This window comes from Chryseobacterium oleae (genome assembly GCF_900115055.1).
Lineage (GTDB): Bacteria > Bacteroidota > Bacteroidia > Flavobacteriales > Weeksellaceae > Chryseobacterium > Chryseobacterium oleae.
This window is the reverse complement of the sequence record NZ_FOVD01000006.1, coordinates 173,015-230,685: the sequence shown is the minus strand read 5'-3', so window position 1 is coordinate 230,685 and position 57,671 is coordinate 173,015. Positions and strand designations below refer to the sequence as shown.

51 protein-coding genes and 1 pseudogene (2 of these 52 running past the window's edge) are annotated in these 57,671 nt (G+C 37.6%); 31 read left to right on the top strand and 21 right to left on the bottom strand.

All coding sequences use genetic code 11. From position 1 onward, the window contains the following. A protein-coding gene (locus BM143_RS18180) for a non-ribosomal peptide synthetase family protein (protein WP_090026124.1) crosses the window boundary here: on the top strand, nt 1-2,703 show its 3' portion. The gene continues 405 nt to the left of window position 1, outside the view; 2,703 of the gene's 3,108 nt are visible here — the last part of the coding sequence; the start codon falls outside the window, past its left edge; its stop codon occupies nt 2,701-2,703. A gap of 83 nt (nt 2,704-2,786) precedes the next feature. On the opposite strand, the gene BM143_RS18175 is transcribed toward BM143_RS18180, so the two are convergent. Continuing rightward, nucleotides 2,787-4,010 carry a spondin domain-containing protein gene (locus BM143_RS18175; protein ID WP_090026122.1) on the bottom strand — a complete coding sequence of 408 codons (1,224 nt, stop codon included), beginning with the start codon at nt 4,008-4,010 and terminating at the stop codon, nt 2,787-2,789. 230 nt (nt 4,011-4,240) lie between these two features. Here BM143_RS18175 and BM143_RS18170 point away from each other — a divergent pair, with 230 nt between their 5' ends. Together BM143_RS18170 and BM143_RS18165 are read left to right on the top strand one after the other, a co-directional pair. Then, nucleotides 4,241-6,262, top strand: a complete 2,022-nt coding sequence (locus tag BM143_RS18170) for a hypothetical protein (RefSeq protein WP_090026120.1) — start codon at nt 4,241-4,243, stop codon at nt 6,260-6,262. A gap of 182 nt (nt 6,263-6,444) precedes the next feature. Next, a complete protein-coding gene (locus BM143_RS18165) occupies nt 6,445-8,445 on the top strand; it encodes a hypothetical protein (protein ID WP_139222069.1) in 2,001 nt (666 codons plus the stop codon). A gap of 133 nt (nt 8,446-8,578) precedes the next feature. Here the strand turns inward: BM143_RS18165 and BM143_RS18160 are convergent, their stop codons facing one another. Then, nucleotides 8,579-9,427 (bottom strand): GLPGLI family protein, encoded by an 849-nt coding sequence (locus tag BM143_RS18160; RefSeq protein ID WP_090026116.1) that lies wholly within the window; start codon nt 9,425-9,427, stop codon nt 8,579-8,581. 69 nt (nt 9,428-9,496) lie between these two features. Next, complete coding sequence (locus tag BM143_RS18155; protein WP_090026114.1) at nt 9,497-9,679, bottom strand: bacteriocin-like protein; 183 nt, start codon at nt 9,677-9,679, stop codon at nt 9,497-9,499. A gap of 254 nt (nt 9,680-9,933) precedes the next feature. Here BM143_RS18155 and BM143_RS18150 point away from each other — a divergent pair, with 254 nt between their 5' ends. Then, the gene (locus tag BM143_RS18150; RefSeq protein ID WP_090026112.1) at nt 9,934-10,509 is read left to right on the top strand and encodes a Crp/Fnr family transcriptional regulator; all 576 of its coding nucleotides are present in this window, start codon (nt 9,934-9,936) and stop codon (nt 10,507-10,509) included. 87 nt (nt 10,510-10,596) lie between these two features. Continuing rightward, nucleotides 10,597-11,418 (top strand): hypothetical protein, encoded by an 822-nt coding sequence (locus BM143_RS18145; protein ID WP_090026110.1) that lies wholly within the window; start codon nt 10,597-10,599, stop codon nt 11,416-11,418. Between the two features lie 49 nt (nt 11,419-11,467). Here the strand turns inward: BM143_RS18145 and BM143_RS18140 are convergent, their stop codons facing one another. Together BM143_RS18140 and BM143_RS18135 are read right to left on the bottom strand one after the other, a co-directional pair. Beyond that, complete coding sequence (locus BM143_RS18140; RefSeq protein WP_090026305.1) at nt 11,468-11,938, bottom strand: YdeI/OmpD-associated family protein; 471 nt, start codon at nt 11,936-11,938, stop codon at nt 11,468-11,470. Between the two features lie 75 nt (nt 11,939-12,013). After that, the gene (locus tag BM143_RS18135; RefSeq protein WP_090026108.1) at nt 12,014-14,224 is read right to left on the bottom strand and encodes a S46 family peptidase; all 2,211 of its coding nucleotides are present in this window, start codon (nt 14,222-14,224) and stop codon (nt 12,014-12,016) included. Between the two features lie 86 nt (nt 14,225-14,310). On the opposite strand from BM143_RS18135, the gene BM143_RS18130 reads away from it, so the two are divergent. Next, the gene (locus tag BM143_RS18130) at nt 14,311-14,745 is read left to right on the top strand and encodes an META domain-containing protein (protein ID WP_167375314.1); all 435 of its coding nucleotides are present in this window, start codon (nt 14,311-14,313) and stop codon (nt 14,743-14,745) included. Between the two features lie 83 nt (nt 14,746-14,828). Here the strand turns inward: BM143_RS18130 and BM143_RS18125 are convergent, their stop codons facing one another. The 4 genes from BM143_RS18125 to BM143_RS18110 all read right to left on the bottom strand — a co-directional run bounded on the left by BM143_RS18125 (nt 14,829) and on the right by BM143_RS18110 (nt 19,153). Further along, nucleotides 14,829-15,242: a hypothetical protein gene (locus tag BM143_RS18125; RefSeq protein ID WP_090026106.1), complete on the bottom strand. Its 414-nt coding sequence runs from the start codon at nt 15,240-15,242 to the stop codon at nt 14,829-14,831. A gap of 6 nt (nt 15,243-15,248) precedes the next feature. After that, entirely contained in the window at nt 15,249-17,798 is a 2,550-nt protein-coding gene (locus tag BM143_RS18120; protein WP_090026104.1) for a beta strand repeat-containing protein, read from the bottom strand. Between the two features lie 4 nt (nt 17,799-17,802). Next, nucleotides 17,803-18,285, bottom strand: coding sequence for a T9SS type A sorting domain-containing protein (locus tag BM143_RS18115; protein ID WP_090026101.1), 483 nt, complete (start codon nt 18,283-18,285; stop codon nt 17,803-17,805). 160 nt (nt 18,286-18,445) lie between these two features. Beyond that, on the bottom strand, nt 18,446-19,153 hold the full coding sequence (locus BM143_RS18110; protein WP_090026099.1) for a LytR/AlgR family response regulator transcription factor: 708 nt from the start codon (nt 19,151-19,153) through the stop codon (nt 18,446-18,448). A gap of 204 nt (nt 19,154-19,357) precedes the next feature. Between BM143_RS18110 and hflX the strand changes: the two genes are divergently transcribed. From hflX to BM143_RS18065, 9 genes and pseudogenes are all read left to right on the top strand, one after another. Next, nucleotides 19,358-20,584, top strand: coding sequence for a GTPase HflX (gene hflX, locus BM143_RS18105; protein ID WP_047451039.1), 1,227 nt, complete (start codon nt 19,358-19,360; stop codon nt 20,582-20,584). Next, on the top strand, nt 20,584-21,213 hold the full coding sequence (locus tag BM143_RS18100) for a DUF4919 domain-containing protein (RefSeq protein ID WP_090026097.1): 630 nt from the start codon (nt 20,584-20,586) through the stop codon (nt 21,211-21,213). The genes hflX and BM143_RS18100 overlap by 1 nt, the downstream gene beginning before the upstream one ends. Before the next feature lie 21 nt (nt 21,214-21,234). Continuing rightward, a complete protein-coding gene (locus tag BM143_RS18095; RefSeq protein WP_034724238.1) occupies nt 21,235-22,521 on the top strand; it encodes a cation:proton antiporter in 1,287 nt (428 codons plus the stop codon). 56 nt (nt 22,522-22,577) lie between these two features. Next, nucleotides 22,578-23,298, top strand: a pseudogene (locus BM143_RS18090) (DNA alkylation repair protein). A gap of 85 nt (nt 23,299-23,383) precedes the next feature. Next, complete coding sequence (locus tag BM143_RS18085; RefSeq protein ID WP_090026096.1) at nt 23,384-24,052, top strand: hypothetical protein; 669 nt, start codon at nt 23,384-23,386, stop codon at nt 24,050-24,052. 16 nt (nt 24,053-24,068) lie between these two features. After that, a complete protein-coding gene (locus tag BM143_RS18080) occupies nt 24,069-26,111 on the top strand; it encodes a hypothetical protein (protein ID WP_090026094.1) in 2,043 nt (680 codons plus the stop codon). Next, entirely contained in the window at nt 26,112-27,350 is a 1,239-nt protein-coding gene (locus BM143_RS18075) for a hypothetical protein (RefSeq protein WP_090026092.1), read from the top strand. It abuts the gene before it with no gap. A 32-nt stretch (nt 27,351-27,382) separates the two neighbouring features. Continuing rightward, the gene (locus BM143_RS18070) at nt 27,383-27,721 is read left to right on the top strand and encodes a DUF6122 family protein (protein ID WP_090026090.1); all 339 of its coding nucleotides are present in this window, start codon (nt 27,383-27,385) and stop codon (nt 27,719-27,721) included. A 241-nt stretch (nt 27,722-27,962) separates the two neighbouring features. After that, nucleotides 27,963-29,033 (top strand): calcium:cation antiporter, encoded by a 1,071-nt coding sequence (locus BM143_RS18065; protein WP_034724228.1) that lies wholly within the window; start codon nt 27,963-27,965, stop codon nt 29,031-29,033. A 125-nt stretch (nt 29,034-29,158) separates the two neighbouring features. On the opposite strand, the gene BM143_RS18060 is transcribed toward BM143_RS18065, so the two are convergent. Beyond that, complete coding sequence (locus BM143_RS18060) at nt 29,159-29,539, bottom strand: group III truncated hemoglobin (RefSeq protein WP_090026088.1); 381 nt, start codon at nt 29,537-29,539, stop codon at nt 29,159-29,161. A gap of 451 nt (nt 29,540-29,990) precedes the next feature. On the opposite strand from BM143_RS18060, the gene BM143_RS18055 reads away from it, so the two are divergent. The 9 genes from BM143_RS18055 (at nt 29,991) to BM143_RS18015 (ending at nt 40,800) form a co-directional block, all read left to right on the top strand. Continuing rightward, complete coding sequence (locus tag BM143_RS18055; RefSeq protein ID WP_090026086.1) at nt 29,991-31,025, top strand: PIN-like domain-containing protein; 1,035 nt, start codon at nt 29,991-29,993, stop codon at nt 31,023-31,025. Nucleotides 31,026-31,038: 13 nt separating this feature from the next. After that, complete coding sequence (locus BM143_RS18050; RefSeq protein ID WP_090026084.1) at nt 31,039-33,291, top strand: helicase HerA domain-containing protein; 2,253 nt, start codon at nt 31,039-31,041, stop codon at nt 33,289-33,291. A 2-nt stretch (nt 33,292-33,293) separates the two neighbouring features. Beyond that, a complete protein-coding gene (locus BM143_RS18045; RefSeq protein WP_090026082.1) occupies nt 33,294-34,667 on the top strand; it encodes a DNA double-strand break repair nuclease NurA in 1,374 nt (457 codons plus the stop codon). Then, nucleotides 34,660-35,784: a DNA methyltransferase gene (locus tag BM143_RS18040; RefSeq protein WP_090026080.1), complete on the top strand. Its 1,125-nt coding sequence runs from the start codon at nt 34,660-34,662 to the stop codon at nt 35,782-35,784. The genes BM143_RS18045 and BM143_RS18040 overlap by 8 nt, the downstream gene beginning before the upstream one ends. 585 nt (nt 35,785-36,369) lie before the next feature. Next, a complete protein-coding gene (locus tag BM143_RS18035; protein ID WP_090026078.1) occupies nt 36,370-37,341 on the top strand; it encodes an ion channel in 972 nt (323 codons plus the stop codon). Beyond that, nucleotides 37,342-37,830 carry a YkgJ family cysteine cluster protein gene (locus tag BM143_RS18030; protein ID WP_034724223.1) on the top strand — a complete coding sequence of 163 codons (489 nt, stop codon included), beginning with the start codon at nt 37,342-37,344 and terminating at the stop codon, nt 37,828-37,830. Between the two features lie 115 nt (nt 37,831-37,945). Next, nucleotides 37,946-38,284 (top strand): hypothetical protein, encoded by a 339-nt coding sequence (locus BM143_RS18025; protein ID WP_090026076.1) that lies wholly within the window; start codon nt 37,946-37,948, stop codon nt 38,282-38,284. A 151-nt stretch (nt 38,285-38,435) separates the two neighbouring features. After that, nucleotides 38,436-39,176 carry a LytTR family DNA-binding domain-containing protein gene (locus tag BM143_RS18020; RefSeq protein WP_090026074.1) on the top strand — a complete coding sequence of 247 codons (741 nt, stop codon included), beginning with the start codon at nt 38,436-38,438 and terminating at the stop codon, nt 39,174-39,176. A 103-nt stretch (nt 39,177-39,279) separates the two neighbouring features. Further along, nucleotides 39,280-40,800, top strand: a complete 1,521-nt coding sequence (locus BM143_RS18015) for an amidohydrolase family protein (protein WP_139222068.1) — start codon at nt 39,280-39,282, stop codon at nt 40,798-40,800. Nucleotides 40,801-41,222: 422 nt separating this feature from the next. Here BM143_RS18015 and gdhA read toward each other — a convergent pair whose 3' ends face one another. The 3 genes from gdhA to BM143_RS18000 all read right to left on the bottom strand — a co-directional run bounded on the left by gdhA (nt 41,223) and on the right by BM143_RS18000 (nt 44,833). Beyond that, entirely contained in the window at nt 41,223-42,581 is a 1,359-nt protein-coding gene (gene gdhA / locus BM143_RS18010; protein ID WP_034724216.1) for an NADP-specific glutamate dehydrogenase, read from the bottom strand. A 190-nt stretch (nt 42,582-42,771) separates the two neighbouring features. Beyond that, nucleotides 42,772-43,881 carry a DNA-processing protein DprA gene (gene dprA, locus BM143_RS18005; RefSeq protein ID WP_090026070.1) on the bottom strand — a complete coding sequence of 370 codons (1,110 nt, stop codon included), beginning with the start codon at nt 43,879-43,881 and terminating at the stop codon, nt 42,772-42,774. A gap of 184 nt (nt 43,882-44,065) precedes the next feature. After that, the gene (locus BM143_RS18000; RefSeq protein ID WP_034724213.1) at nt 44,066-44,833 is read right to left on the bottom strand and encodes a rhomboid family intramembrane serine protease; all 768 of its coding nucleotides are present in this window, start codon (nt 44,831-44,833) and stop codon (nt 44,066-44,068) included. A gap of 257 nt (nt 44,834-45,090) precedes the next feature. On the opposite strand from BM143_RS18000, the gene BM143_RS17995 reads away from it, so the two are divergent. Beyond that, a complete protein-coding gene (locus tag BM143_RS17995; RefSeq protein ID WP_090026068.1) occupies nt 45,091-46,017 on the top strand; it encodes a DUF3078 domain-containing protein in 927 nt (308 codons plus the stop codon). A 238-nt stretch (nt 46,018-46,255) separates the two neighbouring features. Then, on the top strand, nt 46,256-47,176 hold the full coding sequence (locus tag BM143_RS17990) for a DUF3078 domain-containing protein (protein ID WP_090026067.1): 921 nt from the start codon (nt 46,256-46,258) through the stop codon (nt 47,174-47,176). A gap of 290 nt (nt 47,177-47,466) precedes the next feature. On the opposite strand, the gene sufD is transcribed toward BM143_RS17990, so the two are convergent. The 6 genes from sufD to BM143_RS17960 all read right to left on the bottom strand — a co-directional run bounded on the left by sufD (nt 47,467) and on the right by BM143_RS17960 (nt 52,594). Then, nucleotides 47,467-48,774: a Fe-S cluster assembly protein SufD gene (gene sufD, locus BM143_RS17985; RefSeq protein WP_185116558.1), complete on the bottom strand. Its 1,308-nt coding sequence runs from the start codon at nt 48,772-48,774 to the stop codon at nt 47,467-47,469. 116 nt (nt 48,775-48,890) lie between these two features. Beyond that, entirely contained in the window at nt 48,891-49,634 is a 744-nt protein-coding gene (sufC, locus tag BM143_RS17980) for a Fe-S cluster assembly ATPase SufC (protein ID WP_090026065.1), read from the bottom strand. Between the two features lie 229 nt (nt 49,635-49,863). Next, a complete protein-coding gene (locus BM143_RS17975; protein ID WP_090026063.1) occupies nt 49,864-50,268 on the bottom strand; it encodes a GxxExxY protein in 405 nt (134 codons plus the stop codon). Between the two features lie 97 nt (nt 50,269-50,365). Further along, nucleotides 50,366-51,811: a Fe-S cluster assembly protein SufB gene (gene sufB, locus BM143_RS17970; protein ID WP_167375313.1), complete on the bottom strand. Its 1,446-nt coding sequence runs from the start codon at nt 51,809-51,811 to the stop codon at nt 50,366-50,368. Nucleotides 51,812-51,846: 35 nt separating this feature from the next. Then, nucleotides 51,847-52,221 carry a four helix bundle protein gene (locus BM143_RS17965; protein WP_090026059.1) on the bottom strand — a complete coding sequence of 125 codons (375 nt, stop codon included), beginning with the start codon at nt 52,219-52,221 and terminating at the stop codon, nt 51,847-51,849. A 43-nt stretch (nt 52,222-52,264) separates the two neighbouring features. After that, a complete protein-coding gene (locus BM143_RS17960) occupies nt 52,265-52,594 on the bottom strand; it encodes a HesB/IscA family protein (protein ID WP_034724203.1) in 330 nt (109 codons plus the stop codon). 214 nt (nt 52,595-52,808) lie between these two features. Here BM143_RS17960 and BM143_RS17955 point away from each other — a divergent pair, with 214 nt between their 5' ends. Further along, entirely contained in the window at nt 52,809-53,732 is a 924-nt protein-coding gene (locus tag BM143_RS17955; protein WP_090026057.1) for a GLPGLI family protein, read from the top strand. 9 nt (nt 53,733-53,741) lie between these two features. Then, the gene (locus BM143_RS17950) at nt 53,742-54,575 is read left to right on the top strand and encodes a GLPGLI family protein (RefSeq protein WP_090026055.1); all 834 of its coding nucleotides are present in this window, start codon (nt 53,742-53,744) and stop codon (nt 54,573-54,575) included. Nucleotides 54,576-54,627: 52 nt separating this feature from the next. Here the strand turns inward: BM143_RS17950 and ypfJ are convergent, their stop codons facing one another. Beyond that, nucleotides 54,628-55,485, bottom strand: coding sequence for a KPN_02809 family neutral zinc metallopeptidase (gene ypfJ, locus BM143_RS17945; RefSeq protein WP_090026053.1), 858 nt, complete (start codon nt 55,483-55,485; stop codon nt 54,628-54,630). A 76-nt stretch (nt 55,486-55,561) separates the two neighbouring features. On the opposite strand from ypfJ, the gene BM143_RS17940 reads away from it, so the two are divergent. From BM143_RS17940 to BM143_RS17930, 3 genes are read left to right on the top strand one after another with little or no spacing between them, the layout of a single operon-like run. Beyond that, the gene (locus BM143_RS17940) at nt 55,562-55,882 is read left to right on the top strand and encodes a hypothetical protein (protein WP_139222067.1); all 321 of its coding nucleotides are present in this window, start codon (nt 55,562-55,564) and stop codon (nt 55,880-55,882) included. Then, a complete protein-coding gene (locus tag BM143_RS17935) occupies nt 55,882-56,208 on the top strand; it encodes a hypothetical protein (RefSeq protein ID WP_090026049.1) in 327 nt (108 codons plus the stop codon). The genes BM143_RS17940 and BM143_RS17935 overlap by 1 nt, the downstream gene beginning before the upstream one ends. A gap of 3 nt (nt 56,209-56,211) precedes the next feature. Further along, complete coding sequence (locus BM143_RS17930) at nt 56,212-57,339, top strand: glutathionylspermidine synthase family protein (RefSeq protein ID WP_185116557.1); 1,128 nt, start codon at nt 56,212-56,214, stop codon at nt 57,337-57,339. On the opposite strand, the gene BM143_RS17925 is transcribed toward BM143_RS17930, so the two are convergent. After that, a protein-coding gene (locus tag BM143_RS17925) for an LTA synthase family protein (RefSeq protein WP_090026047.1) crosses the window boundary here: on the bottom strand, nt 57,329-57,671 show its final stretch. Its footprint extends 1,736 nt past the window's final position; the window shows 343 of its 2,079 coding nt (coding positions 1,737-2,079); the start codon falls outside the window, past its right edge; it ends in the stop codon at nt 57,329-57,331. The two genes, BM143_RS17930 and BM143_RS17925, sit on opposite strands and share 11 nt — an antisense overlap.

Below are 57,671 nucleotides of genomic sequence, written 5' to 3'. Positions count from 1 at the left end.
GCAGACGCCTCAGCAGAAATCATACTGACCGACCCGTCACGGGGAAATCTCCTGCCGAACGGAATCAAGACTGAAGTTTTTTATATGGATCAAATGGAAAGCCTTGCCGGGTTTTCTCCGGAGCAGCCGAATATCACGCCTCATCAGGATGCGTTGGCCTATACGATCTACACCTCCGGGTCTACAGGAAATCCAAAAGGGGTCATGATCTCTCATCACAGCATCCAGCATCTGGTCACATGGCACAACCATTATTTTCATGTTGATCATACGTCACGCCTAACGCTTGTAGCCGGGCTGGCATTTGATATCTCGGTATGGGAAACCTGGTCGGCACTTACTGCCGGTGGCGTACTTTTTATCGCAGAGAATGAAGACCGGGTAGAAGCATCAGAACTGGTGAATTATTACCGTAAAAACCGCATTACCCACGGGTTTGTACCCTCTGTTCTGGCTCCCTCTGTCGTAGCTGAAACCAGAAATTATAAAGATCTGGAACTCAAATATCTTTTTACAGGAGGTGAAAAACTAAAGCCTGTTCTTACCAGCGAATTGAGTTATGAACTGATCGATTATTATGGGCCTACGGAATGTACAGTGTATGCAACCTTTAAAAAAGTAAAAGATGTCAATGGAGCCTATGTTTCTTCCATCGGGAAACCGGTTGCCAATGCAAAGGCTTATATTTTAAGTGAAAATAATGAGCTTCTTCCTGTTGGAGCTGTAGGAGAATTACACATCGGAGGAAATATTCTTGCCAAAGGTTACCTCAATAATGAAGAACTTACTGCGTTAAAATTCATTGCGAGTCCGTTCAGGGAAAACGAAAAATTATATCGGACCGGAGATCTCGCCCGTTGGAAGCCCGACGGAGATATTGAATTTTTAGGAAGAATAGACAATCAGGTGAAAATCCGTGGATTCCGGGTGGAGCTGGGAGAGATAGAACGTACGCTTGCCCGTTTGGATGGAATACAGGAAGCTGCAGTGATCACCAAAGACCATGCAGGAGGCAATAAATACATTGTTGCCTTTATTGTATTTAAATCAGATGTAAAATCAGATGCAGCATGGATAAGACAGCAGTTGAAAGAAGAATTACCCGGCTACATGATCCCTGCGCAAATTGTAAGTGTGGATAAGATACCCCTTACCGCCAATGGAAAAACCGACACTCATTATCTGAAAGAGCTGGCAGATAAAGAAGCTAAAGAACTTATTTCTACAGAGCCGCCTACCAACGAGACCGAAAAAATTATTGCAGACATCTGGTCAGAGGAACTGGAGCGTCCGGTGATTAATATAACAGATAACTTTTTTGATATCGGAGGAAATTCTCTCCTCGTGGCTATAGTAGCTACAGCGTTGAATTCAAAGCTTGATACCAAAGTTTATATGCGGGATATCTACCAGTTTCCGGTATTGAAACAGCTCGCAGATGAATTGATTGCCAGAGCCAAAGAAGCAAGTGAAGCGATTCCTATAGAAGATGTTGAGCCTTATGTTGCTCTTCAGCAGGATGTTTACCTTGCTCCCGGAACTGTTTTTGCCGGCGGTTTTGATCCTAAGCAATTGGAAAACCCTAAGACGATATTTTTGACCGGAGTGACCGGATTTGTCGGAATTCACCTCTTGCAGGAACTTTTAGATACGACTGATGCCGATATTTACTGTCTGGTAAGAGCTCAGGATGAATTTCATGCGGTGGAGAAAATAGACCGATGTTTTAAACAGTATCATATTGAACGGAAAGAAAATCAGAAACCGAGAATCATTCCGGTAATTGGTGACCTTTCACTTCCGTTACTGGGCCTTTCTGATGAGGTGTTCAAAAGCCTTGCGGGAATGCTGGACCTTATGTATCATTCCGGAAGTTCTGTGAATTTTATTGAACCTTATTCTTATATGAAGGCTCCCAATGTGGAAGGATTAAGAGAGATTATAAAGCTCGCCGGCGCCGAAAAAACCAAATGTCTTGCCCTTCTTTCTACCATTTCTGTATATAGCTGGGGACACGTATTTACTGGTAAAACAGTTATGCTGGAAAGTGATGACATTGCCCAGAATCTGATGTCTGTAAGCAAAGACATTGGTTATGTAAGAAGTAAATGGGTGATGGAAGCAGTCGCTGATCTGGCGGCCAAAGAGGGGCTTCCCTTGATTACTTACCGTCTGGGCTATGCGATGTGTCACAGTGAAACAGGTGCCAGTGCGCCTTATCAGTGGTGGTCCGGGTTGGTGAAAAACTGTGTGGAATTTAAGTCCTATCCTTTGCTGACGGAGCTAAGAGAAGGACTGATTACGGTAGATTATATGACCAAAGCTATGGCTCATATCACGAAAAATAAAGAAGCCGTAGGAAAAAAGTTCAATCTGATCGCCAGGCCGGAAACCAATCTTACCCTTGAAAGTTTCTTTGCTCTGCTGAAGAAATATTATCCGTTGACTCTTGAAGGACTTCCTTATAAAGAATGGAGAAAACAATGGGAAGATGACAGTAAAAACCGTTTGTACCCACTGACCAGCCTTTTTAAGGATAATATGCATGAAGGGCTTTCTACAGTGGAATTGTATCAGAATACGTATGTTTGGGATTGTTCCAACGTGATACAGTTCTTAGAAAATTCCGGAATTGAGGAACCAGCATTTGATAAGAAGATGCTTGATGCTTACCTTAACTATTTGGGAATTCCTCTTTCGTAATTATTTTATTTATAGCGAAAAATACCAGACAGTCTCGCTGTCTGGTATTTTTATGAATTGAATTTAAAAGTTTTTTAAAGTTGTTAATTGATCGTTACTTTAATCACATTCTGCACTGCCGGAACAGGGAAAATACTACCGACTTTAGCAATAGGCTTGCTTTCGCTTTGCGGGGTTCCTCCGAATAAAGCCTGTCTGTTTCCTGCACCGGGATATTGATCTACACCCGTTCCGGAATCAAATAGGGTAGTTTTTGAAGTAAGATCACCTTTAGCATTGGCATCAATACTTTGTTCATTGGCATAAAACCAGTCATTGGAGAAACCAAACATAGTAACATAGGCAATTTTATCTCCGGGAGCGGCCGTAAATTGAGTCATCACCTTATTTCCAGGAGTTACAGGTGCGCTTCCTGCCACATAAACTCCTTTAACGTTCGGTAAAGTTTTTAGGCTGGTCTGGAGTTTTGAAACATTTCCAGACTGTGAAATTTCCTTTAATCCTTTTCCTGCATCCGTCTGCCCCAATTCATACACAGGATTTTTATCACCAGTGTAAACAACGACCAAAGCCGGGGAAAGACCTGTCATAATTCCCGTGTTTGCATTAAGTTTCATCATCATTTTACTGATATTTCCCATCTGGGCTATATCTGTAATTTCAGGATTGGATAAAGCATTTGCTGTGAAAAAAGGAGCGTTGTTGAGAAGTTGAGATCCGTTATAATTTGAAACCGCCCATACGCCAGGTGAAAATGGAGTCTCGTTGGCTGTTCCTCCTGAATTGTTGCTGATGGTCAGAGTAAATTCAGAAGAAACGTCGTTGTACGTAAGATTAAGTTTCATCAGTTGAGAGGCGTTCACATTGGGAACCTGAGCAATAGGTTTACTTTCCACCTGTCCGGACATGTCATTTTTTGTTCCGTTGTCCCACAAGAGAACCTGTGAAGAAACATCTCCGGTGACCGCATTTCCATTGTCATCAAATAGCTTGATACCAGGCTGCTTTGAGGCAAAAAACCAATCTTTGGAAGCACCGTACATTGTTGCCAACATCAAGGCCTGTGTTTTTCCCGCACTAAATGTTATGGAAACTGACTGTCCGGGTAAAATCACCGGGCTGCCTGTCCCCTGAAAACTTCCGCTTTCGACAAAATCTTTTGGTGTGACCACATTTTCAAAAGTGATGGTTCTTTGGACGGAGGTATTTTCCATCATCATATGGTCATTGTCATCACAAGAGGTAAGAATAAACGTTGACAGTATTCCCGCTGCTAACGACGCTGTTTTGAATAGGTTTTTTTTCATAAATAAAATTTTTGTTACACAACTACTGTCGGGGAGGTTGGCGAATCCTGACATAATTTTTATTTATTAATTTCTAATTTACTAACAATCAGTTGATTTAATTTAATTTTTTAAATATAACACGTCGAGTTCTGTCGCTGTACGTGGCGATATTTGCATCAGACAAAAAGAGAATATGGCCATATCATCTTTGTTCTAATCATTCACTTTAATCAAAAAATATTAACAAAATGAAATTTACGAACGATTTTTTTTCACCCACCTCTACAGACCCGGCAGATGATTTGGTACAGCTGGTAGACAGCTATTCTTTAGAAAATGTAAACTATCAGAAAGTGACTCACTGGTATCACGAGGCTAACCCGGTTGCTATGACAGACGCTTTATGTGATGGTATTATTTACCGAAAAAGAAACGGTGAATATTATGCACTGACAAGTTTCCTGGCGGGAAAACCTATTAATATTGAGCTTTTTGGAGCAAAAGGAGATGCGACAACAGATGATACGCAGGCATTTTTAAAAGCGGCAGATTTTGTGAACAGACTGTATGATTTTGTATCTGTGGATCCAAATAATCCAAGTGAGCGCTTCTCTCTAGAGCTCCAGTCTGTTACTTTAGTTGGAAACAGCCCGGTTGGATATAAAATTACAAATACGATTTTATTTAAAAAGCCGGTAAATTTTATTGTAGATAGGATATTCTATAGAGGAACTAGTGATAAAACGGCACTGATTTTTCAGAATAGTTTTAAAAATACAATTACCACCAATATTTCAGGAACGCCTGTAGCCAATGCTTCTTCTGATAATTATGTAGGGATTTTACTTCAGGGTTCACAGCACTGTAAAATGTATCTGGGAGCTTCTTTCTTTACCAAAGGAATTGTTTGTGATGCCAATGATTCACCCGGCATATTTTCCGGTTTTGCCTGGAATGAAATTCAGCTAAAATCAATGCAGTCTAATCTTGATGCATTTGTCATCAGAAACAGCAATAATGGCTGGGCCAATGCAAACCGTGTTATTGGTGGTGAGTTTGGATCTTTTACAGGATTGCTCGATGTAAGTACGGTTACGCGAAGAAGAACGTTTGTGAAATTTGAGAAAGATGCTGCTTCTAAAGGATGTAATTCCTGGCTTTTCCTTAATCAGGCTTTTGAATGGGGACATGATTTAGACCCTTGGGAAACCCTTTGTTTTGATTTTTCAGCAGCTCCATGCTATGGAATTTCTATTTCAGAACCAAGAATCGAAATTAAAACAGGAGAAAGAATAGGTATTTTTCACAGAGGTTCTGAGTTTAATTTTAATTCCAATCAAATTCATTACCTGACTTATTTTACGGATCAGGACGGCGTTAAATACATAGGAGAAAAGCCTGTTGTTTTGTTAGACGAAGACTTAAGTGGAGACTCAAAGACCAATGGTTCAGACAGCCATTTTTATGTAAAGAATCTGGAGCCGTTTAATGAACTTACAGGTTTGTTTCCCAATGCTGATTATGATAATCAATTCTGTCAGGTTTTTAAAATCAATGATCACAATACCAACTTATGGGTACAATGGCACCGTTATGCACAGTTTGTTCTTTTTGATGAGAATAGAAATATTATTACGGATAGTGCACTGTTGCAGGCTCAGATAGATTTACTTGATTTTAGACCGCAGGACTATTGGATTGCACCGGGAATAACTTCAGATGTGAAAATTATTAAAATCGGAGCCGAAGATGAAGGAGATTATGTGAATAATATGTATTTCATTCCGGAGGCAAAATATGTAGGAATTATCCAAAGACAGTATGATAATGCGAGGCTGAAGGTAATGATCAACAGAGCAGACAGAGGAAAAATTGAGAAGGTGAAATTCCTTCAGATTCCCTCAGAAACTTATTCAACGGTTAATGATCCTTCAGATTCAAGTATGGTTGGATTCAACTTCAATACCGGCGAGAAATTCTACAATTTTAATACCCATAAAACTACGGTGATTAAAGAATCCGGAGTGGGAAGTACACTGTCGGGCTATACGGTAGATGCTGTTGTGGGATCAAGAACCTTTACAGTAAAGACGGGAGATATGGCTAAACTGTCTCTTGGAACAATATTCTACGTTAATACAGCCGGAGGAGCTGTTCGTTTTAAAATTGCAGCAAAAGCAGGAAATGTGATCATGGCTAATATTCCTTCTCATGTCACAATGACTGATGCGGATATTACTTTCCCGATCTGTACTTTTGATACTTATTAAAACTTTTAATTTAAATAAACCAAAGAGTTCAGGAAATCCTGGGCTCTTTTTTGTGAGATTTTGTTTTTAAAAAATATAACACGTCGAGTTCTGTCGCTGTACGTGGCGATATTTGCATCAGGACGATGAGATAATTATTTAAAAGATCTCCGTTTTAAAATTAACCAACAAAAAATATTTTTATGAGTTTTCCATGTATTGTAAAGAACACGATGGCAGAGATGAGAAATCTGTCGGCTGCGGAAATAGCAGATCTTCAAAACGGTATTTATAAAGGAGTTTGTCTTTTAGGATATTATGAAAAAGGAGATACACCAAGCCCTGTTATTTATCATTTGTCTGCTACACTAGGCATAGATGATGGAGGGAGCATTATTGAAACCGGAGGCATTAAACTTGAACATAATTTTGCCCACGATCTGGATGTCAGATACTTTGGAGTGAAAGGAAATGGAACGTATGATGATACGCCGTATGTTTTATCTTATTTTAATTACGTCAATGTGAATAATCTGTTTTGGGTTATTCCGGGTAATTTTAAAGTCGTTGTAAAGCAGCCTTTTGAGATTAAAACGAGCGGAAGATGTGATGGGAAATTTATTCTTACGAATGAGAATGGGGATGTGTCCATAACGATTGCTCGTCGTTTCGATGGTGAAATTATTAATAAAGCCAGTTGGAATCAAATACTATTAAGAGGGACTTTAGATGTAGGTTTTATTAATGAAGGCCTTGCAAATCTACATTTTTATTCTACAGAGATCTTAATTGAACGTGACGGTGTACCTACTGACCCCTATAATAAAAGAGAATTTGTAAGAACTAATGGTGGGAAATTGACGACCCCTTTAGTATGCACATATAATGATAAAAACACGTTGACTGTTACTAAATATGTGTTAGAAGATTCCATTATCATTGATAATTTGAATATTGAAACAGCCGAAAATCTAAATGCGAAGAATAGCTATTTATTGATAAGAAGGGATAATGTGACTCTAAATAATCCAAAAATTATTAATACTCTTATTAATGTCGGGCTTGTGGGATTAGAAATAAAGGAATGTGCTGATGTTATCATCAACAGTCCTTTTATTAAAGGATTTAAAAAAGATGGAGCTGGTTACGGTATTGCGAACTATGAATCAATAGGAGTAGTCATTAATGATGGTAATGTAATTGATTGCAGACATGGATATACCGGGAGAAACAGTGTAGATGTAACCATCAACAGAGGTGTTTGGGAAGATGGGATAGATGATCACTGGACGGACAGATTTACAGCCAATAATACTATTGTAAAAACGGGCGCGGGCGCGGCTGCATTTCAATTTGCAGGAAATGATGTTACCCTGAATTCTCCGGTAGCCAATGGAGGTGCAAGAATATTTTTTGGGATCAGATCTGATACTCCCAATTTAGGAGGGATAGTGAATATCAATAATCCGGTATTTAATACATATTCAATAGCTGATATTTTTATGTTTGCACTGACCTCTACGGGAGGTATAGCTACTCCTCCTGCATTCAGTACTCCTCCGACTTTTCCGGAAAGAATAAATATTATAAAACCAATAATTAATACGGACGCTACTGAAATTTCTTGTTATAATTTAGGAGCGATTAATGCAAGATATAATAACATTAAGCATTTGAAAATAACCGATACTATACTTAATGCAAAACCTGATTCTTCCTATGTTGCTGCCCTTATTGTGAAAGATAGTATTTATCAGGAAACCTATAATACAACGGTAGAAATTGAAGGTACATTAACCACGAATGTAGGTAACGCAACAAGTGTTTACGTGCACTCAAGGAACAATAATGATTATAATAATAGGGCAGAAGTAGTATTGAACAATTGTTTTGGATACAATAGGGTAAGATTTAACGGGATGGGTGTGAAAAATCTTATTGCTCAGGGAGGAGAGATGAGTAATTTTGATAATGATAATTTAGTAGGGGAATTCAATACCTGTAACATCCAGTTTAAAAATGTAGAATGCAAAGGTGGGAAAATTGATCACTTGACTCACGCTCTTTTTCAAAACTGTGTTTTTACCGGAAATTATGTATTTCCTTCAGCTGATAGCGTATCATTGGTTAATAATGTTAAATATGCCGGCGTTTCAGGATTACCATCCAATATTGTCAACAGTATGAATCCACCGTTTGCATAAAAAGTAAATAGTTATTAAACCAATTCATTCAAAATAAACCAAAGAGTTCAGGAAATCCTGGGCTCTTTTTTATTGGCATCGGCTCGCTAAACACAGCCTTTACAAGTAGCTAAGAAATTCAGATGATGAAAGACTAATCTATTTCTATAGAATTTTCATCAATCATATTTTGTTGTTGTCTTTTTTGTATGTTTCTCACGGTTTCCCTGGATTCCGGGGCTATGGTTGTTTCCATATTGGCAAGTGTGCCTGTCAGATTATTAATGGAATTCTTTTTTGTTTCTTGTAAACGGGCTATAGTAGTTTCTTTAGCATTTTCGTATCTAAGTGTACTGACTCTGCAAATTTTACCATTTAAATTACTCCTTGGTACTGATTTTACAAGTTCAAAATCATATTCTCCTTTATCATCCGCTATTTTAATGATTAATCCTGGTAGTCCGCTAAATTTATAAGGGCCATAAGGAATAGGAATATCCGTAGAATACCATGCAATCCAGTTTCTTCCTTTGTAAGTAATTTCAGCTTTTTTACAGCTAATTGTATTGATTATTTTTAATTCATCAATAAGTTTCCAAGTGTTGATGGTCGGCTCCTTATAAGAAAGTAAGGTCATTCCAACCCTTTCAAAATACTGATTATTCTGATTGGACTGGATTATTGTATATGGGAATTTTGTTTTTGGAAAAGATTTTCCTTTAAAACTGGTGCTTGTAGAACCGCCTATAGTAGCTTTTTGAAACTCGCTTTGAAATATAGAATCAAACTTTAAGGCCTTTTCACTGATAAAAAAAGCTTTGTTGTTTAGAACTTGTAGCGAAAAAAATTCCTCATGTATATAATCAGGTGTTGATTTATTTATTTTTGCTTTTAATAAATAGGTAAAGTCAGCAATGAGTGTATCTTTTTTATTTTCTTGAGCATAAAATAAAAGAGATGCAAAGAATGTTAAGAATATTAAAATTTTTTTATACCCGTTCATATATTCTTTTATAAGAATCGCACTTGTAGTAAAATTTACATACAAGTGCGATCAATGTTTTTTAGTAAATTATTTATTACAGTTAGCTGCCTCAAGTGCATATGCCCATTCCATCATTCTTGGACCAGACCAACCAGTTTGACATGTTACAGCTTGTACACCACAGCTTGTTTCGTGATAAATGTTAACACATCCTTCTCCTCCAGAAACTTTACTTAATTCATTTCTGGTTAGCTTTTTTAAATTTTTCATGATAAATATAATTTTTATAATTGAGCGGTAAATATAGAAAAAAAATCTATCACTGATTAGTGAATTTTATTATGTTAAATTGCGTGTTAGCAGTCGTTATACGTTTGTTCTTATTCTTTCAGGATGACGAGGGTGGAATAGCAAATGTCCTTTGAGTATAATTATTTTACTGTAAAAATGATGGTTCTTATTGAAACATAAATAATTGGCACGGAATTGATTAATTTTTTTAGTTTTATATAACACAAAAATTTATGGAAGAAGCATATGAATACTTAAAAGCCAATTTCGAAATTACAGAAGCCGATTGGGACATTATAGCTTCTAAAATGGTTGAAAAAAGGTTTAAGAAAAAGGATATTCTCCTCGAGCCGGGAGAACAGGAAAATATGCTCTCTTTTTTATCCAAAGGTATGCTGAGGTTTTTTATACCCACCGAAGAAGATAAAGACAATGACATCACCTACGATTTTATGTTTGAGAAAAAATTTTTCTCTGCCGATGAATCATTCTTAACCAGAACACCTTCGCTTTATGGTATAGAAGCCTTGTCAGACATCGTTTTGTATAGATTTACTTATGATGATCTGCAGGATATCTATAAAAAAACGGGTAGCGCAGACCGCATTGGAAGAATCGCTCATGAGAAACTTTTTCTTGAAAGATCCCAAAGATTGTATTCTTTTCTAAAGTTCTCTGCTACAGAAAGATATCAGAATTTATTTAAAGAAAATCCTCTTCTGATTCAGGAGATTCCTCAGAAATATATTGCATCTTATCTGGGAATAACTCCACAGGCACTGAGCAGAATCAGGAGGCAAATTTATTAACATTTGTTCATTGTGTACTTTTAAATGTCAGTCTATTTTTGTCCCGATTTTAAAAGATCATTTTAATTAACAAAATAAAAGACACACATGACATTTTTTAAACACTTTGGTGCACCTTTCTTTTTTATCAGTACAATAACATTCGCACAAGTAGGGATAAATACGCCTAATCCACAAGGAACTTTTCACGTAGACGGTGGTAAAAACAATTCTAATTCCGGAATTCCTTCAGCCGCTCAGGTTAATGATGATTTTATAGTGAGCAAAACCGGAAACGTGGGGATAGGAACGATTTCTCCGTCTGTAAAACTGGATATTTTGACACAGGGAACACCATCTGTTCCGGTTGCCGGAATTAAAATTACCGATGGTCTGCAGAGTAAAGGCAAGGTTCTTACCTCAGACGATAATGGGGTAGGATCTTGGAAAAGACAGAGTCTGGAGCTGGTGGTGGGAACAATGGGGAATGGCTACAACCTGCCGTTTAAACTTGATTTTAGTTATTATCAGACAGGATCAAATATTGTACTTCCGCCGGGAAAATGGCTTGTTACGGTTAATATTTTGTCTGTAAACAATCCAAATTCTGTTCTGGATGGAGATGATTATATTTGGTTTCGATCAACCTTTTCTGATAGTCAGCTTTTTGCAGGTAAGAGCCCGGATGTTATAGGTACAGCCGATAAGGTAAGTGGGATGCTACAGGGATCTGTTACCGCCGGAGCTTTAAAATATAATATTGCAAATGGGCAATTAATTGTTAATAACCAGTCCTCAGCAGCTAAAACCTACTGGCTGATTGTAGGAAACTCCGAAGTTGTGGGAAATCCGAATCCTGCAGTTTATTTAGATAGGTTGGGAGGCTCTAACTGGGGTGAAAATATTATTTCTGCCGTGCCGATACAGTAAAAACACTTATTCAATCATATTGAAAAAGGGATTTTAGAAATCAGTATTCTTAAATTCCCTTTTTTCCATTCAAAATCATTTCTATCATTTTAATTTTCCTGTTCTCCCTGGTTTCCTGTTTTTTAGCTTCTTCAATCCAGCGGACGTATTCTTTCCGGTGGGTATAGCTCATCTTGTCAAACAGGGCTTTCGCGTCAGGATTTTCATTAAAAACAGAAGCAATATCATCCGCGATTTCCACTGTTCTTTCCTCCTTATCTTCAATTAAGGAAACAGAAACCTCATCTCCGAAACTTTTCCCAAGCTGCTTTCGTACTTCCTGTGTAAGTCCTAAAATATGACAGTCGGAATTCATTTTAACAAGGCTTCCGCGGTATTCTACTTTACTGTCGAATGTTGCTTTAATTCGCACCTGTCCTTTTTTGCTGAACAGTTCCTCCGTAGAAAACGGAAACTCCACAAAAGCGGCGTTTATTTCACCATTTTGCTGTATAACTGCTTTAAATTCTGTAGGTTTCATAGGGGAATATTTATAGTTCAAAAATAAAAAAACCGTGAACATACATCCACGGTTTTATATCTAAATCAAAAAAGATTATTTTTTGGTTTTTGTTTTCTTTGGCATTTGAGTAGTCCCGGAATTTTTAGTCTTTGTATCAGCAGGAGTGTTTTCTCCTCTTACAAGCTTTAATTCGTCAACCAATCTTCTTGCGCCGGCATATTTGTCGATAGTCCAAAGAACGAAACGTACATCTACGTTGATCGTTTTCTGCCACTCCTGTTCAAATACAATATCACCACTTAACGCTTCGCTGTTTCCATCGAATGCAATACCGATAAGGTTTCCGTCTCCGTCAATTACCGGAGAACCAGAGTTACCTCCAGTGATGTCATTATTCGAAAGGAAGTTCACAGGCATATATCCTGCAGCATCCGCATACTGTCCGAAATCTTTAAGGTTATAAAGATCGATCACTCTTTGTGGAAGGTCGAATTCTTCATCACCTTTCTTGTATTTTCCAACAAGACCAGTCATATCAGTATAATAGTTATCAGTAACACCGAAGTAGTTTCTGTCTTGTCTTACCGGAAGTTTATCTACCGTTCCGTATGTTAATCTCATTGTAGAGTTAGCATCCGGGTAGAATTTCTTCTCAGGCATAGCTTTCATTAGTCCAGCTAAGAAAAGACGGTTGTTTTTGTTGAAGTTGTCATCCACTTTAGCATACTTCTCAGTGCTCATTTTTTGGTCAGCAACGATTCCGTTGGCAATTTTCCAAAGTGGATCAGCATCAAGTTTCAATGCATCAGGATTCAACAAGAAGTTCGTAGCAGAAGTCTTGTTCGCGAAGATTGAAGAATACGCTACGTTAGAAAGTGTTTTAGCATCTAATCCTAAAATAGTTGCAGATGCCACTTCCTGGTTCTTTACTCTCGTTTGGTAAAGATTTGCCATAGAAGCAAGCATTTCTCCTTCCAGAGATGGATTGAAGTTTTCGTAAGCTCCTTTAAGTGCTGCTTCAGTCTTAGCTTTCATCGCAAGTCTTCCCTGCATATCCTGAGCTGCATAAGCTTTGAGCGTAGATCCTACCTGTAGGGCAAGCGTAATATATTTTGCGTTTCTTGAGAATTGTGAAGCATAGTTTCTTTCAACATTTCTCTCAGAAACCTGCTTGTAATACGCTTCAATATCTTCTAAGATACCGTCATAAGCCGTATTCCCTGGCATTACAGACCATTTTCTGTAAGTATCCTCAATTTTTTGTTTGTCAGAGATCGTTCCGTTTTTCTCTACGGCATCGATAGTTCCCTGTCTGTTTTTCCAGTAGTTAGCTACAGAAGCATATTGAGACGCATAGTTAAGCTGAGTCGCTTTATCTTTGTCCATATACTTTTTCATAACGTCCATCGCAAGTTTGGAAGCTTCTACCCAGGCCGGATAGTCTTTGTTAACCATCTGCTGAATTCCATAAGAAGTCAGGTAACGGTTGGTTCTTCCAGGGTATCCAAGGATCATAGAAAAATCTCCAGGCTTGATTCCTTTTAGAGAAACCGGAAGGAAGTGCTTAGGCTTCAATGGAACGTTGCTTGGAGCAAATTCTGCAGGGTTTCCTGCTGCATCTCCATATACTCTGAATACCGTGAAGTCAGCTGTATGTCTTGGCCATTCCCAGTTATCTGTATCACCTCCGAATTTTCCTAATGATGATGGTGGTGCACCTACCAGTCTGATGTCTTTGTAATCCTGGTAAACGAAATAGTAGAATTCATTTCCGTTGAAGAAATCTCTTACGACTACTGTGTATTTTCCGTTTTCAGAGTTTTCAGTCTGGATTGCCTTTGTTTCAGCATCAATAACTGCTTTTCTCTCTGCCCCGGTCATATTGTTATTTAGCTTAGAATTGATTCTCTGCGTAGCATCATCCATTCTTACTAAGAATCTTACATAAAGATCTTTTGCATTAAATTCATCCTTTTGCTTCATTGCCCAGAATCCGTTTTTCAGGTAATCTTTTTCAGGAGTAGAAGCAGCAGCTACAGCACCGTAACCACAGTGGTGGTTGGTGAAAATAAGTCCTTTGTCAGAAACAATTTCCCCGGTACAGAACCCTCCGAAGCTCACGATAGCATCTTTTAAGCTTGAATTGTTTACCGAATAAATTTCTTCAGGTGTCAAATGCAATCCTTCTTTTTGCATATCGACCCCGTTAAGTCTTTTGATGAGCATTAACAGCCACATCCCCTCATCCGCCCTCATCTGAGCAAAGCCCAATAAGAAAGTGAACAGTAGAAATAGTCTTTTCATTTTATAAAATAATTTTTGTGTCGCTAATTTACTAATTTTTACGATATTCTGTCCCGGAATGGTATGAAAATGGAAGGATAATACGCATGAAAAAAATACTCCTATCATTTTTTGCAGTTTTACTTCTCGGAGCCATTGCGGGCTGCTCTGCTGTACCTGAAAAAAATCACAGCCTTCAAAGACAATGGATGCTCGTTTCCTTCGATAAATTTTCCAAGGAAGAACTGATTAAAAATAAGGCTGAAATCAATCTTACAGGTGCCATGGAGAAAGGGAAAATAAAAGGCAGTGCCCATATGGGTTGCAACGGAATGTTCTTTACTTCCGAATTTAAAAGTGAAGGAAAAGTGAAGATTTCAGGAGTGGGAAGTACCATGAAAGCCTGCCAGAATATGAATCTGGAAACAGCTTTTACCCAAAAGTTTGATAAAATGACCCGATATTCCGTAGAAGGACATTTTCTTACCTTATCGGATGACCGTGGAAATACAATGAAATTTGTAGCTGCTGATTGGGACTAAAAGTATAGTCTTAGCCCAGTTAAGTTTAAAAATATAAAAAGTCCGCACTAGGCGGACTTTCTTTTTGAAATCGATTTTGGTTATCAGTTTTTTGGGATTGTTTTTTTTATTTCTTCCAAAGTTGCGGTATTGGGTAAGCCCTGTACGCTTTTATTTGTGTTATTAGAAATCGGATGAGATGCCTGTCTGTTGGGGATTGAAGCTTTAATTTCAGCGAGACTTGCTGTATTGGGCAGCAACTTTCCTGTATTATTGGATGGAGCTGCCTGAGCTTTTGTCTCCTGATTCTTCACTTCCAGTCCCTGTTCCGAAGCCAGAATCGTTACAGCCTGCTTTTTGGGAGCATTTTCCTGAGCCGCTTTGGCTACTTGAGCTTCCTGATCCCTGAGTTGTTTCACGACTTGTGCCTGATCTTCAGGTTCGGCAGCTTTCTTATTTTCCTGAGCATAAACACTTACGCTTAATGCTACAAATGCAATGATATATAGTGATTTCATGATATTTTATTTAATGTTTACCAGTACTTTAATTTTACCAACCGAATTTTGATCATAATCCTGAAGCGCTTTTCCGATCACCTGTCCGATTTTAACCTTTTTAGGATTGGCTTTCATGGCGGTTCCGGATAGGGAAGAGGTCACCAGAAGATCTCCTCTTTTAATTTTTCCGCCTTCCAGACATACTTTTGTAGGAATGACTCCAATAACGCCCATCGGAACTTTTCCGATTAATTCAGAATCGATATTTTCTTCTGTTAGGAGAACGCCGGGTTTTGTTGCATAAACTCCGGCAACAAGCGTAGAGTAGGGTTTTGATGATTTCTCCACCGTACGGTCAGAATCTGTTGAGATGATTAAAATATCTCCCGGCTCATAGTCTGAAGTAAGACCTTCCACATCAAATGCTTCCGCAACGTCAGCCCCACTGTTTTGGGTTCCTCCGTTGAAGAATCCCATTCCTGACTTATTGATTCTGGCTACATTAGTTCCTACATTTCTCATGACCAGAATATTTCCGGAAGCACCTCTGTGATCTATTACAGCAGCGGATCCTGTTCCGTCATTACGAACATCCAGAACAGTTTGTGTATTGGCCGTATTGAAGTTTGTGAAACGTCCCGCTCTACCAGTCCCGAAATTGGGAACCCAACCATAAATTGCAGATCCTGTTCCATCCACCGTAGCTTCTACACCGTCCCCTGTATTGGCGGCGTTGGCTGTGATTCCGTTACCGTTACCTTCTGCTATAGCTATTAATGCTGGTCCGTTTCCTGCAGGGTTGCTGGCGTGGAATAATCCGGCAAAACCACCGGTTCCTGAAGAAATCCCGTAGATCCCGGCAGTTCCGAAATTGGCAAATTGTGAATTTACTTCTCCTTTTACAGCTGGAGAGGTACCTGTTACGCGGTCCACCTTAAAGTTTCCGGCAGTACCGTTACCCACAGTGGTTACTGTTATTACATCACTTGTATTCGTATCATTGAATATATTGAACTTTCCGGCTCGGCCCGTTGCAAAAGTAGGGACCCATGCATACAGCGCATTTCCTGCGCCGTCTATATTGGTTTCAACACCGTTTCCGTCTTTACCGGCATTGGCTGTAATGGCATTTCCGTTCCCATCAGTTAAAGAAATTAATGCGGCTCCGTTTCCGGAAGGATTTGATGCGTAGAATAATCCTGCACGGCCTCCTGTTCCTGAAGAAACCCCAAAAACCGCTGCGGCCCCGAAGTTTCCAAAAATGGTGTTCACTTCACCTCTTACGGCTGCCCCAACACTGTTGGTATTGTCAACTAAGAAAGAAGCGGCATTCCCCTGGGTATTATCCGGAATATTTCCGTTACCGTTGGTTTCCACTTCAAATACGTTGTTGAGTTCATTGGCCGCATTTAAATTTTCAAAACGTCCTGCACGCCCTTTACTGTTGTTTAATCCTACCTGTCCTAAAACCCCAACAGCCGTTCCGGTTGTATTGGTGGCAACAAAACCTCTTACCCCATAACCTCCGCCATCATTTCTTCCCACTACGGCTCCGGCAATATCACTGGTTGTTCTTCCTACTACTGCTTCGCCGGCTCCGTTATTGTCCCCGATAATACCTGCTGAAGTCTGTGCACTCGTAATACCATGTACTGCGAATCCGCTTCCTGTTGAACTGAAAACCCCGGCACCATTTCCTGATGAGGAAACGTTGATGACTGTTCCGTTTCCAAGTGTATTGGCATTTAGGACGTTATTGTTATTGGCATTGTTGAAAATAGACATACTGGCTGCAATTCCATTGTTACTGGTAGCCGTAAGACCTGTTCCGGTATTGCTGTTGGCGTAAACTCCGGTTCCTGAAGCTGATGAATTTCCGTAAACACCAAGCCCGGTTGCCGTAACTCCATAAACACCCCATCCGCTTCCGGCCTGGCTTCCCCAAACTCCTATACCGAGTCCGCCGGTTCCGTTATTGATCCCTCGTACTGCACTGGAGAATCCTCCTGGTGTGGTACTGTTTACAATTCCGCGTACCGGGGCAATACTGGAAGTCGTTGTATTGTTGATCCCCTCTACAGAAGTTCCATCCCCGTCATTGATGAGGGAGAATAGAGTGGAAGCATTGTTTACAGTATTGGTGTAGGGAATGGTGAAGTTTCCACCAGTTCCGCCTGCAGATTTGGCATATAGGGCATAAGGCACGCTTAATAGCTGGCTTGTACCTGCTATGGTATAGTTTGTACCCCCGGCAGGATCGGTTTCAGTTTTCAGATAATAGCTGCCTGAAGGCCAGTTGATGGTAGAAAATGTTCCGGAAAGCACCGTTCCTGTTCCTATTTCCATACTGATAAGTCCGTTCGCGTTGGTAAGTCCGGTTAATCTTTCAGAATAAACGAGTGTTCCGGCAGGAGAGCCTTGTAACACACTTACTTTGACAGCGATATTTTGATTGACCAGCAGCTGGCCGGTTCCGTTTCTCATGATAGCCTGATAGCTCATTTTTTCCGGAGCCTGCGCATGCCCCATAAAGAGGCCCAGCATGATCCCCAGCGATAGTAATATTTTTTTCATGGCGTTATTTTTTGATGACTTTAAATGTTTTTAGGTTTTCCCCGCTCTGATTGATCCGGATAATATATACCGCCGAAGGAAGTGAGGAAAAATCGAGTTCGGATTTTGACTGTGAGATCATGTCCTTTTTGATCAGCTTGCCCTGAGAATCGAACACCTGATATTCGGATCCTTTGTAGGGAGCTGAATTAAAATCGATGTACAGATAATCTCTGACAGGATTAGGATAGAGTAAAATGCCTTCTTGCTTTGATGCGGTTTCACTGGCAGATAGTGTCGTGATTTCGTAGGCCTGTTGTACCCCTTCCGTTACCTGGGAACTGGCTCCCTTGTAGAGATAAGTGGTTTGGCCGACACTGTAAGAAACCGAGCCGTTGCTTCCCGATGCATTCGTTCCCGTAGCCAGCACCACAGATTGGGCATGTAGTATACTGACGGAAAAAGAGAACAGGATGAGAAAGAAGCAGTGAATAGATGTTCTTTTCATGTAAATGGTTTTGTGGTTATTAATTGGTTTTCCAAGTTTTCTAATGAAAAATTGTAGACACTAAATTACCACATATCACAACCGGATAAGAGGAAAATAGACTAACGGTAAAAAAAATCGACCAACGGCACTTTGTTGCAAAAATGTTGGTATTCAGGAATTAAGGATCGAGAAAAGAGAGGCTGTCTTTGTAGGTTCTGCCTATAGGAAGCCTGATCTGATGGATCAGTTCAATTTCATGGCTGTTTTTTCCGCGGATGAAATGACGGGGAACGGCATAGCTGCGGTGTATCCTTACAAAGGAATCGAAAAAGCTGTTGTGGAGCAGATTCCCCAGAGAATCCAGGATGCAGTGTTTTTTATCGTGAGTGATGAGCCGGGTATAATCTTTTAAGGCTTCAAGGTAAAGAATGTCCGTAAGCTTAACCTGGGAAACATGGCCGCCTTCTTTTATTTTGATACAGTTTTCACCGAGAAGAGCATCAAAGCAGTCACATTTTTCTTTCATTTCAAAAAAATGGAAGACTTTTTCCATGGCAGTGTGGAAACGTTCCGGTTTAAGAGGTTTGGTGACGAAGTCCAGCACATCGAGTTCAAAAGCTTCTGCAGCCATTTCTGTGTGGGAGCTTACGAAGATACAGGCTGGGATTTTAGAGGCCAGTTTCCGGAAATCCAGACCGCTCATGCCGGAGAGCCGGGTTTCACAGATGAGGAGATCTATCGGGAATTCCAGATAAGGAACAGCCTTTTCCGCCGAATTAAAAGACGCAATAACTTCTATATTGTCATATTGTCTGATGTGATGCTGAAGAACCAGCCTGTCCAGTTCATCATCATCAATGATCATACAGTTAATACGCGTAATCATGATTTTGGTGTTAGTTTTTATAAGATTTATAATTTTTTATGTTTATTAATTATAAATCAGCTTTATAAAGTTATTAATTTTTCGCAAAAGAAAGGTATTGTAAACTTAAATTAACATTAAAATATAGGGAATATTCAAAAATGATTTTGTTTTTTTTCCTGAAAATTGGTATCTTGTGAAAATCACAAACATAGACAGAAATTAATGCTAGATAAGAAAGAACATCATTACGAGAAGGCTATTTTGGTAGGGGTTGTCACCCAACACCAGGATGAAGATAAGCTGACGGAATATATGGATGAATTGGAGTTTTTGGCGTTCACAGCAGGTGCAACGGTACAAAAACGATTTACACAGAAATTAACCCAGCCGGATTCCAAAACCTTTATCGGAAGCGGAAAAGCACAGGAAATAAAAGAATACGTCAAGGAAAACGAGATCGGAACCGTCATTTTTGATGATGAATTATCGCCTTCCCAGCTGAAAAACCTTGAAAGGGAAATAGAAGTTAAAATTCTGGACAGAACCAACCTGATCCTCGATATTTTCGCACAGAGAGCACAGACTTCCTATGCGAGAACTCAGGTAGAACTGGCCCAATACCAATATCTTTTACCACGTCTGACAAGGATGTGGACCCACCTTGAGCGTCAGAAAGGGGGAATCGGGATGAGAGGTCCCGGAGAAACGGAGATTGAAACTGACCGTCGTATCATTCGTGACAGAATTTCCCTGTTAAAAGAGAAACTGAAAACCATCGACAGACAGATGGCTACCCAGCGTAACAACCGTGGAAAAGTGGTGCGTGCTGCTTTGGTGGGCTATACCAACGTAGGAAAATCTACTTTGATGAATGCACTTTCCAAGTCTGACGTTTTCGCAGAGAACAAATTATTTGCAACACTGGATACTACGGTAAGAAAAGTGGTGATTGGAAATTTACCGTTCCTGCTAACGGATACGGTAGGATTTATCAGAAAACTTCCGACTCAGCTTGTAGAATCTTTCAAATCCACTTTGGATGAGGTTCGCGAGGCAGATCTGCTTATTCACGTGGTGGATATTTCTCATGAAAGCTTTGAAGACCAGGTAGAATCTGTGAATAATATTTTAATGGAGATCAATGCCCATCAGAAACCGATGATCATGGTGTTCAATAAAATCGATGATTTCAGTTACGATAAAAAAGACGAGGATGACCTTACGCCGTCTACCAAAAAGAATATTTCTTTAGAGGAATGGACCAAAACGTGGATGGGTAAATCTAAATATCCTACAGTTTTCATCTCGGCTCTGACGAAAGAAAATTTCCCGGAAATGAAGAAAATGATCTACGATGAGGTGATGAAGATTCATATCTCCAGATTCCCGTACAATGATTTCCTTTTCGAATATTTCGACAACGACGAGGTAGAAGAAAACAACGATTAATGAAATATCACTTTTTCCTGTTATTCGTTTTATTTTCGGTTTTTGGGTTCAGCCAGAAATCAAAAATTGATTTGAAAGACATTGAAAAAAGCCTTAAAAAGAAAGATTCTCCTTACAATTATGAGAAACTGATTTTTAAATACAAAGGATACCCAAAATCCCTGGACAGCATTGAAGCCCAGTACCTGTACTACGGCAGAAACTTCAGGGATGATAAAATTTCGACATCTGATGACCGGTTCAAAAGTCTTGCGGATGCTTTTAAAGAAAGTAATTTTGACGAATGCATCAAACAGGGAAAAATCCTCTATGCTAAAGATCCTACGAACCTGGATATCCTTCTTGTCCTTCTGAGGGCGTATGACTCAAAGAAAGACGGGAGCAATTTTATCCATCACCTGAACCAGTTCCGTTCACTCACGGAAAGCATGAAGAATTCAGGAGACGGGACCTCTGAAAAAACAGCCTATCTGGTGAATTCAGTAGGAGACGAATACATCCTTCTGAATATCCTGAATATCGGAAAAGAGTATGTGAGAGGATCAAGGCCAGGCAAAGACGGAATGTTTGATATCTGGGAGAAAGACGGACATCAGTTATTTATTAAAATACTTTATTTAGACCTATAAATTAATTAAAAAAAACACTTAGTGGAGTTATATTATTCATTTTCAGCCTTAATAGTATTAGCATCAATTTTCGCCTATCTTAATTACAGATTTCTGAAACTTCCGAGTACTATCGGGATTATGGTGATTGCCATTGTCGTTTCTATTTTTCTGGTTATGTTTGGAGAAGCCGTGCTTCCACGTACTTTCGGGCACCTTAACAATTTAATGAACAGTATAGACTTCACGGAAGTGCTGATGGGCGCCATGCTTAATTTCCTGCTCTTTGCGGGAGGTATCCATATCAACATCAACGATCTTAAGGAGCAGTTCCGGCCGGTCCTTATATTTTCTACAGCGGGAGTGGTTATTTCCACCTTTGTGGTAGGATTCGGGATGTTTTATCTGCTGCCGTTTTTAGGAATTCAGCTGCCGTTTATTTACTGTCTGGTTTTTGGAGCGCTTATCTCACCTACCGATCCGGTTGCGGTTTTAAGTATCCTGAAACAGGCCAATGTATCCAAATCACTGGAGACAAAAGTTGCCGGAGAATCTCTGTTTAACGATGGTATGGCCGTAGTGGTATTTACCGTAGTGTTGCAGTTGGCCATTGGAAAAGAAGTGGATCTTGGGGTTGAAAGCATAGGGTTACTCCTGATGAAGGAAGCCGGTGGAGGGATTCTTCTCGGTGTCGTATTGGGATGGATTACTTCCAGATTGATGCGTGAAGTAGATGATTATATAATTTCCGTTCTGGTAACGCTTTCTGTGGTGATGGGAGGTTATCTTATCGCCAGACAGATGCATATTTCCGGACCATTGACGATGGTTGCCGCAGGTTTATTCATGGGTAATTTTAATGTCAGGTTTAAAATGAAGTCTGTCACTCAGGATTATCTCATCAAATTCTGGGAACTGATTGATGAAATTCTGAATGCCGTTTTATTCCTGTTCATCGGATTTGAATTGTTGATGATCAAAGACTTAAAACACTTCATGGTTCCGGGTCTTTTGGCTATCGCGGTCGTTCTGATTGCCCGTCTGATTTCGATCTGGGTGCCTACAAGATTCATGTCTTTAAGAACAAGATTTAGTCCGCAGACCATTAAAGTTCTGGTTTGGGGGGGAATCCGTGGAGGAGTTTCCATAGCCTTGGCCATGTCTATCCCGAAAAGTGAATACAGCGAAATTATCTTGAGTATCACGTACTGTGTTGTGGTGTTCTCCATTATTGTTCAGGGACTTACCATTGCTAAAGTGGCCAATCCGAAAGCTATTGCAAAAGAAGAGGAAGCGCAGGAAACAGTTGCTTTGGATGACCATGCGTGATAGAAGATTATTTATATTTGTTTAAAATTTAATTAATTTTCACCCAACTGCATCGTATGGGCAATATTATCAAAGAAATACAGGAAGCTCTGGCTGTACTGTCGATTCCTGAAAAAGCTGAATTTTTTCCAAGGTTTTTCAAAACAGGAAAAGGAGAATATGGTGAAGGAGATTTGTTTCTGGGTGTAACAGTCCCAGACCAAAGATCTGTAGCTAAGGAGTATTATTCTAAAATAAACTTAGAAGACTTAAGTATTATATTGTCTTCAAAATACCACGAACACAGACTTACCGCGCTTTTTATGCTGATCTTGAAGTTTGAGAAAACAAAGGATAAAGCTGTAAAAGAAGAAATCATTCAGTTTTATCTGGATCATCTTCAGTATGTCAATAACTGGGATCTGGTAGATTCAAGCTGTTATAAAATCCTGGGAAGATATGCCTTTGAAAACGGAAAGGAAGATCTGTTGAGAACCCTTTCAGACTCTGAGGAAATGTGGCATAAGAGAATTGCTGTGGTCGGTACGATGTATTATGTGAAAAAAGGATCTTTTTGAACTGACGAAAGAATTCGTTACCAAAAATCTGAAACATCCCCACGATCTGATGCATAAAGCCAACGGATGGCTGCTTCGTGAAATGGGGAATAAAAATGAATCCGAACTGATCTCTTTTTTAAATAAACACTATCAGGAAATGCCGAGAACCTGCCTGAGATACGCCATCGAAAAGCTGGATGAACAAGTAAGACAGGGTTATTTGAAAGGAAGGGTTTAAAAAAATAGCTGTTTTCAGTGAAATACCGGAGTCTATAAAGCATTTTCAAACGGAATTAAGTAGTTTTGTGTTTTAAAACTCAATTATGAAAAATTTTCTGAAGCTGTTGGCGCTGCTTCTGCCTTTATTATTGCTGAGCAGCTGTTTTGATATTTTAGATAAAGTGAATGTCAAAGCTGATGGAACCGGGGAATATACCATCATTCTGAATGCCAGTAAAAGCAAAACAAGGTTGGCTTCCATCTCTAAAATGGAAACGATTAACGGAAAAAAAGTTCCGAAAAAGTCTGAAATTGAGAATAAAATCAATGAAGCGGCTAAAATTTTTAAAGGGACACCGGGAATCAGCAATGTAAAAACTTCCATGGATTTCGATAATTACGTGATCAAATTAAGCTGTAATTTCAAAAAAATTGAAAATATCAATGCCGGACTGGAGCAGCTTAAAGCTAAAAAGATCCTCGGGAAAATGATTCCTACCCAAATTTACAGCCAAAGCCTTGAGAAAAAATCTCTGACCAGAAACAAGGTGAATACCTTCAAAGCAGATTACGACAAGATGGGAAAGGCAGACAGAGAAGTCTTTAATGATGCTAAATATACTTCCATCATGCAGTTTGAAAACACAGTGAAATCTCAAACCAATTCTTCTTACGTACTGGCTCCGAACAAAAAAGCGGTGAAGCTGGAAGCGGATATTTTAGACCTTATTTTTCAAAAGAAACAACTACAAAACACGATATTATTTCAATAAATTCTAACACTCGACCATGAAATCTATAGTATTAAAAACACAGATAATTACTTTCGCGCTTTTTGGTTTTATGCTTGTTTTCGCACAGAAAAGCATGAAACTTCCTGTTGATGCCGTATTTTATATGGAAATCAACGGAAAGCAGCTCAATCAGAAAATCAATTGGCAGAAGCTTAATCCTCTTTTGCATGAACTAAGCAAGAAGGATAAGGATAAGGATAAGGATAAGGACAAAGAAAAGACCTCGTGGAATGACTATTCCAAAACGGGAATTAAATATGATGCCACGCAGTATCATTATGCCAGTTTCAATGACTCTATACAAACCTACACGACTCATTTTATTGTAGACAACAAAGAGAAATTTCAGGAATTCATTAATTCAACCAAGAAAAAAGGACTGGAAATTTCTAAGAAAAAGAATTATTCCTACGTAGACATAGATGACAATATTTTTGTGGCCTGGAGCAATGACCGTGCTGTTTTGAGCATGGTGAACTATACCAAACCTTACAAAGATATCTGGTCTGATGCTGTGGTAGACAGTGCTGCAACTGCTGCTGTAGATGCTGCTGTCGCTGTAGACAGTGTGTATGTCGGAGAACCGGAAAAACCTTTCGATTATAAGGAAGAAATCATCAATCTGAAAGATGAAATCAAATATTTAAAAGATAACATCAAAGAAAATAATAAGGAGATCACGAGAATTCAGAAAGACATCAAATACCTGGAAAAGAATCATAAATATCCGAAGGAAAACGTAGATACGCAACATTCTGAAGGGGAACCGGATGTTTATCCGAAAGAGGAGGAGTATGCGGAGCCCGCGGTAGATTCTGCATATCAGAAAGAGCTGGACTCCATGAATATTGAGAATTTCAAAATAGTCAAGAAAATTGCCGAAGACCGTTTCGATCTGTATTTCAGTTCCAATTTAGAGCTTGAAGTGCCGAAAGCAATGCTAAGCTTCAGAGACCCCAATTCGGATGCGTACGTTTATACAGATTACGGAAGAATGGTGAATGACGGAATCTATGGGAAAATGATGAAGCGTTTTGAATTCGGGCAGTTTTTCAGAAATGCATATGATTCCAACTCGTACTACAACTTATATTTTGATAAAGACAAAGTAAAGCTGGTAAACAATTATCAGCATAAAAATCCAGGGATCCAGAAAACCATTTCGTCTGTTTACAAGGGTAAGAAAAATAAAAAACTGGCAGAACTTATCAATGACAAAAGCATCGGGTATTACGTGATGAATGTGAATGGTGCAAAATCTTTTGATATGATGTACGACCTGCTTCAGGACACCGGAGATGGTGAATATAAGAAGGAAATGGAGCTGATGATGGAAACCATGAAAATTGTTCTGGATGAAGAAGCCATCACTAAAATAGCTCCAGGAAACGGAATCTTTGTTCTGAATGAATTGAAATCCAAAAAAGTAGACTACACAGACTACGAATATGATGAAGATTACAATGAAAAGGAAGTGAAGAAAACCAAAGATGTTGCTGTTCCCAATTTTACGTTTGCTTTTGCCACAGAGAATGAAGGCTACTGGAACCGTGTTTTCAATGTAATGGCAACCAACAAACATCTGTCTAAGAAATTCTCAAAAATTGGAAACTTTTACGCTTTCAAGGATGAAAAAGGAGACGGATATATGGATCAGCTGTATATGACCGTAAAAGACGGGATCGTTTATCTGACGAGTGCTACAGAGAATGTCAATCCTCAAAGTCAGTCTGATATTTCTAAGCAGTGGGCCAAGGATTCTTCTAAATATCCATTGTCAGGAAGACTTGATATTCAGAGACTGGTAACCGGTTTGGAGAAAGAATTTAAAACCCCTTCCGAAAGAAAAACATTGGATCTGTTTAGAAAGAATGTAGGTGAAATGTACTTTAAAACTGAAGTAAAAGGAGAAAGCATAGAAACGGAAATGGATTATAAGATTAAAAATTCTTCAGAAAACAGCCTGATGTATTTCTTTGATCTGTTTGATGAGCTATATAAAATTAAAGAAGCAGACAAAAAGCCTCAAATATTATAGATGAATAAAAAGAAACTTATTGTCCCGTTAATTCTTGTCCTCGCAATTGCGCTCTATTTTGTGTGTTTTTATAAAGACAAAACATTAAAATTTGTCCCTAAGAATGCAGATATAGTCGTTTTAATTGATGTGAAAAAATTAACGGGACAGTATATTTCAAGCTTCATCGTCCATCCTTCAAAATGGTCGGGAAGCAAAACAAAAGATAAAAAGGAGATTTCATTAAAAGATTCAGGAATAGAAATTCCAGATTTTTTACAGATTTTCCACCTCAAAGACACCAAATTTTCAGAATGGTACAGTGTGGTTGAACTCAAAGACCCGCAACAATTCTCAGCTTTTCTAAAGAGTCATCAGTTTATCAGCAAAGAAAAAGATCTCTTTCGTAAAGATCAGATTTTCATTAAAATACAAGGTGAAAATGCATTGATAGGAACTTCTGATCAGGCTTTTGACCCTATTGATAAACTTCTTTTTCAGTCCTCCGAAAAAAATACGCTGACAGCAGATCAGTTGATTGATCATGGGGTAGGAAGTATCTCTTTCATTTCGGGACAGAAAATTCAAAACTTTTCTATTGAATTAAATGCAGATGAAATTGAGATCAAAAACACATCAGATACAGGAATTTTAGCTTCTATTATAGCTGGAATTCAGAAGAATAATCACTTCGTAGACCTTGAACTGGATGCTCAAAATGTGAAAAATTACGCCCGATTTTTCGATAAAAACCTCGCGGATTCAGCCAAGATCAGTTATTTTAAAGCTACTGCCGATATTGAACAGGTGAATGATACCATCATCAGCTATGAATATGACGATAATTTTAATGAAGTCGAGAAAAAAACCTTTCAGAAAATTATTCAGCCTAATTATGTGATGGATCTTCAAAGTCCGGCTCCCGAAAAGACCTGGGATTATTTTCAGCATAAAAAATGGATCAATGCTCAGGAACAGTTCACAGCCATTCCATTTCAGCCCAATCATATCGGAAGAAATGACGGCGGATTGATCATAAAGTCTACCAGAAAGCCGATACCATTATCTCCAAAGCTTAAACAAAACTATATCTTCATCAGAAACAGTCCGTTGCTGCTCTCTTCATTAAGTACTTTAACGCCTAAGGAAAAGGAAGTGCTTTCTGACCTGGAGTATATATTCTACGGGAATAAAGCAGAGAACTATTGCGTGAAGATCAAAGCGAAGAAGGGAAAACTGCCATTAATTTTAAGATGGTAGAAATTCTTCAGTTTTAAACATAAAAAGTATTCATGAATCCATCTGACATTGCCCTGCTGAAAACTTTTACCCATTATTTTTTACATCTGGTTTTTCCGGTTTTCATTGCGCTGGTTTTTTTTCGTAAAAACTGGAAAAAGGCGTACTGCATTATGCTGGCTACTATGCTGGTGGATCTGGACCATCTTTTTGCCAATCCTGTTTTTGATCCGTCAAGAAATAGCATAGGTTTTCATATTTTACATTCCTATTATGCCATTGCGGTGTATTTTTTGCTGCTGTTTTTTAAAGGAAATATCAGAATTATTGCCATTGGTCTTCTGTTTCATATGCTGACGGATTTTCTGGATTTTAACCTGTGGATGCATTAGGAGAAAGGAAGATGGGAGAGGGAAGCTGGAAGTTAATGTTTGGTTTCAATATCAATATTGGTGATAATAGATTAATGAAATAGGATTTAAAAGAGAAAAGAATGGGGGTCTTCGTCGTTTATGACCTCAATAACTTCCCTCTTCGAGCTTCTGATTTCCTGCTTTGCGACATTAAAATATCATTAATATTTTCTTTTAGTATTTCAAATTTGATAGATTTTTTGTATTTTGTAGACACTTTATGAGATTAAAAGAACTTTTACATTATACGTATATTTTCCCTGTTCTGGCGGTGGGGTATTATTTTTCCGGCCTGATGGGCGGTGGAGTTGTCAATGACATTATTGCAGGACTTCTGCTCACCGGAAGTGTTTTATCCGCAGTGCATCACGCAGAAGTAGTGGCTCATAAAGTAGGAGAGCCGTTCGGAACCATTATCCTAGCCCTTTGTATCACCATTATTGAAGTCGCGCTTATCATCTCGCTCATGGTGGCCGGCGGAGATCAGGCGATCACGCTGGCCAGAGATACCGTTTTTGCTGCCGTCATGATTATTCTTAACGGAATTCTGGGGATCTGTATCCTCGTAGGCGGCGTGAAATACCACGAACAGTTCTTTGCAAGAACTTCTGCAACCACTTATCTGGTAAGTATTGTTTCGATTCTTGTGCTTACCCTTGTCCTTCCTAATTTTACTTCAAGTGTCAACGGACCTTTCTATAACGAAGCCCAACTTATATTTATTTCTATTGCATGTCTTGTGATCTACGGAGTCTTCCTGATGGTACAAACGGTGCGTCACAGAAGCTACTTTATCGTTCCTGATGAACATCCTGAAGAGCATTATATTCCTTCATTGAACAAAACGCTGATCAGCTTCGGTTTCCTGGTGGTATGTCTTGTGATTGTTGTATTGATGGCGAAAGGACTTTCCGGAACGATTGAAGGGATGGTACAGAGCATAGGGGCTCCGAAATCGTTGGTTGGGGTTATTATTGCGGGAGTGGTACTTCTTCCTGAAGGAGTGGCGGCTATCCGTGCGGCGAGAAGCAATCAGATACAGTCCAGTTTAAATCTGGCGCTGGGATCTGCATTGGCGAGTATCGGGCTCACGATTCCGGCGGTATCTACGGTTTGTATTATGTATGATATTCCTTTGGTACTGGGATTGGATAAAAAAGATATTATCCTGCTTTCCTTATCCGTATTTATTGTAATGCTTTCTTTAAGCCGCGGAAAAACGAATATTCTGTATGGTACAGTTTTATTAGTGAATCTTGCCGCTTACATCTTTACGGTCATCGTTCCCTAATTAGAGGTTAGAAGTTAGAGATTAGAAGTTAGAAAAGTCAGGTTTCCTGGAGTTTCCGCTTTTTAAATCCAAAAATCTCGCATCCCGACACTCTTAAACCCAAAACGCTCCGTCTCTCAAACTTATTATAGCCTCCTCGCCAGCTCCATTTTAAAAGCCATCAGCTTCGCGATATTTTCGGACTTATAAATAGCCATGTCGGCATTTTCTCCGACGAAATTTTCTTCGATGGTGGTACTCCAGAGCTTTAGCCAGCGGTCAAAGTGTTTCTGCTCCATAGCCTGAATTTCATTGATCGGAAAATGAACGCCCATAGGATTTCCCTTGTAGCTCATTTGTCCGAACAGAATCGATTCCCAGAATGAATACATTTTAGGAAGGTGCTTGTCCCAGTCTACTTTGGCTACATCATTAAAGAAAAACCCAATGGTCTCATCTTTAACGACTTTTGCGTAAAATGAATTCACAAGATGTTCAATGTCCTCTCTGGATTCCAATTTTTTCATATTTCAAATGTACTGCAAAATCAAATTAAAAACGGAATTGGTTGCTTGATAAATTTCATGGATCCAAAATTAAATATAATCAAAAGAAATGAAGAGAAATTGAGTTAATGATTTGATAATCACTATAGATTTTGATATTAAGTAATTTTCTGTTTTTGTTCAAGTCTAAAATTAATTTTTAATACATCTTTATATGCCGTGCTTTAATAAAAATACCGTATTTCTACGGATAGTTTATTATGCTACTTTTTACGAAATTTCTCAAAAAAAATATAATTATGTTTTACGGAAAACCTCTTTTCACCTATTTTAAATCAAGTATTTTTGGTATTTATTAGTAATATATTGAAATAAATTTTGTAGTTTTTACTAATATTCTAAAATAGCAAAAAATGTAATAAAAAGGATTTTTATTGACCAATCTAATCTCAAAAATATTGCAAAATAAATTATGAAAAATAAATTTAATGAATATTACAAATTAAGCGAAGAGGAGATCAAAGATCATTGGGAGAAAGATATTTTTTGCTTTGACGCGAATGTTTTACTAAATCTATATCGCTATTCGCCAAGTACCAGAGAAGCTTTTTTTAGTTTATTAGAAAAAGTAAAAGACCGTATTTGGATCACTTATCAGGCCGCTTTCGAATATCAAAAAAATAGACTCGTAGTAATAAATGCACAAAGGGAAGCTTATAAAGACATTAGGGAAACTTTAACTAAAAAAAAAGGTGAAATAGAAGCTAAGCTTAATGGTTTTAAAAAGCACCCGTATTTACAAACAGCAGAATTAAAAAAACAAATTGAATCTGCTTTTGATTCAATAGGTCGTGATCTAGATAATCTTGAAAAGAAACATCCCGATTATTTAGATAAAGACCCCGTTTGGGAAAAGCTAAGTGGTCTATTAGATGGAAAAGTTGGAGATGATTTTTCAAAGGATGACCTCGAAAAATTATATAGAGATGGGAAGAAACGATATGATGAAAGAGTTCCCCCTGGATACATGGATATGAAGGAGAAACAGAACGAGGGTAATCGTTCCTTGTATGGGGATATAATTGTTTGGAAGCAAGTTATTGAAAAAGCTAAAACAAATGGTAATTCTATTATACTTATAACAGATGATCTAAAAGAAGATTGGTGGTATAAGTTCAAAGGAAAAACAATTAGTCCAAGACCAGAACTCATCAAGGAATTTAAAGTAGAGACTAGTAAAAGGATAAATATTTATCAGGCTGATAAATTTCTCGAGATGGCTAATAAAAACCTGGCTCAACAAACTACGAAAGAAGCTATTCAAGAAATTAGAAATATTCGTTTAGCAGATGAATTAGATATTGAAAAAGAAGTAAGAGAATTAGAAATACTACTTGAAGATAATGGAGATGAAAATTTTAAAGAAAATGCTAGATTATTAGTAACTAATAAAGAAACTTCTTTTGAAAAAGTGATAAGAATTTCTTCTGAAGAGCAAAATAAATAACCAAACTAAAACTATGAAACAATTTGAAAAGTCAATTGATGACTTGCAGAATAAACAACCAGAATGGGATGCTAAATCTATATTTTCCAAACTGATTCAAAGAGACCAACTAGTGGGAGATTTATACTCTATGAATTATGATGAAGGAAAAGTGTTAGTTCATGATTTTCATAGACAAAAAGTTGGAGGAATCCCCAGTCTTAGCTTTCTAATTGCCACTCGAATTAATCCTGAAAATGAAATAGATTATAAAGATGAAGATGCTTCTATAATTCTTTTACGGGTTATGGACGCTGCGCAAATTCCTCAGGATAAAGAAGCCGAAAATATAAGGATAAATACCAGCCAACGAATTAGTGGTGAAGTTGATAAAAATTGGGATGGAGAAGAATCAATGGATTTGAATACAAGACATGTACTCAGCTTTTCAGGAGTTGCTTGTAGAATTGTTGGAACTTTTTTCTTAGAAGAGGATGAAAATAAGCCTCATGATGGATTGAAATTAAAATTTGGAAGTGATATTTCAAATTATTATTCAAACAAAGGGTTCAAAATTTTCAAACCAAATGCAGAAGCTTTAGAAGAAATTGTCAATTATTGTGACCCTTTAAATCTTAAATCACATATAGAAAAATATGGGGAAACTGAACGTGTTAAGCTTGGCTCAGTAAGATATGCATCTACAAATCGAAAACATCAGCAGGTAGATAATGTGCCAGTATATATCTATCCTGCAGATTTATTATCACAGAAGTCTGCCTTATTTGGTATGACAAGAACAGGTAAATCAAATACCACAAAAATTATTGCTAAGTCTGTATTTGAATTGCGTATTCCTGAAAAAAAAGAGCATAACTCAATTCGAATCGGGCAAATTATTTTTGATCCTAACGGAGAATATGCAAATGAAAATGCTCAGGATAGAGACAATAAAAATAATCCCAACGCTTTAAAAAATATATGGAGACAAAATTCCGAACTTAAAAAAAAGTCTGACGCTTTAAAAGAGAATTTTTTAGCGGAAACCGATAAGGACGGGAAACAAGCTATAAGAAATAAAATCAAAGCAATAGCAGAATCAGAAGTTGTAACTTATGGAATCCTCAAACATCCACAAGATCCTTTTAGGAGATTAATGAAAATTAATTTTTTTGAAGAAGATAATCTTCAAATTGGAAAGGAAATTATTGATTTTAAAATAGCAGATCAATCCGCTCAATATTTTAAGAATTTTAAACAGATTGCTTTTAATAAGCCCGTTGAAAGTAATTATGATAATCAAAGTGAATATCAGGGGCAATTAAAAAGATATCAAAGACGAGTTCTTGTTTACAGAGCGCTACTGAATAAGGCTGGCTTTACACCGCCAAAGAGAACTGTAAGTATAAGTGGTAGTTTTAGTGAAGATCTTAGAACGGCAATGATAAACCACGTTGACACTAGGGCTGTTAAAAAACAAGGCCTAATTAACGCGGCAGGTGCAACATTGGGTTTAAAAGAGGTTACTTGGGATAGTTTATTTCCTGCATTTGAAGGGTTATTTCATTTTTTATCAACCGCAACTTTTAATGCATTTAATCAGAATTACATAATTAATAGGACAAATACTAATGATGACGACTCTACTGGTGAAGGCTGGGCAGAAGCAGAATTGGAAAGCTTGCTTGAAATGTTCAACTATTCTAAAGCTATAAACTTAATAGGAGGTGTTAACATTCAACATACTGTAGACGTAGGAACGGACTATGCAAATGATATCTACCAAGATTTACTCCAAGGCAAGCTTGTAATTGTAGACCAATCCAGTGGAGAGCCGGAATTAAATAAATCATCTGCTACTCGAATCATGTGGCACATCTTTAAAGGCAATCAAAGTGCTTTTAGAAATGGAGAAGACAAGATTCCTGAAATATTAGTTTATTTAGAAGAAGCTCATAATATTTTGCCTGCGGGAAATGATTTAGATCTTTCTGATGTATGGGTAAGAACCGCTAAAGAAGGTTCAAAATATAGAATAGGTATGGTATATGCTACCCAAGAGATCAGTAGTATTCAAAAAAACATACTGAAAAATACCGCTAATTGGTTTATCAGTCATTTAAATAATACTGATGAAACCAAAGAGCTTAAAAAATACTATGATTTTGCAGACTTTGAGCCTTCAATAAGGCGAGCACAAGATAAAGGATTTTTGCGAGTGAAAACTTTAAGCAATATGTTTGTAGTTCCTGTACAAGTCGACAAGTTTGAGATAAAAAGTAAGTGATTATGAGTGATAATAATTTTTTAAATGGTAAATCATATGAGCCACTCAGACGATTACTCTCTGATTCAAAAATTAGCGAACTACAAACACAAATTAGAGTAAACAAGGATATTGAAGATATAAATTGGGATGAAAAGGCAATAAAATTAAGTGAATTAGAAAAGTCTTCTTGGCAACCAAAATTATTAATTGCAGTTGATGGGGACTATAGTAAATCAATTATTCAAAATGGATTTCCTGGAGCTGAAATTGGTTACATTACAGTATCTACAGTAGTAATATTATTAGAAAAAGTAAGAGAGCTGGAAAAGCAACAATTTATAGATCCAAAAAAATTTAGAGAAACAGAAGAACCTACTTCTATTGATAGCCTGTTTGTAGGTTGTAATGTTGTTTTAGAAGGAGAAGATTCAGCCAAATCTTCTATGAGAAAAATATTGTTTGATGAACTTAAAAAATTCCGGATTTTCAATAATACAGAAACATTATTAGACACATATGAATATTTATTACAAGAAAGAGCAACAAATGGAAGAGCAACTAAGTGTCCACATGATAATTGTGAGGGAGATTATGAATTTAATGTAGGAGAATATCATTGTAAAGCTTGTAATGGGAAGTTATACTCAACAGACGCGCTTAGACTTCATGAACTACTTAACTCTTCTGGTACGAGTGGTGAAATGTATGGTCAAATAAAAGAAACTTTCAAAAAGTTACAACTAATACATTTATTAAGATCTTTTGAACAACAACCAAAATATTTTCCTTTATTAAGAGATATTGCTTTTTTTGTTGAAGGCACACTAGCTGTTTTTAGTACAGCTTCTTGGCTTGCAAAACCAATAAGAGCCGAACTAGAAAGATTAAATTCAAGGGTTAATGGAGAATTTGGTTCAAATCTTATAGTTTTAGGGATTGAAAGAAGCGGAAGTTTTGTAAATCATTTTTCTACTATTGATACAATGAAAAATGGTTCTGAACATAATTTTCCCAATCAATCTGCTTTTCTTCTAACTAATGAATATATCAAAAAACATATTGTTTTCAATGATACACCTGGTTATGTATATTTAGAAGATACTTCTTTTGGCAGGAAAATCTTTTATAAAACTAAAGCTGGTCATAAGGTTGTTGCATCAATTGCCACTTATAATAATTATCAATCAAATCCTGAAACAGCTTTCCCCGCCCAATTTCCAAGATTAATAGACATACTCCAATTATTAGATAAACTAGTATCGAATCGATACGAAAATTCTGTTACACCATTGGCTTCGGCTCATTCAGAAGCTGCTATTCCATTAAATCTAGGAAAATCAATATTTGATAAAATTGCGAGAGAAATAAGAGCTAATTCAACCAACAATGATTAAAATTAACGATGTAGTAAAGGGTATGCAAACAGCTGAATCACGTTGGGCAAAATTTGGTCCTTATTACGCAATGTTTCCGATAGATTTTGCTTTTAAAGTAGTAAAAAAGTATTCAAGAAAAGGAGATCATATTATTGATCCTTTTGCGGGAAGAGGTTCCAGCATATTTGCGGGAGGAGTTCTTGAACGATATAGTTTAGGAATAGAAATTAATCCTGTTGGATGGCTGTATGGTTCTACTAAATTAAACCCTGCAGAAAAACAGTTGGTTCTAAATAGATTAGAGGCTATTTATAAATTAAAAAATCGTTATACAAAATCTATAGAAAGGCTTCCTGAATTTTACAGATTTTGCTATTGTGACGAAGTACTTAAGTTTTTGTTGGCAGCAAGAAAAAATTTGAAATGGCAATCTGATTCAGTTGATGCTACTTTAATGTCTATTATTATAGTTTATTTGCATGGCAAGCTTGGAGAAGGGTTATCTAATCAAATGAGAATGACTAAAGCTATGGGGATGAATTATTCCATAGAATGGTGGAAGGAAAAGGGTTACTTCTATCCTCCAGAAATAAATCCTTTAGAATTTCTAGTTAAAAAAATTAATTGGCGATACAAAAAAGGAACTCCAAAAATTACTGACAGTTCAATATTGTTTGGAGATAGTACTTATGAGTTAGAGAAAATTACAAAAAAAACAAAAGATGCTGATGTTAAATTTTCACTGTTGTTTACTTCTCCACCTTACTGGTCTATTACAGATTATCATGCTGATCAATGGTTAAGATTGTGGATGTTGGGCGAACCAGCTGTCCCTAAATCATATGCACACAAGCATAAGGGTAGATTTGGTTCTAAGGTAGAATATTATAACCTTTTAGATAATATTTTTGGTTATTGCTCACAAATTATGCATGCAGAAAATAGTACAATATATGTTAGAACAGATATAAGAGAATATACATTTAATACAACATTGGAGATATTAAAGAAACATTTTCCGCTACATATCGTAACTATAAAAAAACAACCTTTTAAAAAGAAAACCCAAACACAACTTCATGGCAATTCTTCCAAGGAAAATAGTGAAGTGGATATAATATTGATCAAAAGATAACTATGGAATTTTTATACATTTGCATTAAATAATATAAAGGTTTAAGCAATCTTAGAATTAATCTGAGTAATGAATTTAAATTTGGGTTTGAGATAAAAATGAATTGATTATTTCAAGTTTACAGCACGATATACCTGAGTTTTTTGGTGATAATATTACTAATCTTACTGCAATTATTGGAGAAAAAGGATAATCATCACGATGAAAATAGTATTATTATTTTTAGAAAAGGAACTCAAATATCCTATTTTAGTACTAAAGATCTAAATATAAATTTGTCAAGTGGTATTCCTCTAGATTTATTAATCCTGAAATTGTTTCCCAAGTAATTAGTTCTCACACATTAAGACATTCAAAAGCAATGCATCTTGCTGAAGCTGGATTAAGTTTATTTTTTATAGGAGGTTTTCTGGTTATGTAAGTGTTCAAACTACTGATATATATGCTAGAACTGATAAAAGACTTTATCAAAAGCATTTGCTCAATTTCATGAAAACAATATTTTATCTTTGCAGCGGGAATGGTGAAATAAGAGATTGAAAAATCATTTTATTCGCTTACTTTTAAAAGATAAATTTTATATAAATGGCAAGAGGCTTCGGACAGAAGATCCGTCAGAAAAACACCGAAAACAGTGGTTTTGGAAGCAATGCATCCGGAAGGTTCATCAATAAGGATGGGCTTCCGAATGTCAAGCGGAGAGGCGTGAATGTATTCAACAGACTAAGCTGGTATCACACGATGCTTAACCTTTCGACTTTCCGGTTCCTTTCTTATCTGGTGGTTGCCTATATTCTGATCAATCTCGTATTCGCAATGATTTATTATCTGATAGGCGTAGAGCATCTTACCGGAATTGATAAAAGCGATCCGCTGAACGAATTCATTGATGTGTTTTTCTTCAGTTCGCAGACCTTTACTACAGTTGGTTACGGAAGAATTGCGCCTGTAGGATTTACGGCAAGTCTTGTGGCTACTTTTGAGGCTTTTCTGGGATTGCTTACCTTTGCCATCGCAACCGGACTTTTTTACGGAAGATTTTCAAGACCGAGAGCTTATCTGAGATTTTCGGATATCGCTGTGATTGCTCCGTTTAAACATTCGCGGGCGCTGATGTTCAGACTGGCCCCTTTTAAAAATAATGCTTTAACGGATGCGGATGTGATTGTTTCTACAGCGATTGAAGTGATTGAGAATGGAGTTCCGAAAAGTAATTTTTACTCTTTAAAGACCCATTTAAGCAAGATCAATACATTGGCGCTGAACTGGACGGTTGTTCATGAAATCAAGGAAGATTCACCGTTCTACGGCTTTTCTGAAGATGATTTTAAGAATACGGATATTGAGATTATTGTTCAGGTGCGTGCATTTGACGAAGTCTTTTCCAATACGGTGGTTCAGAGATCTTCATACGTCTCGGCAGAAATTGTGTACGGAGCTAAATTTACTCCGATGTACTATCCCGACCAGCATGATCAGACCACCATACTGGATCTGGATAAAATTAATGACTATCAAAAAACAGATCTTCCGGCTACGGCTGGAAATAACGAATAAATGAATTTAGACCTCTATAAAAAGCAGGCTTTACAGAAGCAGAAGGAGCACAAAAAGTTTCTGGACGGATTGAAAAAGAAACCGCCCAAAAACCTCGATTATATCGTTCAGGAAACCCATGATGAAGTTTTCGATGAAGTAGACTGCCTTCAGTGCGCCAACTGCTGCAAAACAACCGGACCTTTATATACCGAAAAAGACATCGAACGTATTTCAAAACATCTGCGGATGAAGCAGGCCGATTTTGAAGCCAAATTTTTAAGAGTAGATGAAGATAACGATAAGGTACTTCAGAATCTTCCGTGTTATTTCCTGAATAATGACAATACCTGTTCTATTTATGAAGTAAGGCCGAAAGCCTGCCGAGAATATCCGCATACAGACCGTAAAAAGATCTATCAGATCAATGACTTGATGCTTAAAAACACCGTTATCTGCCCCGCTGCATTTGAATTTGTGGAAAAGATGATGAAGAATATTTCGAAATAAATCAGAGTTTGTAAAATCTCTTAAATAATGATAAAGTACGTTAAATAAGACTTTTACGCATAATTTAATATCATATGAGTCGTTTAATTTAAACAACCATTTAAAATATTGTATTATGAAAAAGTTAGTTTTAACAGCAGCGTTTACTTTAGTCGGCGTAATCGCAGTATCGGCTCAGACCCAGACTCCACAGCAGAAGCCAGCCGAGACCCCTAGTAACCAGACCACTCAAACTAAACAGCAGACTACACCGGGAACTTCTACCCAGAAACAAAATACTCCTGCAACCACCACCACCACAGCAACCGCTACAGTAGATGCGGCTGCTACTCCGGCTACAACAGTTGATGCGGCGGCCACTGTAAATGCTGAGACTACCGCCGATGCTACGAAACCATCAGAGGTAACAAAAGCAGAAAAAAAAGCTAAGAAAAAAGCAAAGTCATCTAAGTAAATATTGAACAAAGTAGAAAGGTAATCCTGAGGCATGGTGTCTCAGGATTTTTTTTGTTACCATTCTTTGAGGTAATCAACCCGTATATTATTTGCGTATATTTCGGGAGTAAATATAGATCCGGATCACCCGGGCCAAGCTGATTTATTCAATGAAAAGATTAAACCCTTCCCTTAAGCATCATCTACTGATCGGAGTTTTCCTGAGTATATGGCTTTTCATTTTTGCTTTTTTTATAAGACCGTTTGATGATGGAACCATTAGTTTTAAAGTATGGATCATTATCAGTATTGGATTTAGCGTTATTGCATTTCTGTGTTACGGAGTCATTGCTTTCCTGCAGAAATGGGTGTACAGAAAACTGGCAAAATGGAACATCGGGTTTGAATTAATAAGTATTGTTTTTTTTCAAATTCTTTTTTGGATAGGCACGTATTGTTTTTATAAAAGCCCTGTTTTGAATGGAGGATATGGTTTTTTTAAGTTTTTAGAGACCATCATTCTTAAATCAGCCTTGATTTCAACGCCCATCATCATTTTGGCAAGAATATATGTGGTTTCATTAATTCCTGCACCGGATGACATCATCATTATCAGGGGAGACAATAAGCTGGATATTTTAAAAATAAAAAAAGATGAGCTGATCTGTGTTTCCAATGCTCAGAATTATGTTGAGATTTTCTTTGTAGAGGGAAATGAAGTAAAGGTAAAACTCATTCGCAGTACCCTTAAAAAGATTCAGAATGATTTTGATTTTTTGATTCAGATTCATCGTTCGCATCTCATCAATCCATCTCATTTTAAGGCCTGGAAAAATGCGGATACCATTTTGCTTACTCAAATTGAACTTCCCGTTTCTAAAAATTACAGAGAACAGTTGTTGTCTTTATAATTTACGTACCTAAAACCGCGTATTTCATCCCTAATCCCTCATATCGCCTTGTTGAACGGCGTTTTTGTTTTTATTTTGCCTTCCAGATAAGAATAGATATTATATGAAAAAGCTTTGGGTCAGGAGAGTTTTATGGTCATCTGCAATAGGATTGTGTATGATGGGCTGTGTTTTTTTATGGGCAGATCATGAACTGAATAAAGTTCTGGGAAAATCTACCCGGGTTGTTGATTTTTCTTCATTTACTAAATCATCACCATTAGTTCAGATAAGAAATGTTAATGTCCTTTCAGAAGATTGTACTCATTTTATTACCAATCAGAACCTCCTTATCAAAGATGGACGCATTGTTCAGATTGACGCCAATCAGCAGGTGAATAAGGATGCTACTATCATTGACGGTACAGGAAAGTATCTTATTCCGGGCCTTGTAGACAGCCATGTTCATGTAAAAGAAAGCAAGAATGATTTGTTTTTATATCTGGCGAATGGGGTTACCTACATCAGGGAAATGGCCGGGCGTCCGGAGATTTTAGAATGGCGGAAATCAATCCGGAAAAGCGGTTTGGGACCGAGGATGTTTGTTGCTTCACCACCTATTTTTAGTGAGGCTGGTCTGGCGGGTTATTATTATAGCTGGACAAGGCAGTCCGTCAATTATTCCAATAAAAAAGATGCGGAAAAAGCCATAAAGAAAATAAAAGAACAGGGCTACGATGCCATCAAAATGTACGGTTTTGTCAATCCTGAAATGTTTAAAATAACAATACAGATTGCTAAAGAAAATAAAATACCGGTTATTGGACATATCCCGTTGGTGGATTTAGAAACCTTTTATTCTTCAGGACAGAATGAAGTCGCTCACATTGAGGAAATAACGGTTAAAACAATTGATGAATTCGGAAAGTCAATTTCTAAAAATCCAGAAGAATATCTCCGTTTTTTAAAAAGACGGTCACATCAGATCGCCAAAAAATTAAAAGAAAATAAGGTAAGCGTTACTTCAACCGTTTGGTTATGCGAAAGCTTTTTAGCCCAGCGGTTTGACTTAAAATCTAAGCTTAAAGCAATAGAACTAAGATATGCTAATCCCAAAATTATTGAAGGTACACCATTGTACAAAATGGGCTGGTTACCCGGTAAAAATGGCTATGAATATGATGGAAAAGATACACCTGAAGCAAAAAAATTATCGCTGACATTTTGGAAGACCTATGCGGAAGCGATTCATATCATGACTAAAGCATTGGTAGATCACCATGTCCCTGTTATGGCCGGAACAGATGCTAATGTTGCCACGGCAGTTCCCGGGTTTGCTCTTCACGATGAATTGGAATCCCTATCTCAATCCGGAATGACCAATTCACAGACTATTTATTCTGCTACAGTGGAGCCAGGTCTATGGATGAAAAGTAAGACCGGGAAGATCAAAACAGGGTATCATTCAGATATGGTGCTGCTTGCTCAAAATCCATTGGAAGATATCAGGAATACAAAGGCTATTGAGTATGTTTTTTTTAACAATCATGTGATAAGCAAAACTCAAATTAAAATGCTCTTGAAAAGCATTGAGAATGCCAATAATGAAAACAGGAATATAGAAATTGGTGAATACCTGAAGTGAAGATACGGATGAGTCTCAAAAATTGGGGAGTACAATGAATACAATCAAACTTATAATGGTCTGTTTAAAATTGATCTTAATTTTCTTAACCTCAATAAACTTTAGTTTATTTCTTAATTTAAACATTAAGGATTTAAGCAGTATACTTATTGTTATGAATGAAGAAATCAATAAATTGATTTTTTTAAGTTCTTTAAGTATTCCATCTTTTAAGATCTTAATGTCTTAATGTTTAAAAAAAGCTTGCTCCCCAAGTTTTGAGATTAAGTTGAAGATAACGGTTAATTTTTTTAGCTGATACAATAAAAAAAGCGCTGTAACATGTACAGCGCTTTCTCCTTTCACTTTTTACTTTTTTCCCATTATCCCGGGAACAGGCTGTATCAAAAAAGGCTGGGAATTTACCCAACCTTTGTTTATTTTTATACCACTCCCTGAGCCAGCATTGCTTCCGCCACTTTCACGAAGCCGGCAATGTTTGCCCCTTTCACGTAGTTTACGTAGCCATCTTCATCTTTTCCGTAGTCTCTACAAGCCTTGTGGATTCCGATCATGATTTCTTTCAGTCTTGCGTCAACTTCCTCAGAAGTCCAGTTAAGACGGATAGAGTTCTGTGTCATCTCAAGACCTGAAGTAGCAACACCTCCAGCGTTGGAAGCTTTACCAGGTGAGAATAAGATTTTATTGTCTAAGAAATAGTTAATTGCATCTAAAGTAGAAGGCATGTTAGCAGCCTCAGTCACGCAAAGACATCCGTTTCCTACCAAAACTTTAGCATCTTCAAGATCCAGTTCGTTTTGAGTTGCAGATGGGAATGCTACGTCACATTTTACTTCCCAAGGACGTTTTCCAGCGTGGAATTCAGCAGAAGGATATTTTTTAGCATAGTCTTCAGCTCTGTTGTTTCCTGAAGATCTTAATTCTAATAAATAATCAATTTTATCTCCGCTGATACCGTCTTTGTCATAGATATAACCGTCCGGTCCTGAGATGGTCACTACTTTAGCACCAAGCTCTGTTGCCTTTTTGATTACTCCCCAGGCTACGTTTCCGAAACCTGATACACTTACGATTTTATCCTTGAATGTTTCGTTGATCGTCTTAAGCATTTGCTCTGCGAAGTATACCACACCGTATCCTGTAGCTTCAGGACGGATCAGTGAACCTCCGTAAGCAAGACCTTTTCCGGTAAGTACTCCTGTAAATTCGTTTCTTACTTTTTTGTATTGTCCGAAAAGATATCCGATCTCTCTTGCTCCTACACCGATGTCTCCTGCAGGTACATCTGTTTCAGGACCGATATGCTTGCATAATTCAGTCATGAATGCCTGGCAGAAACGCATTACTTCCATATCAGATTTTCCTTGCGGATCAAAATCTGAACCTCCTTTACCTCCGCCCATCGGAAGAGTAGTCAATGAGTTTTTAAATACCTGCTCGAAAGCTAAGAACTTAAGAACTGAAAGGTTTACAGTAGGGTGGAAACGAATTCCTCCTTTGTATGGTCCGATCGCAGAGTTCATTTGGATTCTGAATCCTCTGTTTACCTGGATCTCTCCTTTATCATCAACCCATGGAACTCTGAAAATTATAACTCTTTCAGGTTCAGCCATTCTCTCTAGAAGCTTCATTCCCGTATATTCCTTCTTGGTCATAATAAACGGAATTACAGTCACAGCTACTTCTTTTACGGCTTGTAAAAATTCTGGTTCATTAGGATTTTTTGCTTCAATCTTGGCAATAAACTCCTGGATTTTCTGGTCAATATTATATTGTTCCATATATTAGGGTTGAATATTATTGTCAACAAATTTAATTTTTTTTTCAAGATTCACAATACTCTATTTCAACATTGTTAAAAATTAAATAATAATGTCCCGAAATATTATTAAATTGATAATTAGTGAGCAAATTTTGTTGAAAATTAAAAGTTACGTCTCAAATAATGCAATATTAAGAAATCGTTAATTCTCAAATTGCGGTAAATTGCCTCCCGGAAAATGATTTTACTTTCCCCAAAAGCTCCAATTCTAAAATTATAGGAAGGATTTTGTAAGAAGCCATCGAAATCATCTGTGCAAGATCGTCCAGAGATACCTGCGGATGGGCTTTGATCGACTGATAAACGGTTTCCTGACTTTCAGTAAGTTGTATGTTTAATTCACTATACGGGAACAGTTCTGCCACTTTTTCTTTGGTGGGGGTAAATCCAAGCGAATTCATAAGATCTTTTATGGTAGAAATGGCGGATGCTTTATTCTGGAAAATCAGCTGATTGCATCCCTGACTGTGTGGATCTGTGATCTTTCCCGGCAAGGCAAAAACTTCCCGGTTATAGTCGTTGGCAAATGAAGCGGTACTTACAGATCCGCCCCCGAATCCGGTTTCCACTACGATAGTTGATGGAGAAAGCCCGGCTATAATTCTGTTTCGCTGGATGAAATTTTCACGGTCAGGTTTTCTGGAGGAATTGAATTCTGTGATCAATGCCCCGTTCTCGTCTAAAATTTTTTCAGACAGTTTCTTATTTTTTGATGGATAAAGCGTGTGAAATCCATGAGCCAGAACGGCTATGGTAGGAATTTGATGTTGAATGGACTGTTCGTGAACTTCTTTATCCACTCCAAGCGCTAATCCGCTGACCGATATGTATTTATAAGGCTTCGTTGCTTCGAAGAAATCGTTAATGAATTGCTTACCGTAAGAAGTCATATTCCGCGTTCCCACAAGACTTATTTTCGGTAAAGAATCCTCAAAATTTCCTTTCTGATAAAGAATAGCGGGAGCATCATCGCACTCGTTGAGTAAATAAGGAAGTTCGTTAAGGTGTCTCAGCCTGATCGTAATCCGATTCTTCTCGCAGAATTTTATTTCCTTTTCCGCAAATTTCAGATACTCTTCGTTTCCGATATCCGCCACCGTTTTCCGTCCTATACCACCGGCTTTGCTGTGCTCTTTCTTTGCTCTTTTCCAGGCTTCTTCTGCACTTCCGAAGGTTCTTACAAGTTTGTGAAAATTAATATCGCCAATCAGGCTGCATTCACGCAGAGCGATGGCATGGAGGTATTCTTCAGAGATCATTGTGTGTGTTTTCCCCAAATGTAATAAAATAACCCGAGTTGTTTGTGTTGGAGAGTAATTGAGTTTGAGAGTTTTAGAGTTGGGTTTCCCGTTCTTGCCACGAAACGCGTATTCTGGAACTTTATTAGTTACTATAAGGTTAGTAGTAACTTCCATCCTCCCTCTTCCAGCTTCCAACCTTATTTTATTTCCTTCTCAATTCCTCCAAATGATCCCAGATATCATCTCTCTTTTTATAAGGTAATTCCAGGAAGTCATCAGGATGATTTTCCTTGTATTCCTGCCACAGTTTATCGTCTTTTTCGCTGTAGTAATTTGGAAATTCCCAGATATACTTTTTTTTTCTTTCGCCTACATTTTTAAAGGCAAAAGCAATAATACTTCCTACGACAGCTCCGGAAAGGTGAGCCTGCCATGAGATTTTACTCGGTTCCTGAAGATTGTAGAAGAGTTCTTCCGGAAACATTCCCCAAATCAAACTGCCATAATATAGAACGACAAGGAGTGAAATGGTGAGCAGTTTCATATTCCATTTGAAAACACCGCTGAAAAATAAGAAGAAGGCCAGAACATAGACTACGCCACTGGCACCAATCGTGCAGGTGTACATATAATCTCCGGTCAGAATATCTATGGGTGGCAGCATCCAGACCAAGAGTCCTGTTGCGAGCCAACCGATGATAAACACTTTATTGGCTACCAAAGGATAGAATTGATATAAAAGAAAGAGAAGGATCGCTACCGGAATAGAGTTCCCCATAATATGATCAATATTTCCATGCAGAAGAGGAGCTGTGATGATTCCCAGCAAGCCTTCCGGCAATAGAGGTATAATGGCCCCAAAACAGCTTTGGAAAAAGCCCTGCATCTGCAGAAAGTAGCCGAACCACATAGCGGAAAGCATCAGCAGTGGGGTGATAACAGCCCTTTTGGAAATTATATTTTTAAACATGTGGAGGGTACGTCAAATCAAAAGCCAATGATAAATTTCGGAAAATTTGGCGATGTATGGCGTGGAGATCCGATTATTTTCAGACAAAAGGTTTCAATTTTAACATGCGATGCTTAATATTTTGACATTGAACGTATTAAACTGGCCTGTTTTTGGTTGCTTGAAGAGAATTTAGCGTATTTAAGGCTTTTTATGACCTAAGATTTGCTTTAAAAAAAATTATATTAATATTTTTGTAATGAAAATCATGTAAAATAATGAAGAAGTTTTTATTGATTCTTTCCTTTGCTATAGGGATTTATGCAAGTGCACAAGAAGAATTGAAAAAAGATTCAGTAGTCGTAGATACGGTAAAATACTGGTCGGTATTAGGGAAACACAGTTTAATGATCAATCAGGCGGCCTTTTCAAACTGGGTCGGTGGTGGAGCTAACAACGTAGGATGGCTTGCCGGAGTGAATTACAACCTTACTTACGAAAAAGACAATGACCTCTGGGAAAACATTATTGTCCTGGATTACGGGCAGAATGATACGAAAGGGCTTGGTATAAGGAAAACACAGGACGTTATTAATGTTTCTACCAATTACGGACGTAAATTTTCCAAAAGCTGGTATTTCTCATTAGGAGCAGGCTTACAATCACAGTTTGCGGTCGGATATGAGGACGGAAATAATCCTGCAGCCAAAAAGATCTCCAATTTCATGGCCCCCGGGTACCTCAATCTTGGTATGGGTATCACGTACAGACCTGATGATAATCTGACAGTAACACTGCGTCCTACCAACGGAAGATGGACTTTTGTCTTAGATAAAGATCTTCAATTCGCAGGAAGCTACGGGTTGAAAAATGATGGTGACACTTCGCTGTTACAGTTCGGTTTCCTTGGAACGGCGCAATACAAAGTAAAATTGATGGATAATGTTCACATCACCAATACCGCTTCTGTATTTTCCAATTATCTGGATCACCCGGAAAGACTGGTGCTTGCTTACGGAGCATTGATCAACTTTAAAGTAAATAAATTTATCTCTTCCAATATTACGGTAGATCTTCTGTATGATCATAACCAGATCCAGAAGACGCAGCTGAAGCAGACGCTTGGGATCGGATTTGCGTATACACTGAATAATGGAGTGAAGCGCTCTGACCGTAAAGACAGCCAGTGGTGGATCAAAAAATAAAGATTCAATTTTAATAACAAATATAAAATCACTTCAATCTGGAGTGATTTTTTTATTAGACCTAATTCAAATAAATATTTTAAACCGTATCGTTTTATTTTGTGATTTTTATTCTTTTGTTTTAGTGAATTAAGCTGTTGTTTAATGCATTAAATAATAATTAATATATTTCATAAATGAGTGATTAGTTTTTTACCAAAAAATATATGTATATTTTTGTAACGAAAAATCCTTACTTATGAAAAAACTTTTATTTGCCCTTTCCATCTCTATGGGAGTAAGCACAATGGCTCAGGAGGCCAAATCCGATGCTGCCACAACTGATACTGTAAAAGCCTGGTCTATTCAGGGACAGAATACATTAATGCTCAATCAGGCTGCGTTCTCGAACTGGGTTGGTGGTGGAGCCAACAATGTGGGATGGCTTGCCGGAGTGAATTACAATCTTACCTATGAAAAAGGGAAGGACCTTTGGGAAAACATTATTATTTTAGGTTATGGACAGAATAATACAAAAGGGATCGGAACCAGAAAAACACAGGACGTGATCAACATTTCTACCAACTACGGACGTGAATTTGCCAAGAACTGGTATCTTTCCGGAGGTATAGGTCTTCAGACGCAGTTTGCAGGAGGTTATGAAGATGGTAATAATCCTGATGCCAAAAAGATTTCTAATTTTATGGCGCCGGGATACCTTAATGTGGGTGTAGGTGTTACTTATCGTCCTAATGATAATTTTACAGCGACACTTCGTCCGGCCAATGCCAGAGTAACTTTTGTTCTGGACGAAGCTCTTCAGACGGCAGGAACTTATGGCTTGAAAAATAACGGTGATTCTTCTCTGTTCCAGTTCGGTTTCCTGGGAACGGCTATATACAAAGTCAAAATCATGGATAATATCAACCTGACGAATACGGCTTCCGTATTTTCAAACTATCTTGATAAACCGGATCACCTGGTGCTTGGATACAGCGGAATTCTTAATATGAAGATCAATAAGTTTATCTCAACAAATATTACACTGGATCTGATGTATGACCACAACCAGATTCAGAAAACACAGCTTAAACAGACTCTTGGAGTAGGATTCGCTTATAATATCGATAACGGTAAGAAACGTTCAGATAAGAAAGAGAATCAGTCCTGGTTAAAATAATTAGAAGACAGGAAGCTGGAAGAGGGAGGTTGGAAGTTACTATTAGGCCTTAATAAAGGAATTACATCTTTAAAAGAATAAAAAGCTCAGATTCGACTTCAATAATCTAAATTCTAGCCTGATTTCGGGATAAGGAAATTTAGATGGCTGTTCGTAATAAAAGAAATAATGTTAGAAAAATAAAGTTCTGACCTGGTTACAATAACTTCCTTCTTCCAGCTTCAGACTTCCATTCATAAAAAAAGCACTTCAGGAAGAAGTGCTTTTTTTGGTATCAATTTATATTAGTCTTAAAATTCTAAATCCACCTGTAGCTTTTCAGCTAAAAGTTTCGAAATTTTTTCTTTAAGCGGTTCAATATCGATGTTCTGCATCGCGTCATTAGCAAAAGCATATAAAAGTAAAGCTTGCGCTTCTTTTTTAGAAATACCTCTTGCTCTTAAATAAAACAGTGCATCTTCATTCAGCTGACCTACGGTACAGCCGTGAGAACATTTTACGTCATCAGCGAAGATCTCCAACTGAGGTTTGGTATCAATGGAAGCCCCTTCGCTTAGCAATACGTTGTTGTTTTGCTGATAAGCATTGGTTTTCTGGGCAATTCTATCTACGAAAACCTTCCCATTGAAAACGCCGTGAGCATTTACATCGAAAATACCTTTATAGTTCTGGTAGCTTTCACAATGCGGGAAATTGTGGTGAACCGCCGTGTGGTGGTCTACCAGCTGATCTTTTCCAATAATGGTGATTCCGTTCATAAACGAATTGATATTGCTTCCGTTATGAATGAAGTCCAGGTTGTTTCTTACCAGTTTTCCTCCGAAAGAGAAGGTGTTTACAGTCGTTAAACTGTCTTTTTCCTGTCTTGCGAATGTACTGTCGATAAGATACGAAGTATTGTTGTCGTTCTGAAGTTTATGCCAGTCTGCTTTTGCATTCGGATACGTAAAGATCTCCGTTACAGAATTCGTCAGCACATACGTACTGTCGAAATTGTGGTGGCTTTCTATAACCTCTACTTTTGCTCCTTCTTCTACAATAAGTAAATTTCTTGTGTTGTAGAATGTGTTTTCTTCCTGATTCTGAGAAATATAAAAAACGTGAATCGGTTTTTCGATCACTACATTTTTAGGAACTTTCAAGAAGAAACCATATTTGCAGTAAGCAAGGTTTAAGTTCGTGAAAGCCGTATCTTTAGAAGCAATGGTATTAAAATACTTATCAAATACTTCTTTGTGTTTCTCATCATTCAAAGCATAATTGAATGAAAGAAATTCTACATTTTCAATAGAAACTTTTGAAAGCTCTTTATGAAGCTTACCATTCACAAAAACGATCCAGTCAAAATTTTCTTCCCCTAAGTGCAACTGATCCAGCTGTTCTTTGGTGATATTATGACTTTCTTTCGGGAAAAAATTATAGTTTTTCTCCGTGATTTCTTTGATGCTGGTATATTTATATTCTTCGTCTTTTTTCGTCGGAAAACCTAAGTTTTCGAAATTTTGAAGAGCAGTTTTTCTTTCTTCATCCAGAAATCTGTGACGAAGACTCTCCAAAAATTCACCGTGATTGTCAATAATCTGATCGTATAAAGCCATTACTGATATTTCGGCCATCACACCTTATTTTATATATTTAAAAATAATAATATTTACTGCGGGTTTTCCGCATCTTCAGAAAGGATTGATAAAATCCCTGCTGAAATAGTTTCTTCTTAGTTAAGAAGCCAGTCGTATCCTTTTGCTTCCAGTTCTAATGCAAGAGATTTATCACCGGTTTTGATGATTTTTCCGTTAGCAAGAACGTGAACAAAGTCAGGCTGGATATAGTTAAGCAATCTCTGATAGTGAGTAATCAGAAGTACTGCATTCCCTTCGTTTTTAAAGTGGTTCACACCGTCTGCAACAATTCTTAAAGCATCGATATCAAGACCTGAATCTGTTTCATCAAGAATAGCCAGTTTAGGATTAAGCATCATCATCTGGAAGATCTCGTTTCTTTTCTTTTCACCTCCGGAGAATCCTTCGTTCAGTGATCTTGAAAGGAAGTCTTTTTTTATACCTAATTGCTCAGACTTTTCACGGATAAGGGCAAGCATTTCTTTTGCCGGCATTTCCTCAAGTCCGTTTGCTTTTCTTGTTTCGTTTAAAGCAGCTTTAATAAAGTTGGTTACAGAAACTCCCGGAATTTCTACCGGATACTGGAAAGAAAGGAAAATTCCTTTGTGTGCTCTTTCTTCAGGAGCATCTTCACTGATGTTTTCTCCCTGAAAAAGTATTTCTCCGTCCGTTACTTCATAATCTTCTTTTCCTGCAATAACAGAAGAAAGAGTAGATTTTCCAGCTCCGTTCGGTCCCATGATAGCATGAACTTCGCCCGGCTTTATTTCAAGATTAATACCTTTTAAAATTTCTGCGCCGTCTTCAATTTTGGCGTGCAAGTTTTTTATCTCTAACATATATTTTAGTTTATCGCAAGATCAGACTGACATTTTGTCTTTTGTAATCCTAAACCACTAATCACAAATGTTCCGGGGCCCGCGAATGAAATACAATTTTTAATTTATTTTAAACATTAAGAAATTAAGTTTTTCTTAATGTATTATCTTTTTTAAGCAAACCAATAAATTGATTTGAATGAAGGACTTTAAGGTTTGCAAATCTACTTAATTCCACAATGCTTTATTCTTATTCTGCAAGTTTTGTGAAATATTCATTAATTAAAGGAATCATAGATTTAGTAATATTATCCGTATAAAAATTAATGAGCAGGCCCTGAGGCTTTTTCAAAATTTTCATATACGTCATCAATTGAGCCTGATGGACCGGTAATAAACTTTCAACTGTTTTGATTTCTACAATAATTGTGTCATTCACAAGCAAATCAATTTTTAGTGGAGTTTCAATCTCAATTTTTCCATAATTGATTTTGGTGCTGATTTGATGATCAACTAAAACCCCCCTTTCTTTTAATTCATAAGCCAAACACAATTCGTAAACACTTTCCAGCAGACCAGGGCCCAATTCTTTGTGGACCTTGATGGCACATCCTATGATGTCATAAGAAAGCTGTGTTACTTCTGCTTTGGTCATCTTAATTTTCTTCAAAAAATTGATTTATCAATTCCTTAATTCTTTAACATTAAGATTTTAAGAAAGCAAAATACTTAACTTCTTAATGTTTAAATTATTATCCTACACTTCCCTCAAGAGAGATCTCCAATAATTTTTGAGCTTCAATGGCAAATTCCATTGGAAGTTTATTCAATACTTCTTTGCTGAAACCATTCACAATAAGAGCAATTGCTTTTTCTGTATTGATTCCTCTCTGGTTACAGTAGAAGATCTGATCTTCTCCGATTTTTGAAGTCGTTGCTTCATGTTCCAGCTGTGCAGTAGGATCTTTGATTTCAATGTATGGGAACGTATGTGCACCACATTCATTACCCATCAACAGAGAGTCGCACTGTGAAAAGTTTCTTGCTCCTTTTGCAGAAGGCATTACTTTCACCTGACCTCTGTATGAATTCTGAGATTTTCCTGCAGAAATACCTTTTGAAATGATCGTTGATCTTGTATTCTTTCCGATGTGGATCATTTTTGTTCCTGTATCAGCATACTGGTGATTGTTGGTCACTGCGATAGAGTAGAACTCTCCGATAGATCCGTCACCTTTTAAGATACAAGAAGGATATTTCCAGGTTACTGCAGAACCTGTTTCCACCTGTGTCCATGAGATTTTTGCTTTCTTCTCGCATAATCCTCTTTTGGTTACGAAATTGAAAACTCCTCCTTTTCCTTCTTCATTTCCCGGGTACCAGTTCTGAACAGTTGAGTATTTAATCTCAGCGTTGTCCATGGCAATCAGTTCCACAACAGCTGCGTGAAGCTGGTTTTCATCTCTTGAAGGGGCTGTACATCCCTCAAGATAAGATACATAACTTCCTTCATCTGCGATCACAAGCGTTCTTTCAAACTGTCCTGTTCCTGCCTGGTTGATACGGAAGTAAGTGGAAAGTTCCATCGGGCATCTTACGCCTTTTGGAATATAGCAGAAACTTCCGTCAGAAAATACTGCGGAATTCAATGCTGAATAAAAATTATCTCCTCTCGGAACTACTTTTCCAAGATATTTTCTTACCAAATCAGGATGATTTTTAATCGCCTCCGAAATAGAACAGAAAATAATTCCTTTTTCCATTAAGGTATCCTGGAAAGTTGTTTTCACAGAAACAGAATCTATAACGATGTCTACAGCAACTCCTGAAAGTCTTTTCTGTTCTTCGATATTGATACCCAGTTTCGCGAAAGTCTTCAATAATTCAGGGTCTACTTCATCAAGGCTTTCCAGTTCCGGCTTCGATTTTGGCGCAGCATAGTAACGGATCGCTTGAAAATCAGGCTTTTCATATTTAATGTTAGCCCAGGTAGGTTCTGTCATTTTCAGCCAGATCCTGAACGATTCCAAACGCCATTCTGTCATCCATTCCGGCTCCTCTTTTTTAGCAGAGATCGCACGAACGATGTCTTCATTTAAACCGATTGGAAACTCTTCATAATCCAGTTTCGTTTCCCACCCGAATTCATATTTTTTATTTTCTAAATCGACTCTTAGGTCGTCCTCTGTGTACTTCATAATTATTAAGAGATTAAGGCATTAAGCTATTAAGACTACTTGCCGCCAGAATTACTCTTTTCCAGATATTTAATAAAATGATAAACGTCTTTCGTTATTTCAAGACACTCATTGCTAAGTGAATGGAAATCTTCATCATCGATTTTTTTCAAACTAGATAGAACAAATAACATACTTCTTACTTCAGCACAGCTGCCTTTTGCTATCCAAAGAAATCTAATAAATTGTTTGTTGCTTCCATATTCAGAGCCTTCAGCAATATTGTTGGTTATTGATAAAACTGCTCTTTTAATTTGATCTTTAAGTGAAAACTCTTTTTGTAGATTTTCATTTTCAAGAAGTCTAAAGATTTTAACTGTAAATGAAATAGATTTCTTATAAATTGGAAAATTTTCAAATGATACAGCCATTTCTAATCTCTAAATCTCTTAATTTTTAAATCTTTTAATGATCTTAAAGACTAAATGATTCTCCACAACCACACGTTCTGGATGCATTAGGATTGTTGAAAACAAACCCCTTTCCGTTTAATCCTCCTGAATATTCAAGGATTGTTCCTGCTAAATAAAGGATAGACTTTTTTTCAACAATAATTTTCACATCATTGTCTTCGAAAATTTGATCTGTGTCTGTTTTTTGATTGTCAAATCCCAAAACATACTCTAAACCAGAACATCCTCCACTTTTTACCCCTACTCTTATATAATCTTCAGCAGGGTTGAAGCCATCTTCCGACATAAGTTGGATGGCTTTTGCCTTTGCTTGGTCCGATACTTTTATCATTGTATTTATTTAGAATGATTTAATGATGCAAAAATACGAACTAATTTCCGCAATCTCAAATTGAAGATATCTATTTTAATGATTCCGATGTTATTAACGTCATTATCGATATGATTGTGAATGTTAAATTTAGATAAATTCGACCCTGTAAATTCTAAAATTCTGTTTTTGGTTTAACTTTGAGCAGGTTTTAATATCTATAAAAGAAATAATAATGAGAAACAAATTTCTTATTTTTTTTGGATTGTTTTTATTAACAATGTACCATGGACAGACGATAAGATACATTTATCAGACTTCAGTAAATCCGGATTCAATTAATCTGGTAAGCCTGAAAAGTGAAAAAACTTTTTTGGATGTCCGAGGAAATCAGTCTTTATTCATCAGTGAAAATAAATTAATTAAAGATTCTTTATGGAGTGCCAATAAAGGAGAAGAAATAAAAAAAGAAAAAAAAGATATTTCAAAATCAGGCATAAAAAAACATCCTGAACCTACTTTTTTTGATTATTACATTACTAAAAACATTCCTGAACAGAAAATTTATTTTTATGACAGAGTACTTGGAAAACAAATTTACTATCAGGAAGACAGGCCTGTGAAGTGGGAAATAACAGATGTTACTGAGCTGCAAAACGGATATAAAGCTCAAAAAGCTCTTACGAATTTTGGGGGCAGAATCTGGACCGCATGGTTTACAAAAGATATTAATGTTTCTGACGGACCTTATAAATTCTCAGGATTACCGGGGCTTATTGTAAAGCTGGAAGATGATAAAGGAGATTATAAATTTGATCTTGTAAAACAAATGATGATTAAAAATTCTTTTGAAGAACCGATAGCCTCCGATGCCAGACAAAGCACGAGAGTTAATTTTAATGGAGATAAAGCAGCCCTTGAACTGGAGTTTTCAAAAAACCGGAGAATAGCACCGGGCGGCGATGGCGGAATGCAGAATTTTGGCAGTGGTGGAAAACATGGTGGAGGAATGGGCGGAATGAGAGGAGGAAATCATTCAGGCAATGGGATGTCGCCCCGAGGAATGGATGGGATTGATATGTCTGGGCCAGGTTCCGGAATGAGCAGTAATTCTTCTTTTAAAAATGAAATTAGCCAAAACCCAATTGAATTAAAATAAAATTTAGAAATGAAAAAATTAGGCATTCTTGCTTTAGCGCTGTTGATGCAGCATATTTCCGCACAAAACAACAGATTTGTATACCAGGTGACCATGAAACCTGATGCGGAAAATAAAACAGATATTAAAACTGAAAATGCATATTTAGATATTTCCGGTGAAAAGTCTCTTTTTTATTCCGAAAACAGATACAAAAGAGATTCTATCCTGCAGAAGGCCTTTCAGGGCGGCGTTGGAAGGGCTTCTATCAATAGAGAACAGATGGAAGGATTGAGGAGCAATATCAATTATTCAGTAGAAAAAGATAAATCCAGTCAGGCTATATCTTTTAAAGACAGAATCGGAAGAGATATTTACGTGTACGAGGAAGACCGTCCTCTGAACTGGAAAATGTCTTCTGAAACAACGAAAATAGGAGAGTATAAGGTGCAAAAAGCCACAACGGATTTTGCAGGAAGGAAATGGACCGCATGGTTTACAACAGATCTTCCTTATCAGGATGGTCCCTATAAATTTGGTGGACTTCCAGGACTGATCGTCAAAGTAGAAGATGATAAGGGAGAATATTCTTTTGACCTAATGAAGAACTATAAAATTGCTGAACTTGTTACTTTAAACCAGTTCGGAAATACGATAAAAGTAAAAAGAGCTGACTACCTCAAGCAGCAGGAGAAATTTAAAAAAGATCCGATGTCGTTTATGCAAAGTGGTGGCGGCGGTTTTCCAGCACCTCCAAGAGCAGGTGGCGGCGGCAATCAAAATCCGGCAGACATGAGAAAGAGAGTAGAAGAGAGAACAAAAGAGGAAGCTAAAAGAAACAGCAATCCAATCGAATTGCAATAAAAAATAAACCCTGAAGAACTTCTTCAGGGTTTTTATTTTGTTTAGATTACATTTATTTCAAAAGTTGGTTGAATGTATCTCCCTGCTTAATGTTTCCTGTGTTATAACCTTTCAGAAACCATTCCTTACGTTGGGCAGAAGAGCCATGAGTAAAGCTTTCCTGATTAACGTATCCTTGAGATCTTTTCTGGATATTGTCATCACCTACCGCCTGTGCAGCATCTATCGCTGATTCTATATCACCTGGCTCCAGAATACCTTTTGTATCATTCGTTCGTTTTGCCCACACGCCGGCATAAAAATCTGCCTGAAGTTCTGTGGCTACAGAAACCCTGTTCATATCTGCTTCAGAATATCTTCCGCTTCTTCTTAATGCGTCTACTTTCTGTGTAGTTCCAAGAAGAGTCTGTACATGATGTCCTACTTCATGAGCGAGAACATAAGCAACAGTAAATTCTGTTACTTGAGCTCCGAATCTCTGCTGAAGTTCATTGAAAAAGGTCATATCCATGTAGACCTTCTGGTCTGCCGGGCAATAAAATGGCCCCATTGCTGACTGAGCGGTTCCGCATCCGGATTGTGTGGTATCTTCAAAAAGAACAATCTCCGGTTGGGTATAGGTCATTCCATTTTCTTTAAAGATCTGATCCCAGGTAATAATGTTCCATTGACCTATCATACCAACCATTTCTCCGATTTTTTGTTCCTGGGCAGTGAGTTCCCGCTTCTCTCCACTTCCGGAAGACTGGACACTGCCGGAGTTCAGAATACCTGAAGGATCACCTCCTAAAAAGAAAATAATCGCAGCTATAATCAAAGTTCCGAGCCCTCCACCTACAACCATACCTCCGCTGCCACCAGAACCGCGGCGGTCATCTACGTTCCCGCCTCTATCGTCTGTCCATTTCATAATAAAAATTTTTGCCTTGTAAATTTAAAATAATATCATTACTAAATTACTACTTTTGTGAAAAATTACTGCCCACGTGAAAAAAATTAAACTTTGCCTGTTATCAGTTGGGATATTGGCATTTACAGCCTGTAAAAAAGAAAAAGAAGACGAAGTAAGCAGCGTAGACAAGACGGGTTCTATTGAAACAGAACTTTCCGTTGAACATATTGATAATGCTGATGTTCTCATTACCAAACACAGGATATGGAAGGATAAACAGCTATTCAGAGAAATTATAAAAAAAGACACGATTCCAAGTCTTGGAGACACCCTTGTGGGAGGCGAAGACAGTGATGGCAACGACCATATTGCCAAAACGAAAAAAGACTATGAATTTTTTATAACGGTTCAATAATGAAAAAGTCCAGTTCTATCAAATTACTTTTCGTTACAAGTATATTGGCTGCCTGTTCTCAGGAAAAGCCTAAAGATAAAGCAGAAAAGAAAGTCTACATGAGGTCAGATACTACGGCTTCTTATTCCAGATCCCATGGTTTTATGGCTGGAATTCTCCTGTACCACGCCTTCAGACCGTATGGAGCATATAGCTACGGATCTTATCAGAAGGCCGGCTATTACAGTGATGCGATAAGCACCAAATCCAATGTCGGAAGAAATAATTACAAAGGAAATGTAGTAAGAGGCCAGTTGGGAAGAAGTGGTTTCAGCGCATCATCATAAACTATGGAAAGAATTCAATCACAGTTCAGGAAGGACTGGCAGCATAAGCTTGAAAATCTAGGCTTCGGATATCATTCTTTGGATGGTCTTTATTGGGACGAAAGCCATTATTACCAATTGACTCCCGAAGAAATTAATACCATAGAAACGGCCACTGCCGAGCTTTGGCAGATGTGTCTGGAAGCGGTAGATTATATTATTGAAAAAAATCTGTGGGACAAATTCAATATTCCTGAATGGTTCCGGAATTACATCATCATGAGCTGGGAAGAAGATCATCCGTCCATTTATGGGAGATTTGATTTCGGTTTTGATGGTAAAAACCTGAAATTACTTGAATTTAATGCCGATACACCGACGTCACTGTACGAAGGGTCGGTTATTCAATGGTATTGGCTTCAGGAATTGTATCCCTATAAAGATCAGTTCAACTCGATTCATGAGAAACTGGTGGGCTATTGGAAGCATCTGAAAAATTATATGAATCCGCATCATATTTATTTTGCATCTCTTACTAATATTGAAGATGTTACCAATGTGGAATACATGCGTGACTGTGCTTCACAGGCGGGTTTTGATACGGAATTTATTCCCGTTCAGGACATCGGATGGGCGGAAGATATTTCAGAATTCGTAGCCGGAGACCGCTCGGTGATGGAATATATTTTCAAGCTGTATCCTTATGAATGGATTCTTGCAGACGGTTTTGGCGAAAAGCTTGTGAAAAACGGATTCAGATCGCAATGGATCGAACCGGCCTGGAAAATTTTACTTTCCTCCAAAGCTCTTTTACCGATTCTCTGGGAGATGTATCCGAATCATCCTTATCTGCTGGAATCTTATTTTGAACCGAGACATCTGAAAGATTTTGCTAAAAAACCTATTTATTCAAGAGAGGGAGCGAATGTGATCCTTCACAAAAATAATATTCCGGTTGAGCAGAACGATGGCATATACGGTAAAGAGGGGTTTATTTATCAGCAGCTATTTGACCTTCCCAATTTTAATGGGAATTATCCGGTCATAGGCAGTTGGGTTATCGGGCAGGAGCCTGCCGGCATCGGGATCAGGGAAAGTGTTCACCTGATCACCAATAACCAGAGCCGTTTTGTTCCTCACCTTATCGGTTAAGTTTCTTTTCTTTTAACCAGAATGAAGTGGACTGATAGGCAGAAACAGCGTCATTGACCAGTTTCTGATCAGGATCCTTCATCAGTTTTTCATCATAATACAGTTTGAATTCAGGAGCCAGGCTGCTGGATTCCAGCTGTAAAGAATACTGTTTTACTTTTTTAACAGGTGAAATGATGGTCAAGCGTCCGTCTTTTACAAAACCAAGATCCTGGTAAGTTGCGATATAAGCTTTTGGCTGGAATTCTTTTTTGAAGACATCCTGGCCAAGGAATTTAGATTGATAATTGAAATTCAACAGTCCGAAAAGGGTAGGCATGATATCGATCTGA

Bases quoted from the DNA above. Each gene is read 5' to 3' on its own strand.
- BM143_RS18125 (WP_090026106.1), bottom strand. From the start codon at position 15,242: ATGAAATCACTATATATCATTGCATTTGTAGCATTAAGCGTAAGTGTT.
- BM143_RS18055 (WP_090026086.1), top strand. From the start codon at position 29,991: ATGAAAAATAAATTTAATGAATATTACAAATTAAGCGAAGAGGAGATC.
- BM143_RS17930 (WP_185116557.1), top strand. From the start codon at position 56,212: ATGGAAAGAATTCAATCACAGTTCAGGAAGGACTGGCAGCATAAGCTT.
- BM143_RS18150 (WP_090026112.1), top strand. From the start codon at position 9,934: ATGGAAGAAGCATATGAATACTTAAAAGCCAATTTCGAAATTACAGAA.
- gdhA (WP_034724216.1), bottom strand. From the start codon at position 42,581: ATGGAACAATATAATATTGACCAGAAAATCCAGGAGTTTATTGCCAAG.
- BM143_RS18115 (WP_090026101.1), bottom strand. From the start codon at position 18,285: ATGAAAAGAACATCTATTCACTGCTTCTTTCTCATCCTGTTCTCTTTT.
- BM143_RS18155 (WP_090026114.1), bottom strand. From the start codon at position 9,679: ATGAAAAATTTAAAAAAGCTAACCAGAAATGAATTAAGTAAAGTTTCT.
- BM143_RS17990 (WP_090026067.1), top strand. From the start codon at position 46,256: ATGAAAAAACTTTTATTTGCCCTTTCCATCTCTATGGGAGTAAGCACA.
- BM143_RS18040 (WP_090026080.1), top strand. From the start codon at position 34,660: ATGATTAAAATTAACGATGTAGTAAAGGGTATGCAAACAGCTGAATCA.
- BM143_RS17935 (WP_090026049.1), top strand. From the start codon at position 55,882: ATGAAAAAGTCCAGTTCTATCAAATTACTTTTCGTTACAAGTATATTG.
- BM143_RS18100 (WP_090026097.1), top strand. From the start codon at position 20,584: ATGAAATATCACTTTTTCCTGTTATTCGTTTTATTTTCGGTTTTTGGG.
- BM143_RS17960 (WP_034724203.1), bottom strand. From the start codon at position 52,594: ATGATAAAAGTATCGGACCAAGCAAAGGCAAAAGCCATCCAACTTATG.
- BM143_RS18025 (WP_090026076.1), top strand. From the start codon at position 37,946: ATGAAAAAGTTAGTTTTAACAGCAGCGTTTACTTTAGTCGGCGTAATC.
- BM143_RS18035 (WP_090026078.1), top strand. From the start codon at position 36,370: ATGGCAAGAGGCTTCGGACAGAAGATCCGTCAGAAAAACACCGAAAAC.
- BM143_RS18145 (WP_090026110.1), top strand. From the start codon at position 10,597: ATGACATTTTTTAAACACTTTGGTGCACCTTTCTTTTTTATCAGTACA.
- BM143_RS18085 (WP_090026096.1), top strand. From the start codon at position 23,384: ATGAAAAATTTTCTGAAGCTGTTGGCGCTGCTTCTGCCTTTATTATTG.
- BM143_RS18080 (WP_090026094.1), top strand. From the start codon at position 24,069: ATGAAATCTATAGTATTAAAAACACAGATAATTACTTTCGCGCTTTTT.
- BM143_RS18120 (WP_090026104.1), bottom strand. From the start codon at position 17,798: ATGAAAAAAATATTACTATCGCTGGGGATCATGCTGGGCCTCTTTATG.
- sufC (WP_090026065.1), bottom strand. From the start codon at position 49,634: ATGTTAGAGATAAAAAACTTGCACGCCAAAATTGAAGACGGCGCAGAA.
- BM143_RS18050 (WP_090026084.1), top strand. From the start codon at position 31,039: ATGAAACAATTTGAAAAGTCAATTGATGACTTGCAGAATAAACAACCA.
- BM143_RS18060 (WP_090026088.1), bottom strand. From the start codon at position 29,539: ATGAAAAAATTGGAATCCAGAGAGGACATTGAACATCTTGTGAATTCA.
- dprA (WP_090026070.1), bottom strand. From the start codon at position 43,881: ATGATCTCTGAAGAATACCTCCATGCCATCGCTCTGCGTGAATGCAGC.
- BM143_RS18135 (WP_090026108.1), bottom strand. From the start codon at position 14,224: ATGAAAAGACTATTTCTACTGTTCACTTTCTTATTGGGCTTTGCTCAG.
- BM143_RS18175 (WP_090026122.1), bottom strand. From the start codon at position 4,010: ATGAAAAAAAACCTATTCAAAACAGCGTCGTTAGCAGCGGGAATACTG.
- BM143_RS18000 (WP_034724213.1), bottom strand. From the start codon at position 44,833: ATGTTTAAAAATATAATTTCCAAAAGGGCTGTTATCACCCCACTGCTG.
- BM143_RS18170 (WP_090026120.1), top strand. From the start codon at position 4,241: ATGAAATTTACGAACGATTTTTTTTCACCCACCTCTACAGACCCGGCA.
- BM143_RS18075 (WP_090026092.1), top strand. From the start codon at position 26,112: ATGAATAAAAAGAAACTTATTGTCCCGTTAATTCTTGTCCTCGCAATT.
- BM143_RS18065 (WP_034724228.1), top strand. From the start codon at position 27,963: ATGAGATTAAAAGAACTTTTACATTATACGTATATTTTCCCTGTTCTG.
- BM143_RS18130 (WP_167375314.1), top strand. From the start codon at position 14,311: ATGAAAAAAATACTCCTATCATTTTTTGCAGTTTTACTTCTCGGAGCC.
- BM143_RS18015 (WP_139222068.1), top strand. From the start codon at position 39,280: ATGAAAAAGCTTTGGGTCAGGAGAGTTTTATGGTCATCTGCAATAGGA.
- sufD (WP_185116558.1), bottom strand. From the start codon at position 48,774: ATGGCTTTATACGATCAGATTATTGACAATCACGGTGAATTTTTGGAG.
- BM143_RS18140 (WP_090026305.1), bottom strand. From the start codon at position 11,938: ATGAAACCTACAGAATTTAAAGCAGTTATACAGCAAAATGGTGAAATA.
- BM143_RS17955 (WP_090026057.1), top strand. From the start codon at position 52,809: ATGAGAAACAAATTTCTTATTTTTTTTGGATTGTTTTTATTAACAATG.
- BM143_RS18030 (WP_034724223.1), top strand. From the start codon at position 37,342: ATGAATTTAGACCTCTATAAAAAGCAGGCTTTACAGAAGCAGAAGGAG.
- BM143_RS17965 (WP_090026059.1), bottom strand. From the start codon at position 52,221: ATGGCTGTATCATTTGAAAATTTTCCAATTTATAAGAAATCTATTTCA.
- BM143_RS18110 (WP_090026099.1), bottom strand. From the start codon at position 19,153: ATGATTACGCGTATTAACTGTATGATCATTGATGATGATGAACTGGAC.
- sufB (WP_167375313.1), bottom strand. From the start codon at position 51,811: ATGAAGTACACAGAGGACGACCTAAGAGTCGATTTAGAAAATAAAAAA.
- BM143_RS17975 (WP_090026063.1), bottom strand. From the start codon at position 50,268: ATGACCAAAGCAGAAGTAACACAGCTTTCTTATGACATCATAGGATGT.
- BM143_RS17950 (WP_090026055.1), top strand. From the start codon at position 53,742: ATGAAAAAATTAGGCATTCTTGCTTTAGCGCTGTTGATGCAGCATATT.
- BM143_RS18165 (WP_139222069.1), top strand. From the start codon at position 6,445: ATGAGTTTTCCATGTATTGTAAAGAACACGATGGCAGAGATGAGAAAT.
- ypfJ (WP_090026053.1), bottom strand. From the start codon at position 55,485: ATGAAATGGACAGACGATAGAGGCGGGAACGTAGATGACCGCCGCGGT.
- hflX (WP_047451039.1), top strand. From the start codon at position 19,358: ATGCTAGATAAGAAAGAACATCATTACGAGAAGGCTATTTTGGTAGGG.
- BM143_RS18070 (WP_090026090.1), top strand. From the start codon at position 27,383: ATGAATCCATCTGACATTGCCCTGCTGAAAACTTTTACCCATTATTTT.
- BM143_RS18020 (WP_090026074.1), top strand. From the start codon at position 38,436: ATGAAAAGATTAAACCCTTCCCTTAAGCATCATCTACTGATCGGAGTT.
- BM143_RS18045 (WP_090026082.1), top strand. From the start codon at position 33,294: ATGAGTGATAATAATTTTTTAAATGGTAAATCATATGAGCCACTCAGA.
- BM143_RS17995 (WP_090026068.1), top strand. From the start codon at position 45,091: ATGAAGAAGTTTTTATTGATTCTTTCCTTTGCTATAGGGATTTATGCA.
- BM143_RS18160 (WP_090026116.1), bottom strand. From the start codon at position 9,427: ATGAACGGGTATAAAAAAATTTTAATATTCTTAACATTCTTTGCATCT.